We start from the raw sequence: 55,586 nt of genomic DNA, 5'->3' as shown, positions 1-55,586 counted from the left end.
TGGTCGAGCACGGCCGCGACCGCCTCGTCCTCACTGCCCTCCATCGGGATCGTGAGCCCGCGCTTGAGCAGCTCGCCGTAGTCCGGGGTCCAGTCGATGTTCATGCCAGCACTGTCGCAGATGAGTCCCGAGGGCGACAGGGCCGGATGCCCGGCGCGCGCTGCGAGGACGCGCCGGGGCAGGCGGGCACGGCTTCCGGTGCCGATCTGCCGATCGCCGCGAGCGGCACCAGCAGACCGGTGCCGGAAGACCGGCCGCCGGGGATCAGTAGGCGAACGAGACGTGCTTGCGCACGTGCGCGTCGGCCTCGATCTCGTCGACCACGGCGAGGGCGAAGTCGGGGCCGGAGATGACCGAGTTGCCGTCGGCGTCGAAGAACGCCTCCTCGCCGCCCGTGCGGTACTCGCCGCGGCGGGTCTGGTCGGGCACGAAGCTGCCGAACGTGCCGGCCGGGCTCACGTAGGTCCAGTCGACGTCGGTCGCGCTGACCCGCTCGTACGCGGCGAAGAGCTCCTGCGCCTCGGGCTTGTACTCGGGTGCGAAGGCCTCGGTCTCGACGATGCGCTCGCCTGCCTCGTTCTTCAGCGAACCGAAGCCGCCGACGATGATGAAGCGCGTCGGGGTGCCCGCGAGCCGCGCCGCGATGTCGGCGTACGCATCCGCCACCTCGCCCTCCATGTCGCCGCGCGGCGACAGGGCGCCCACGACCACCTCGGCGCCGTCGAGCGCCTGCGAGAGCACATCGCCGTCGAGCACCGAGCCCTGGATCACGCGCGCACCGGCGGGCGGATCCTGCGGGGTCGACCGCGAGAGCAGCGTGACCTCGTGGCCGCGGCTGGCCGCCTCCGCTGCGATGTGGCTGCCGGCGAATCCTGTCGCGCCCAGAACCGTGATCTTCGTCATGTGGAACCCTCCTCGAAGTCTTCGACGCTCAACGAGCAGTCTCCGAGGCCAACCGGGACCGGCGCCGCCGCATTCCGGCGGATGCGCCGGTCAGTCCTGGGCGTGCTGGCGCAGCCGCTGCTCGACCAGCGTGGCGGCGAGGGCGGGGCCGCCCGCCGCGGCGAGGCCCGCGGCGACCGCCTCAACGCCCGCGCGCATTCCTTGGGCCTGCGCCACCGCATCCCGCAGCCGCTGCGGTGACAGCGCGCTCCGCGCGACCCGCACGCCTGCACCGGCGTGCTCCACCCGCGCGGCGACCTCGAACTGGTCGCGGCCCCAGGGCACCGTGACGACGGGCACGCCGCGCGCGAGCGCCTTCTGCGTGACGCCCATGCCGCCGTGCGTGATCGCGCACACGGCGCGGTCGAGCACCGGTCGGTGCGGCAGGAACTCGACGAGCCGCCCGTTGGCCGGCACGCGGATGCCCGGCTGGATGCCCGCCGGCATCGTGGCGATCACGGTGACCGGCTCGTCGGCGAGCGCCTCGAAGGCGGTGCAGACGATCGCGCTGTCGCGCTGGAACTCGCTCGACGTGGTGACGAGCACGATCGGGCCGTCGATCTCGTCGAACCAGGTGGGCATCGGAGTGGGCGGCTCCCACGAGGTGTCACCGACGAGCTGCAGGTCGGGCGCCCAGTCGTCGTGGCGGTACTCGAGCGGCTCCGCGGTCGCCACGAGCGTCACGTCAGGGCGACGGAACAGCTCGTCGGCCGAGGCGAGCGGCGGCAGGCCGGCGAGTCTCGCCCGCAGGTCGTTGCGTCGCCGCACCATCAGGCGCTCCGCCGGGTCGAGCACCAGGCGACGCACCGTGGCGTCCCGCAGGCGGCCACGGCTGCTCGGATCCGGGCGGAAGCCCGGCCCGGGCGGCGGCAGCCCCGACGAGCGCACGAACGGCGAGTACGGCGACATCGCGACCCACGGCAGGCCGGATGCCTCCGCCGCGACTGCCCCGCCCCACGCGTTGATGTCGGTGATCACGAGGTCGGGGTCGACCGCATCGATGAGCGACTGCAGGTCGGGCGCGCCGAGCTCCGCACGGCGCGCGAGCGTGTCGACCATGCTCAGCAGCCCCTCGCGCAGCGGACGGGAGCGCCAGTCGTCGAGTTCGACGCGCTCCAGCCGCGGGTCGATCGCGTCGACCTCGAAGCCGAGCTCGCGCATCCTCGGCACCTCGCGCTTGAGCGTGCGGAAGTGGATGCGGTGGCCGCGCGCCTGCAGCTCGAGCAGCACGCCGACGAAGGGGTACAGGTGCCCGACGGACGGACTCATGTATGCCGCGATCGTCGCCATGGAGCCTCCTCCGGGTCAGCGTAGGCCAGGCCGCGGACATGCTCCAGGGATGTCACCCGATTCTGTACCCCAGATTCACAGGAACGGGCTTGCGGCGATTCCGTTGACGTACCCCGAATGACGTCCGTAGCGTCCCCCGCACGGCCCGCGGGCGTCCGGCCCACGGGGGAGACCGGAGGGATCGCCCATGTTCTTTCACAAGCAGGAGCTGCAGCACAAAGCCACACCCGACAAGCCCGATGCCGTCTACGCGCGCAAGCTCCAGGAGGTGCTCGGCGGCCAGTACGGCGAGATCAGCGTCGCCATGCAGTACTCGTTCCAGGCCTGGAACATGCACATGCCTGGCAAGTACCGCGACCTCGTCTTCGGCATCGCCGCCGAGGAGATGGGGCACGTCGAGATGCTCGCCGTGATGATCGCGCAGCTGCTCGAGAAGGCGCCGCTCGGCATCACGGATGAAGCGGTGCAGGCGGACCCGACCGTCGCCGCCGTCGTCGGCGGCACCGACATCCAGCACGGCATCGTCGCCGGCGCCGGAGCCCGTCCGGTCGACTCCATGGGCAACCCGTGGCAGGGCAGCTTCATCACCGCGAGCGGCAACCTGCTCGCCGACTTCACGTCGAACGCGAACGCCGAGATGCAGGGCCGGCTCCAGGTCGCCCGGCTCTACCACATGACCGACGACCACGGCGTGCGCGATCTGCTGCAGTTCCTGCTCGCGCGCGACACCATGCACCAGAACCAGTGGATGGCGGCGGCGGCCGAGCTGCGCGAGGAGGGCATCGAGGACTTCCCGGTGCCCAGCAACTTCCCGCAGCGCAAGGAGGACACCGAGGTGTCGTACCAGTACATCAACTTCAGCGACGGCGAGGCGGCCGGCGAGGGCCGCTGGGCGAGCGGGCCGACGCCGGACGGGAAGGGCGAGTTCTCGTACCGTGCCGAGCCGGAGCCCGGAGTGCCGATGCCGCCGGCGACGCAACCCGACGCGCGCTGGTACGGCACGACGCCGAAGCCGAACCTGATGGAGAAGATCGCCGGGGAGGTGCAGGACAAGCTGCACATGGAGTGACGCCCGGTCCGTGGGGCGCCCGACCGCGGGCGCCCCGCGCCGGGGTCAGCCGGTGATGCCCTTCGTCGAGGCGATGACGTCGCGCATCTTCTTCTCGAAGGCCTCGTAGAACATCGACAGCGGGAACTCGTCGTCCATCACCAGGTCGGTCAGCTGTCGGGGCGTGCCCTCGAGCGGCAGCGCGCCGGCCTTCCACGCGGATGCCGGGTGCGGCTCGACCACCGACGACACGAGCTCGTACGCGGCGAGCCAGTGCGCCACCTTCGGCCGGTCGATCGACTTCCAGTACAGCAGCTCGATCGCCTCGCCGAGCTTGTTGACGACGTCGGGCACCTCGTCCCAGTCGAAGGCGAGCTGCGTGTCGGTCCAGTGCAGCACGCGGTGCTGGTGCAGCCACGCGAACAGCAGCTGGCCGCCGAGCCCGTCGTAGTTGCGGGTGCGCGAGCCGGTGATGGCGAAGCGGAAGATGCGATCGAAGATCACCGCGTACTGCACGAGCTTCGCGTGCTTCGCCAGGTCGCGCTCGGCATCCGTCGCCGCGCCCTCACCGGTCGACGGCTTCGCGAGGATCCGCCGCTCGATGGCGACCGACTCGCGGAAGGCGGTCAGGTCGCAGCGCAGCTCCTCGAGCGAGTACAGGAAGAACGGCATGCGCTGCTTGATCATGAACGGGTCGAACGGCAGGTCGCCGCGCATGTGGGTGCGGTCGTGGATGAGGTCCCACATCACGAAGGTGCGCTCAGCGAGAGCCTGGTCGGCGACCATCTCGGCCGCGTCGGCCGGCAGGTCGAGCTTCGTGACCCCGCACGCGGCCTCGACGACGCGGCGGAAGCGCGCCGCCTCGCGGTCCTGGAAGATCGCACCCCACGTGAACTTCGGGATCTCGCGCATCGCGACGGTCTCGGGGAAGAGCACCGCCGAGTTGGTGTCGTAGCCGGCGGTGAAGTCGATGAAGCGCAGGGGCACGAAGAGCGCGTTCGAGTAGTCGCCCGCCTCGAGGTCGGCGATGAACTCGGGCCAGATGACCTCGACGAGCACGGCCTCGACCCTGCGGTCGGGCGAGCCGTTCTGCGTGTACATCGGGAAGACGACGAGGTGCTGCAGGCCATCGACGCGGTGCTGCTGCGGCTGGAACTCGGCGAGCGCGTCGAAGAAGTCGGGCTCGCCGAAGCCTTCGGCGGCCCAGCGCTCGAAGTCGAGCACTGCCTGCGCGAGGTAGGCGGCGTCGTGGGGGAACTCGGGTGCGATCTCGCGGATGCCCTGCGTCAGCTCGGCGACGTGGCCGCGACCCGCGTCGTGGTGGGCGGCGTCCTCGATCGAGCCGTTCTTCGACTGGAGCGGCTGCAGCGCGGTGGCGGCGGCCTTGATGCGGAGCCAGGCGGGGTGCTGGCGGAGGTCGGCGGCGGTGGCCTGGGTCATCGTCATGGAAGCCTCCTGGGCGGGATCGGGGGCGGGGGATCGAGCGGCGGCGGACGTCGTCGCCCTCGATCGGTGCGTGAATCCAGCGTATGGAGGGCGCGGCGCACGTATCTTGCACGGCGCCCCGCCTTTCCTGCCCGTTTCCGGCGTCGCGCGCGGACCGGCCGCCGGCCGCAACGCAGTTGCGCCGGAACCATGGCGCGATTCCGTAACAGTGTCATAGTGTCGCTCCATGAGGGACGGCACACAGGAGGCCCTGCGGAGCGGCGGTCGGGCGGCGCTGGGGAGCATCGGCCCGATCGCCGCGACGCTGGGAGTGCACTTCGTGGTCGCCGCGACGCTGACGTGGGTGGTCGCGCCCGTCGTCGCCGAGACCTACGTGTGGCGGCCCTTCTCGATCCTCGACCTCCGCGCGCTGATCGGCTCGTGGGGTGAGCTCGCGGGGTCGACGGCGATGGCATGGGCGCTCCTCGCGGTCACGGGTGCCGCAGTGCTGCGGCCGCGCTCGGGAGCGTGGCTGGTGGGCTCCGCGGCGATCGTCGCGGTCCTCACATCGGCGTTCGCGCTCGTCATCGCCCTCACCGCCGCCGACGGCGCCTCTGCGACCACGGGCGGTGCCGCGCTCGCCGCGCTCCTCCTGGTGCCGGCCTCCGCCACGGCGACGCTCGTCTCCCGCCTCCTCCGGCGCCGGGCAGCGGCGCTGGCCTGACGCATCCGACCCGCGTCGGTCAGAGGAGCGCGGTCGCGGCGAAGAAGCCGATCCAGCTGGCGAGCGTTGCGAGCGCCGGCGGCACGATCGCCCAGCGCTGCCGGGTCGCGGCCGCCGCGGCGCCGATGCCGTTGCCCACGATCGTCGCGCCGAGCAGCGTGATCCAGAAGACGAGTCGCGCCGGGCCGACGTCGGTGCCGGCTGCCTCCGCCGCCTGCACGAGCCCACCGTCGCCGATGGGCGCCAGCAGCAGCACGCCGAGCAGGTTGGCGAAGATCAGCACCCACGCGGCCAGCCGCCAGCGGTCGGCCGCCGTCCACACGCGCTGGGGCTCGAGGTCCTCCCAGTCCTCCGGCGCCGTGTCATCCGGCCCCGGGCCGCCCGCATCCGTCATCAGAAGATCATCGGCCGGTCGTCGTCGAGCTCGGTCTCGAGGTCGAGGTCGACGACCACGGGCACGTGGTCTGAGGGGGCGTCGCCCTGCCGCTGGTCGCGGTCGATCGACGCGCGGGTCACGAGCTCGGCGAGCTCGGGCGTGCCGAGCACGAAGTCGATGCGCATGCCCTGGTTCCGGTTCCAGCGGCCCGCCTTGTAGTCCCAGTAGGTGTAGCCGGGAGCCCGGTCGCGCACGACGTCGACGAGCCCTGCCCGCAGGAGCGCCTCGAACGCCTCGCGCTCGGGCTTCGACACGTGCGTCGCGCCGTCGAAGGCGGCGATGTCCCAGACGTCGGTGTCGAGCGGCGCGATGTTGAAGTCGCCCATGAGTGCGAGCGGCCGCCCGCCCCATCCGCCCAGGTGATCGGTGAGCACGCGCAGCCACTCGAGCTTGTAGCCGTAGTGCGCGTGCGTCAGCTCGCGGCCGTTGGGCACGTAGAGGCTCCACAGCCGCACGCCCTCGACGGTCGCGGCCATGGCCCGCGCCTCGACGACGGGGTCGCCGGTGTTCGCGTAGCCCGGCTGCCCGACGAAGTCTCGCTCCACCTCGCTCATGGGCAGGCGCGACGCGATCGCGACGCCGTTCCACTGGCTGAAGCCGTGCGCCTGCACCTCATATCCCGCGGCCTCGAAGGCCTCATACGGGAACTGCTCGGTCTTGCACTTGATCTCCTGCATGGCGAGCACGTCGACGTCGCTGCGCTCGAGCCAGTCGACGATGCGGGCCGTGCGGGCGCGCACGGAGTTGACGTTCCAGGTGGCGATGCGCATGCATCGAGCCTACGGGCGGGGCGGATGCGTCGACACGGCGACGCGCGCCCTGCCCCGCGCGTCGTGAGGCAGCCTCAATCGCCGGGCACGTGGGACAGGGCACTATGGAGCGATGGGCAACGCTCGCGACCGCTACCTGCAGGCTCTCGACCTCTTCTGCGCCGAGGCTCGAGCCGGTGCCGACCGGCTCGGCCTGCAATCCGCGTGCGCCGAGTGGTCGATCGCCGACGTCATCCGCCACGTCACGGGCGTGCAGGCCGAGTACGGCGGCAGTGCGCTGCTCGGGCGGGCCGAGGGCGACGGCGCCCTCACCGCCGAGCACAGCGCGGTGATGGCGCCCGGCACCGACTTCGAGGCCGTCGAGCGCTGGGAGGCGCTCGCGTCGCGGCTGCGCTCCGCTGCGCATGACGCCGGTGAGGACGCGTTCCAGGGCCTGCCGCTCGCGACGCTCGACATGGCGCTCCACGCGTGGGACGTGCGCTGGGGCTCTGCCCGGGTCGGGCTGGCCGCGAACCTCGAGTTCCCCGCGGACCTCCTTCAGTGGATGGAGGACTACCGCGACCGAGCCGACGAGGCGTCGATCCGCAAGTCCACCGTCTTCGGCGCTGCCGTCGAGCCGCCCGCCGACGCCACCCGGTCCGAGCGCTTCGCCGCCTGGACGGGCCGCGAGACCCGCACCGGCCTCGCCCGGCGCGCCGACAGCATCCCCTCGCCCGCCGACGCCTGACCGGCTGGATCCTCAACGTCGCGGGTGGTCGGACGAGCGCCCATGCGGGGCGCGCGACCACTGGCGACGTTGAGGAGGAGGGGAGTGCGCGGCGAAGTAGCCTGGAGGACGTGACCGCGCGCGACCAGCTCATCCAGCTCATCCGAGACGAAGCCGTCTTCCACGGCGACTTCGTGCTCACCAGCGGCAAGCGAGCCAGCTACTACATCGACCTGCGCAAGCTGTCGCTCGACCACCGCGCCGCGCCGCTCATCGGCGACGTGCTGCTCGACCTCATCGCCGACATCCCGGACGTCGCGGCCGTCGGCGGCCTCACGATGGGCGCGGATCCGCTCGCGACGTCGGTGCTGCACCGCGGACTCGCGCGCGGCCTCGAGGTGGATGCGTTCGTCGTGCGCAAGGAGCCGAAGGATCACGGCCGCGGCCGGCAGATCGAGGGGCCCGAGCTGAACGGCAAGCGCGTGGTCGTGCTCGAGGACACCTCGACGACCGGGGGCAGCCCCATCAAGGCGATCGAGGCGCTGCGCAAGGTCGGGGCCGAGGTCGTGGCGGTCGCGGTGATCGTCGACCGCGCGACCGGCGCGCAGGCGGCCATCGAGGCAGCCGGCGTGGAGTACCGCGCGGCCATCACACTCGACGACCTGGGCCTCGAAGCGCAGTAGCCCGCGCGACGGCGGAGACCGCCGAACGGGACCCCGTCCACCGAACGGGACCCGGTGCACCGGGTGCCCGGCGGGGGGCCGGGGGGCCCCGCCGCCCCGCGGTGGGCCCGGCGCCGGGGCGGGAGGTCCTGCAGGGGCTGCGGGGGATGTCAGACTTGTCCCGACCGAGAGACCGAGCGCGGGAGGTGCCATGGGCGGAGTGCTCATCGGCTTCGCCATCATCGGCTTCGTCATCTTCGTCGGCTGGCTGCTCGCGCGGCTGAGGATCGTCGACCAGGAGGGGCGGCTGGTGCTCAACCGCACCTCCTTCTTCGCCGCGAGCCCCGCCCTGCTGTTCCTCGTGCTGAGCGAGGCGGATGTCGGCCTGCTGTTCTCGAGCGTGCTCGCGGTCGCCCTGCTCGCGTTCGTCGCCGTCGCGCTCATCTACACCGTCGTCGCGCGCGTCTGGCTCACCAAGGACCCGAGCCGCATCGCGCTCGCCGCCACCGCGTCCGGCTACAGCAACGTCAACAACATCGGCCTGCCCGTCGCCATCTACGTCATCGGTGACGCCGGCTTCATCGGGCCGATGCTGCTGCTGCAGCTGCTCGTGCTCGCGCCGCTGCTGCTCGCGACCCTCGACGTACTCACGGCGGGCCGCGCGTCCTTCACCGGCATCATCACGCAGCCGCTGCGCAACCCGATGCTCATCGCCGCCGCGCTCGGCGCGCTCGTGTCGGCGCTCGGCATCGAGCTGCCCGCGCCGGTGCTCGCGCCGCTCGAGATCCTCGGCGGCGCCGCCGTGCCGCTCATGCTGCTCGCGTTCGGCGTCTCGCTCGGCGGCGAGCGCCCGCTGCAGCCGGGCTCGGGGCGCAAGGAGGTCGCGCTCGCGGTGCTGCTGAAGTCGCTCGCGATGCCCGTGATCGCCTACCTGCTCGCTCGCTTCGCGTTCGGGCTCGACGAGCAGCTCACCTATGCGTGCACGGTGATGGCGGCGCTGCCGTCGGCGCAGAACATGTACCAGTACGCGCTGCGCTACGACCGCGCGACCGCCATCACGCGCGACATCGTGCTGCTGACGACCATCGGGTCGCTGCCGGTGATGCTGCTCATCGCCTGGCTGCTCAAGCCCGCCTAACCCGGCCCGCCTAGCCCGGCCACTCCGTGAGCGGCGGCGCCGCGCGGAGGGCGTCCGTCGGCAGGGGCAGCTCCCACCGCTGCGGCTCGCCCGGCCCGACCGCGCCGAAGTCATCGAGCTTCACGTGCACGCGCTCGGGCGTGAGCTCGGTGACCCGCACGCGCACGTCGGCCTCGCCGGCCGACAGCAGGAACGCATCCGTCAGCCACGCGAGGCTGTGCGCGTCGAGCAGCTCCTCGGCCGCGAGCCAGTCGCTCGGCTCGGCGAGCGGGCGGCCGAGCAGGTCCATCGGCTGGAAGCCGTCTCCCGCCTCGCGCACGTAGCCGACGACCTCGCCGTCGGCGCGGCGATGCGGCATCCAGGCGGCGGGGATCATGCCGACGACGATACGACGGATGCGCGACCCGGGTTGCCAAGGGAATCTCCGCGCGCATCCGTCCGTTGCACCAATCGTTGCAATCTGAACGACTGAATGGGGCGGGGATGACGGTGACGAGCGAGCGGATGCCGAGCACGAGCCAGCGCGCAGCGACCGTCGTCGTGATCGGGGCGGGCCAGGCCGGGCTGTCGGCGGGCTTCCACCTGCAGAAGCGCGGCTTCGCGAGCGCGCTCGACGACCCGAGCGGCGAGCGCACCTTCGTGATGCTCGACGCAGACGACGCGCCCGGCGGCGCATGGCAGCACCGGTGGGAGTCGCTGCGGATGGCGACGGTGAACGGCATCTTCGACCTCCCCGGCTTCCCGAAGCCGCCGATCGATGACGAGGAGCCGAGCCGCACCGCCGTGCCGCGGTACTTCGCGGCGTTCGAGCGCGAGATGCGCCTGCCCATCCTGCGGCCGGTCGCGGTGGCCGCGGTGGAGCGAGCGGATGACGATCCCGAGGGCGACCTGCTCGTGTCGACGGACGCGGGCACCTGGCGCACGCGCGCCGTGATCAACGCGACCGGCAGCTGGAACAACCCGGTGCTGCCGCGCTACCCCGGGCAGGATGCCTTCGAGGGCAGGCAGCTGCATACGCGCGACTACGTCTCGGCCGACGAGCTCGCCGGGCTCCGGGTCGGGGTCGTGGGCGGCGGGATCTCGGCCGTGCAGCAGCTCGAGGAGCTGTCGCGCGTCGCGACCACGCGCTGGTACACGCGGCGCGAGCCGGTCTTCCTCGAGGGCGAGTTCGAGCCGGAGGTGACGGGCCGCCAGGTGATCGAGCGCGTCACGGCGGATGCCGAGGCCGGGCGCCCGACCGGCAGCGTCGTCTCGTACACGGGGCTGCTCTGGACGCCGTACGAGCGCGCCGCGAAGGCGCGCGGCGCGCTCGATCGCCGGCCGATGTTCTCGCGGATAGAGCCGCGCGGAGTGCGAGAGGCCGACGGCACCTTCACGTCGCTCGACGCCATCCTGTGGGCGACGGGCTTCAAGGCCGACCTCGCGCACCTCGATCCGCTGGGACTGCGGAACGAGCAGGGCGGCATCACCGTGCGCGGCACGCAGGTCGCCGACGAGCCGCGCGTGCACCTCATCGGCTTCGGACCCAGCCAGTCGACCGTCGGCGGCAACCGCGCTGGCCGCGAGGCGGCGCGGACGATCGACCGGATGCTGTCCGGCAAGGGCGCGCGAGCGCTCGTCGGCACGTCCTAGTCGACGCCGCGACAGCCCGCGGGGTCGCGTCGCTCGTGCGCCGTGAGCGCCCGCGAGCGCTCGCCGGCATCGCGATCGGCGTCGCCGTCGCGGCCCTCGTCGGAGTGCTCTCCTCCGCGCTGCGATACGTGCTCGTCGGGTCCCCTTTCATCCCTTGAGTGCCGAGGTTCCGGCGTAGCGTTGAGGTGTGCGCTGGACGGACCGACTCTTCAAGCGGCCGCCGTTAATCGTCGCCGGCGAGCCGGCCACCGGTTGGCTCGGCCTGCTGACGTCGTGGGCGACCGCCGGCTACGGGGCGGCGTCGGCATCGAGCGCGACCGGCATGCTGCTGTCGGCGGATGCGGGCGCGTGCGGCTCGCTCTCGGCCGACGTGTGCCAGGTGGCCGGGTGGGGCGGCCTGCTCATGGGGGTCGTGCTGCTCGCGGTCGCCTCGCTGCTCGGGCTCGTGGTGGCGCGCGGCTTCGGCCCGCCGATCACCTGGTGGGTGCTGCCGATCATGCTCGGCGCGCTCGCCTTCGCCCCGTTCCGGGCGGCCGCGGGAGCCGACCTGCCGTGGCTGTGGCTGCTGCTCACGGTCGCCGCCGCCATGCTCGCGCTCGTGCTCGCGGCAGCGGCGGTCGGGCGAGGCAAGGCGGCGCTGTACGGCTGGATCCGGCTCGACGGGCTCGACGCGCGCGAGGTGGCCCACCGTCCGATCGATCGCCTGGTTGCGCCCGTCGCCGTCGCGGCGGCCGCCGTCGCCGGCCTCTTCGGCGCCCACGTCATCCGCCTCCTCTCGGAGGCGTGACCGGGTGTTCTCAACCGGGTAGTTGGTCGCGCGAGGGGATAGTGCCCCTTCAGGACCAACTGGCCGGTTGAGAGTCACACGTCGGCGCGCACCTCGTCGAGCTCGGACTCCACCGGAGCCTGTTCGACGAGCTCGTGGACGCCCTGCAGCAGCTCGTCCGGCCGGAAGGGGTAGGTCTCGACGAGCGCCGGGTCGGAGATGCCCGTCATGACGAGCACCGTGTGCAGCCCGGCCTCCATGCCGGCGATGATGTCGGTGTCCATCCGGTCGCCGATCATGCCGGTCGTCTCGCTGTGCGCGCCGATCTTGTTGAGCGCCGAGCGGAACATCATCGGGTTCGGCTTGCCGACGATGTACGGCACGCGCCCCGTCGCGGTGGTGATGAGCGCGTTGATCGCGCCCGTCGCCGGCAGCAGGCCGTCGGCGCTCGGCCCGGTCGCGTCGGGGTTCGTGGAGATGAAGCGGGCGCCGCCAGAGATGAGCCGGATCGCCTTCGTGATCGCCTCGAACGAGTACGAACGGGTCTCGCCGATCACGACGTAGTCGGGCTTTGACTCCGTCATCGTGAAGCCGATGTCGTGCAGCGCGGTGATGAGCCCCGCCTCGCCGATGACGAAGGCCGAGCCGCCCGGCATCTGGTCGTGCAGGAAGTCAGCCGTGGCGAGGGCGCTCGTCCACAGCCGCTCCTCGGGGACGACCAGGCCGGATGCGCGCAGCCTCGCCGAGAGATCGCGCGGCGTGAAGATGGAGTTGTTCGTCAGCACGAGGAATTCGACGCCGCGATCCTGCCACTGCTCCAGCAGCTCCTTGGCTCCCGGCAGCGGGCGCTCCTCGCGCACGAGCACGCCGTCCATGTCGGTCAGCCAGCATTCGATGTCTGCTCTGGTGCGCATGGCTTCAGGCTACGCGCGCACATGCCGCGGCATGTGACGGCAATGTGAACAGTGTGTTTACTTCGTTTTTGAATGACCTTGACCGGACCCTGAGGGTCGCTCAAGCGAACTTGAGGATTCCTTGTGCGCTCCAGGCAAGTTTGCTGAGATCCCCTCAATAGCGTCGGAGGTTCTGGCCGGGTCATCGACGTCCCGGCGGAATCCACCCCTCAAGGACCTCCTCCATGCGCTTCCGCCCGCTCGCAGCACGACGATCGGCGCGATCCGTCGTCGTTGCCGTCGTGCTCGCGGTCGCCGGGGGAGTGCTCGTCCCGCTGTCGCCGCTCGCTGGCATGACATCTGCGGCCGCGGCCGTCATTGAGCCGCTCGAGACCGCGGAACCGACAGTCGCAGGGGTGGAGCCCGCTCCCGCCGCATCCGCTGCTCCGGTCGAAACGGTCGAACCCGTGCCGAGCGCTGAACCAGCACCCTCGGCCGTCCCGACGCCCACGGCACTACCCGCGCCGGCTGTCGTGGGCGCGCAGACCGCCGCGCCGGTTCAAGCGACACCTCTCGCGCGGCAGACGGTTTCGAGCAGCACGTCCGCGATCGCCGCTGGCGCGCCGCGCAGCCAGCCCCAGGACGACAAGCTGCGTCCCTCGATCCACTGGGCGGTAGAGGACGAGCAGGGCAATCTCGTCGCGGGAGCGACGTTCGAGGTCGAGGGTCTGCAGGGCGCTACCGCTCCGTACCCGATCGTTAGTGACTGCAGTGCGACGGGATGCGGCGACCTCGACCCCGATGGCGGCGAGTTCCAGATTCGCGCACCGGGCAATGGGACTCGCAGCTACATCGTCACGCCGCGCACAGCGCCCACGGGCTACCAGTTCGTCAGCCAGCTGCCCGTTTCAACGAGGGGATTCAAGGACGAGGACGTTGTTGGGCTCGCCAGTTTCCGCGTGCGCAAGGTCGCGCCGGAGGTGCGGGAACCGCTGCTGTGCACTTCGGGCACGTTCTACTCGCTCCTCGCTGATGGCACCGTCCGGCAAGTAAGTGGGCGTGGACCCGGGGCGACAGTGAGCATGTTCGGCCGATGGCCCGAGTCGCCGCGAGGCGTCGACGCGCTTGGTATCGCTCACGACGGACGCGCCATGTACGCACTCGAGGGCGGCAGCACGACGGAACCTCGCATCCTGCGATACACGCAGACCGACGGTTGGGAGAGCATCGCCTCGTACGCGTCACAGGAACTCGGCGCGGTAGTCGCCGGAGCCGTCAATCCCCTGGACGGGCGCTACTACTTCGGGGGCTTCATGACCGTCGGCGCAACGCAGCAGTTCCGCCTGCACCGGTTCGACGCGACGACCAGGGCATCGTCGTTCGTCGGCAGGGTCGACACCCCGATGGATGCAGGCAGCGGCGATATCGCGTTCGACCGTGCGGGCAATCTGAGCGTGGTGCAGAGCCAGGGTGATCGCGTGAGCGCGTTCACCGTGCCCGCCGCGGCGCTCACAGGTACGCCTGGTGCCGCCCTCGCGCGCAGCCCGTTCGTTTCGGGGCAGCTGCAGGGCGTGCTCGGAATGAGTGGAGTCGCCTTCGACGCAGATGGCAGCGTCGTCCTTGGCACCTCGACGGGAGCTTCGCGCTTCGACCCAAGCACCTGGGCCGCCGAGGGCGTAGTCACGAACGCGCTCCGAGTGGGGAGCGCCGACAGTGTGGATCTTGCGAGCTGCCTCACACCGCCCACTCTGACGGTCCGGGCCGTCGTGGCCGGCCGCGTCGCTCCGGCGGACGAGTTCCGCGTTCAGCTCCGCGCCGGCACGTTCGCGCTCGCATCGACCACGACGGCGGCTACGCCCGCTTCGATCGGCCCGTTGCCGGTGCGTGCGACCCGCGAGTTCGCCATCGAGCGCACGGCGCTCGGCGGCAACGCCGCCGACTACGCGACCACCATCGCATGCACGAGCGGAGAGACGCCCATCCCCGTGACCGCGACCGCGGCGGGCGGATCGTTCACCATGCCAACCGCCGCAGTCGACTGCGTGGTGACGTTGACCCCGCTCGTCACGATCGTCACCGTCCGCAAGATCGTGCTGGACGCCGCAGGCGAAAACCCGCAGCCCGGTCAAGCCTGGAGCGTTGAGGCATACGCGACGAACACCGGCGTGACCTCCACTCCGGCACAGGCCACGCAACCGACTGGCGCCGACGGCGCGGCGCGATGGACGTTGCGGCACGACAGCGGCAGTGTCACGGCGAACCTGGCGATCTCGGAAGTCCCGCAGCGCACTCACGTATTCGTGAGCGGAGCGTGCGACGTGACGCCCCCTGGCGGCGCTACGACCACGGTGCAGCTGACGACCGCGAGCGACACGACGCTGGAGGGCGTCCAGCCCGGCTCGAAGATCGACTGCCGCTTCATCAACCGCCTGCGCCCCTCGCAGCTGACCCTCGTCAACACGGTGGCATTCGGTGACGCGGCCGGGACCGCATGGCAGCTCACCGCGACCGGTCCGACCGGCAGCCTCGCCGGACCCGCCGGCGCAACCGGCTCGCCCTCAGCGACCGCCGTGGTGACGGCCGACCGGCCGTACTCGCTCGACACCGCCGGCGGCCCCGAGACCTACGCGCAGGCAGGGCCGTGGAATTGCACGGTTGCCGGGACCAGCACCGCGGTCGAGGTAGTGGGCGGCAGAGTGCAAGTGCCGGGGGGTACGCACGTCTCGTGCGAGGTCAAGCACGTCACGAGCCGCCTGACGCTCCTCAAGCACATCGAGGGCGGCGGCGCCCTGCGAGCGAGCATGTTCAACCTCACGGCGACCCCGGTTGCCCCTGTCCACTCAACGCTTTCGGGCACCACCGTCCCCGGCAGCGAGACCGAGGTGACGACCGGAACGGCCGCGAACCGGATCGACATGCGCCCCGGGCAGGTCTACGCGCTCACAGAGACGAGCGCTTACGCCTCCCTCGGCCTCCGGGTCGAGCGGCAGCTTCCGGACGGCAGCTGGCAGCCGGTCTCGAAGCCGGGATCGGTCCAGGTGCCGGCCGGCGAGCACCACGTCTACCGCTTCGTCAACGCACCCGTCCCCGCGCTGACACTCCCGCTCACCGGTGGCGTCGGCGCCGACGCCTACCTCTTCGGCGGCAGCGCCCTCCTGCTGCTCGCCGCACTCCTGCTCATCCGCACCCGGATGCGCCGAACGAAGGCCCTCCTCATGACCAACCCCGACCGGATCACTCCCCAGCGATCTCTTGCATCACTCCAGGAAGGAACCGCCACCATGGCATCCACGAAGAAGAGCATGACGGCGCGAGTCGCCGCAGGCTTCGGCGCAGTCGCGATCGCGACCGTCGCCGTCCTCGGCGGCGCGCTCCCCGCATCCGCCGCGCCCAACATCGACGCTGACACTCCCGGCACGATCTTCGTCCACAAGCTCGAGCAGTCGGTCGCGGTCGGCGCTGTGGGCACAGGCGCCGAGCTCGAGGAGGCGGCGCTCGCCGGTATCGACCCGGTGCCGGGCGTCACCTTCCAGATCCAGCAGGTGACGAGCCTCGATGTCTTCGATAACAGCACCTGGGCGCTCCTGAGTGGCTCGGACGCCCTGACGGCAGCCGACGTCCAGGCGGCCAGCAGCGGCCACGTGCTCGGCGATGCCGTGACCGGCGTTACCGACGCGGACGGCAACGCGACGTTCGCGGACCTCGACCTCGGTGTCTACCTCGTGCAGGAGACCGGCCTGCCGAGCGCAGCTGCAGGCGCTGACCAGGTCGTGATCCCGGCGGAGCCCTTCCTTGTGGTCGTGCCGCAGCCCTTCCAGAACGAGTGGCTCTACGGCGTGCACGTGTACCCGAAGAACACCGTGACGCACGTGGTCAAGCAGGTCGAGGAGTTCGACCAGGTCGGGCTGGGCGACACCCTGACCTGGACCATCACCTCGCCGGTGCCGATGGCCACCCAGGGCACCGAGGTCGACACGTACGCCGTCACGGACGACCTCGACCCTCGCCTGAACCTCGTCGGCACGGCGCCGGTGACCGTCACGGTCGGCTCAACGACGCTCGTCGCCGGCACCGACTACTCGCTCTCGGGACCGACCGGCGCCGCGCGGACGGTTGCCGTCGACTTCAAGCCCTCGGGCATCGCCGCGCTCGTGGCGAACCGAGGCGCGAACGTCGTGGTGACGATCGACACCGCGGTGTCCTCCGTCGGCACGGATGGCATCATCGACAACGACGCGACCGTGACTGTGAACAGGACCGCTGTCGACTCGACGACCGCAACCTCCTACTGGGGCGCGATCGAGATCTTCAAGCACGACGACACCGTCGCGAAGACGTCGCTGCAGGGCGCGGTCTTCGTGGTGCTCGACGCGGACGGCCAGCGGGTGAGCGTCAACATCGACGGCACGATGCGCGATGAGTTCACCACCGACGAGAACGGCATGATCGTCATCCCGGGACTCCGGACGACGGCGACGGGCTCGAACTACACCGTGGTCGAGATCCAGGCGCCGGACGGTTTCCAGCTGCCGGCCGCGCCGCTTGACCGCACCGTCGTCAAGGTCATGCCTGGCACGTCCGACGAGCTCGAGGTCTCCATGGCCAACACGCAGGTGCCCGCCTACGCGCTCCCCATCACCGGTGGCTCGGGCCAGGCCGCGTTCATGATCGGCGGCTTCGGTCTCCTCGCCGGCGCGATGGGCTTCGCCCTCCTGCGTCGCCGCAAGGCCGAGCAGGACGCCTGATCCACACCCCTTGAGCCCCGTGGCGGTCCACCGCCGCCACGGGGCTCACCCCTTCCAAGGAGCCCTCGTGACCCTGATCGCCCCGACTGCGCCGGCCTCGTCGCCCGCAGCTCGGCGCCGACGGCGCCGGGGCTCCGGCACTTCGCTCGTCGTCGCGCTCATGGTCATGCTCGGGGTCAGCGTGCTGCTCTACCCGTCGGCCGCGAGCTGGTTCTCGCTGCTCGAGCAGTCCCAGCGCGTGAGCGAGTACACCGAGGTGATGGACGAGCTCGGTCCCGAGGGTCGACTCGAGGAGCTCGCCGCGGCGCGCGAGTACAACGCCACGCTCACCGGTGGTGCGCTCATCGACCCGTATGGCGGCACGCCGCTCAGCGACCAGCGCGCGATCGTCGCCGCGTACCGCGAGCAGCTCGACCTCGGCCCGGCCGAGGTGATGGCGCGCGTGCGCATCCCTGCGATCGACGTCGACCTGCCGATCTACCACGGCACCGACGAGGAGACCCTGCGGCGCGGCATCGGGCACCTCCTCGGCTCGGCGCTGCCGGTGGGCGGCGAGGGCACCCACAGTGTGCTCACCGGCCACCGGGGACTGCCCGAGTCGGTGCTCTTCAACGACCTCGACCACGTCGTCGTCGGCGACATCTTCCAGGTCGACGTCTACGGCGAGGTGCTCACCTACGAGGTCCGTGACGTGCAGGTGATCGAGCCGGGCGACACCGACCTCCTGATGCCAGAGATCGGCCGCGACCTCGTGAGCCTGGTCACGTGCACGCCGCTCGGCGTCAACAGCCACCGCATCATCGTCACCGGGGAGCGCATCCCCACGCCTGCCGCAGCGGAGGCCGAGCTCGAGATGCCCGACCTCCCGGGGGACCCGTGGTGGGCGGTCGGCCTGGCGCTCGGGTGGGGCTTCGCCGCCGCGTACCGCTCGCTCAGCGCGCGACCTGAGCCGGCGCCGACCAGCCCTCGGGCGGCCGCGCCGGCCCCGCCCAAGCAGCACATCACCGGGATCATCGTCTGATCCCGCGCCCGTAGCCTGGAGGCATGGAGCCAGCCGACGAGCCGCAACTCGAGGTCGGCGTCGGCCCCTGGCAGGGCGAGCATCCTGACGACCCACGCCTCGACCCGCAGCTGCTCGAGCTCGGCGATCGGCGCAATGTCGTCGACGGCTACCGCTACTGGCGGATGGAGGCGATCGTCGCCGACCTCGAGTCGCGGCGTCACCCCTTCCACGTCGCGATCGAGAACTGGCAGCACGACCTGAACATCGGATCGATCGTGCGCACCGCCAACGCGTTCACCGCATCCACCGTGCACATCGTGGGCAAGCGCCGCTGGAACCGGCGGGGCGCGATGGTCACCGACCGGTACCAGCGGATCGAGCACCACGAGAGCGTGGATGCGCTCGTCGCGTGGGCGAGGGAGGCGGGGCTGCCGATCGTGGCGGTCGACAACACCGCCGGCTCGATGCCCGTGGACGCGGCGCCGCTGCCGGAGCGCTGCGTGCTGCTGTTCGGGCAGGAGGGGCCGGGGCTGACCGATGCGGCCATCGCCGCCGCGGACGCGCACGTCGCGATCCGCCAATTCGGCTCCACCCGCTCGATCAACGCCGCAGCCGCGGCAGCGATCGTGATGCACGAGTGGGTGCGGGTGCACCGCCCGAGCGCCGAACTTCCCTGAACGGCGAGTCCGTCGTTGGAATTCCCGTGTTTCAGGGAAGTTCGCCGATCGGGCGGGGCTCTGGCTGGCAGCGGGGGCACCACTGCACCTGCCGCAGCATGCCGTCCTCGAGGCCGAGCTGCGCATCCCGGATGCGCGTGCCGCAGCGGAGGCACGGCTGCCCGCCACGGCCGTACACCCACGTGCGCCGCCCGCGCCGCGCATCCCCGGTGAAGGTGCGCTCCGTGCGATCGCGGTTCGCGACCATCAGCCGCCGGGCGAGCGCGACGAGCGGCTCCACGTCGACCTGCGCGATCGGGGTCACCGGGTGGATGCCGCGCAGGAAGCACAACTCGCCGCGGTAGACGTTGCCGAGCCCCGCGATGGCGTGCTGGTCGAGCAGCGCGACGCCGACCGGCGCGTCCGTCGCCCGGAGCCGCCGCGCCGCCTCCGCGGCCTTCGCGTCGTCCCAGTCGGGGTCGAGCAGGTCGGGGCCGAGGTAGGCGAGGGTCTCGAGGTCGCGCTCACGCGGCAGCAGCTCGAGCACCGGCAGGCTCGAGCCGACGATCTCGTGCTGGTCGGTGGTGAGCACCACGCGGATGGTGTGGGCCGGCACGGGCGCGCGGCTCCCAGGTGCGAGCACGTGCCAGAGGCCATCCATGCCGGCGTGCGAGTGGATCGTCCACCGTTCGCCCCGCATGAGCAGGTGCTTGCCCACCGCGCGCACCTCGTCGATGTGCTCGCCCGCGAGGTCGGCGGTCGCGAGCGACGGCACCCGGAAGTCGCTGCGCACGAGGTCGCGCCCGGCCATCGCTGCGCCCAGGTTGACGGCCGCGCGGTAGATCGTGTCGCCCTCGGGCATCAGCCCGCCTTCCTCTCGACGTCGCGGGTGGTCGCGCGAGCGCCATGGCGCGTCGTCCGACCACCGGCGACGTTGAGGATCTCGGGGATGCGGATCACGGGCCGATCCGGTAGCCGCGCGGCGTGCGACGCAGGCCGGCCCGCTCGAGCATCGGCGCGAGATCCGCGTCGAGCGAGGAGCGCCCGTCGACCTGCTCGAGCACCCGACGGCGGCCGCCGAGCCTCGCGACCGCGTCGGCGAGGTTCTCGAGCGCGCGCACGAGCACATCCTCGTCGTCGACGAAGGTGAGCAGCGACTTGCCGCCGCGCTCGAGGTGCAGCACGGGCCGCCCGGCCGCGATGGTCGTGAGCGCCCCCACGCGCCGGGTCGGCCGGTGGTCGCCGCGCGGCTCGGGCCAGGGGAGCGCGGCACCGAAGGGGTTCGCCGGGTCGACCGTCGACACCGTGGCGACCGCATCGCTGGGCCCGCTCGACTGCCGCGCCCGCAGCGCGTCGACGACCGGCGCATCCGCGAACTGGGCGGCGCCGAGGCCGTCGACGAAGTAGCCGCGGCGGGTGTGACCGGCCTCCTCGAACGCCTTGAGCACCTGGTAGACGCCGTGGAAGCCGCCCGGCACGTCCTCGGCGACTACGCTGCCGCGCGTGACGACGCCGTAGCGGGCGAGCAGCGCGTCGGCGGTGGCCGCGGCCAGCTCGGTCGTCGACCCGGCGGGGCTCGACGCCAGCAGCCAGCGTCCGGCGAGCAGCGGCATGGCGTCGGAGCGCGACGGGCGGGCGAGGCCGATGCGGCGCCGGCTCGCGGGAGAGGCGCGCCGGCTCGGTGCGGGCGCCGATCGCGCGCGGGCACCGAGCAGGTGGGCGCGCAGCGGCGCGATGGTGTCGTTCGTGACGCGGCCCGCCCACACGAGCGGCCACAGCACATCCGCGAGCCGCGCGGGATCGAGCGCCACCATGTCGCCGAGCTGGCGCGCGAAGAGCGCCCCGCCCTCCGCGAGCGCGGCGAGGATCGCTGCGGCCTCGGGATCGTCGTGCGCGACGTCGCGGTGCTGGGCCACGCCATCCGCCGCCCGCAGCACGACGCGGCCGTCCTTGCCCGACAGCGCCCCCGCGCCGACCCAGGTGATGAGGCCGCTCGCGGTCAGCTCGTCGAGCATCGACGGCCGGTAGCCCTTCACCCGCGAGGGCAGGATGAGCGTCTCGAGCGCGCTGAGCGGCAGCGGCAGGCCCTCGAGGCCGTCGAGCGCCTCGAGCAGGCCGTCGCTGCCGGTGAGGGGTCGCGTGACGTGCTGGTGCGCGAGCAGGTGGTCGGCGAAGACGGCGTGGTCGACGGGCTCGACGTCGCTGCGCAGCGCCTGCAGGCTGCGGCGCTTGAGCCGCGACAGCACCTGCGCGTCGATCCACTCCTCGCCAGAGCCGCCCGGCCGGTAGGCGCCGGAGAGCACCCGGCCCTGGGCCTCGAGCGCCCGCAGCGCCGACCGCGCGACGGCGGGCGCGAGGGCGAGGCGGGCGCCGACATCCTCGACCGTGAACGGTCCGTGCGTGCGCGCGTGCCGCGCGACGACGTCGCCGATCGGGTCGAGCACCGTCTCGAGCAGCGCCGACGGCACGCCGGGCGGCGGCGGCACGCCGAGCGCGTCGCGCAGCCGGGCGACGTCCTCGATCGCCGCCACCCGCTCCTCGTCGCCGATCCGCACCCGCACGGCACGTCGCGCATCGACGAGCTCCGCGGCGATCGCTGCGGCGGCCGGCTCATCGAGCGCGGCGTCCCCGGCGCCCTCGAGCCGCGCCGCGAGCTCGTCGACGCGCAGCGGTCCCAGCAGCCGCAGCAGGTCGGCGGCGCCCTCGACGCCGCGCGCTCGCCGGTCGGGGGCGAGTCGCTGCAGCTCGAGCTCGATGCGCTCGACGACCAGCGGGTCGAGCAGCTCGCGCAGCGCCGTGGTGCCGAGCACCTCGGCGAGCAGCGTCGGGTCGAGCGTGAGCGCGGCCGCGCGCCGCTCCGCGAGCGGGGCGTCGCCCTCGTACAGGAACGCGCCGACGTAGCCGAACAGCAAGTGGTGCGCGAAGGGCGACGGGCTCGGCGTCTCGACCTCGACGACGCGGATGTCGCCGTGCTGCAGCCGCTCGGCGATCGTGCGCAGCGCGGGCAGGTCGTAGGCGTCCTGCAGCACCTCGCGCAGCGCCTCGAGCACGATCGGGAAGTCGGGGTAGCGCTTCGCCACGTCGAGCAGCTGCGCGGCGCGCTGCCGCTGCTGCCACAGCGGCGCGCGGCGGGCGGGGTCGCGCTTGGGCAGCAGCAGGGCGCGAGCGGCGCACTCGCGGAACCGGCTCGCGAACAGCGCGGTGCCGCCCGCCTCGGTCTCGACGATGCGCTCGAGCTCGTCGGGCTCGAAGCGGATGAGGTCGGCGCCGGGCGGATCGGCGTCGGAGTCGGGGATGCGGATGACGATGCCGTCGTCCGACGCCATCGCCGCGGCACCCATGTCCTTGTCCTCGCGCAGCCGTCGGTCGATGGCGAGCGCCCACGGCGCGTGCACGCGGCGGCCGAAGGGGGAGTGGACGATGAGCCGCCAGTCGCCGAGCTCGTCGCGTGAGCGCTCGACGACGAGCTGCCGGTCTGTGGGCACGGCACCGGTGGCGGCGAGCTGGTCGCGCACGTACGCCTCGAGGTTGCGGCGCGCGCGCTCGTCGGAGTGCGTGAGCTCGAAGCCGCTGCCTGCCGCGAGCGCGCCCGTCGCGCGGCCGATGGACGCGCCGAGGTCAGCGGGCCGGCCCTCGTTGTCGCCGTGCCAGAAGGGCAGCTTGCCGACCTCGCCGAACGCCGGCACGACGAGCACCCGGTCGTGGGTGATGTCGACCACTCGCCAGCTCGTGGCACCGAGCGCGAAGACGTCGCCGTTGCGCGTCTCGTAGACCATCTCCTCGTCGAGCTCGCCCACCCGCGCGCCCGGCTTGCCCTCCTGCCCGGCGAGGAAGACGCCGAAGAGCCCGCGGTCGGGGATCGTGCCGCCGCTCGAGACCGCGATGCGCTGCGCGCTCGGACGGCCGACGATGGTGCCCGCATCGCGGTCCCACACGACGCGGGGCCGCAGCTCCGCGAACTCGTCGCTCGGGTAGACGCCCGCGACGAGGTCGAGCGTCGCGTCGAAGGCGCCCCGCGAGAGCGTCGCGAAGGGCGCCGCGCGACGCACGGTCTGGAACCACTCGTCGACCACCAGCTCGTCCATCGCGGCGGCCGCGACCGTCTGCTGCGCGAGCACGTCGAGCGGGTGCCGCGGCATGCGGATCGGCTCGAGCTCGCCGCGCGCCATCCGGTCGGCGACGACGGTCGCGTGCAGCAGGTCCGCGCGGTGCTTCGGGATGATCACGCCGCGCGAGGCGTCGCCGACGTTGTGCCCGGCGCGGCCGACCCGCTGCAGCCCGCTCGCGGTGCTCGGCGGCGCCTCCACCTGCACGACGAGGTCGACCTCGCCCATGTCGATGCCGAGCTCGAGGCTCGAGGTGGCGACGACGCAGCGCAGCCGCCCCGACTTCAGCTGGTCCTCGATCTCGCCGCGCTGCTCCTTCGACACCGAGCCGTGGTGGGCGCGCGCGAGCGGTGGCGCCTCGGCGTCGGCCCCGGCCGCGTCGCGGGCGGCGGCGCGCTCGGCGAGGCGCAGGCGGATGTGGTCGGCCACGTCGCGCAGGATCACGCCGCTGCCAGCGCGGCCGGCCGACGCCGCGCCAGCCGAAGCATCCGCCGCCGCCTGCACGCCGGCGCCGGGCGCCGCTGCCGCCTCGGCCTCGTCGAGCCGCTCGGCGTCGAGCTCGTTGAGCCGTGCCGTCAGCCGCTCGGCGGCCCGGCGGGCGTTGACGAACACGATCGTGGAGCGGTGCCGGTCGACGAGCTCGAGCACCTCGCGCTCGATGTGCGGCCAGATGGACGGCGTGTCGGGCTTCGTCGAGCCGAACGCGCTGCCGGTGGGCGCCGCCTCCTCGCGCGCCGGGCCCCGCAGGTCTGTCATGTCGTCGACCGGCACGGTGATGGTGAGCTCGATGCGCTTCTCGCTCGGCGGCGCGACGACCGTGACCGGCGCGGGGCCGCCGAGGAACGACGCCACCTCCTCGGCCGGCTTCACCGTCGCCGAGAGCCCGATGCGCTGCGCGGGCTGCGGCAGCAGCGCGTCGAGCCGCTCGAGGCTGAGCGCGAGGTGCGAGCCGCGCTTCGTCGGCACGACAGCGTGCACCTCGTCGACGATCACCGTCTCGACCGTGCGGAGCGTCTCGCGCGCGCGGCTGGTCAGCAGCAGGAACAGCGACTCGGGCGTGGTGATGAGGATGTCGGGCGGATGCTTCGACTGCGCCCGCCGCTCCTCCTGCGGCGTGTCGCCGGTGCGGAGGCCGATGCGGATCTGCGGCGGCTCCGCGCCGTCGGCGCGGCCGCGCGCGGCGATGCCGGCGAGCGGCGCGCGCAGGTTGCGGTCGACGTCGACGGCGAGCGCCTTGAGCGGTGAGACGTACAGCACCCGCACCCCGGGCTCGCGCTGCTCGTGCGGCGCCGCATCCTCGCGCTGCAGCCGGTCGAGCGCCCACAGGAACGCGGCGAGCGTCTTGCCCGAGCCGGTCGGGGCGACGACGAGCGTGTGCTCTCCGCGCGCGATCGCCGACCACGCCTGCGACTGGGCGGCCGTCGGGGCAGGGAACGCCCCCGCGAACCACGCTCGGGTCGCGGGGGAGAACTGCTCGAGCGCATCGCTCACCCGCTCAGTACAGCACAGCGGGTTGGGGGCCCGCCGTGCCGTGCGCGACTGGTGCATCGCGCCCGCGCGGGCCGGTCCCTACGCTGGCGCCATGGCCATCGAGCTGGCGGCGGTGTACCGCGATCTGCACGCCCATCCCGAGCTCTCGTTCCAGGAGCATCGCACCGCGGGTATCGTCGCCGACCACCTCGGATCGCTCGGGTACGCCGTGACGACCGGTATCGCCGGCACCGGCGTCGTCGGGGTGCTGCAGCGCGGCGCCGGGCCGACGGTGCTGCTGCGCGCAGACATGGACGCGCTGCCGGTGCTCGAGGAGACGGGGCTGGACTACGCCAGCACGGCTCGGGGCATCGATGCCGATGGCATGGACGTGCCGCTCATGCACGCGTGCGGCCACGACGTGCACGTGACCTGCATGCTGGGGGCCGCCGAAGAGCTCGCCGCAGCGGACGACTGGTCGGGCACCCTCGTGGTGCTCTTCCAGCCGGCGGAGGAGTGGGGCGGCGGTGCCGAGCGGATGGTCGCCGACGGCCTGTTCGACCGGGTCCCCGTCCCCGACGTCGTGCTCGGGCAGCACGTCGCGCCGTTCCCCGCCGGCTTCGCGGGGCTGCACGCGGGCGTGGCGATGGCGGCCGCGGACTCGATCGACATCACGCTGCACGGCGAGGGCGGCCACGGGTCGCGGCCCGAGACGACGGTCGACCCGGTCTACCTCGCGGCCAACGTGGTCGCGCGGCTGCAGGGCATCGTCGCTCGCGAGATCGCGCCGGCGGATGCCGCGGTCGTCACGGTGGGACAGCTGCACGCGGGCACGAAGAACAACATCATCCCGCCGTCGGCGAGGCTCGGGCTCAGCGTGCGCACCCTCGACGCCGCGGTGCGGGAGAAGGTGCTCGCGGGCATCGAGCGCATCGCGCGCGCCGAGTCCGCCGCCTCCGCGGCTCCCGCCGAGCCCGACTTCGACTACGTCGAGCGCTTCCCGCTGACGGTCAACGAGCCGGCCGCGACGGCGCGGACGCGCGCCGCGCTGCAGGCGGCGCTCGGCGAGGGCAGCGTGATCGACCCCGGTCCGGTGGCCGGCAGCGAGGACGTCGGCGTGCTCGCGACCGCGGCGGGCGCGCCGCTCGTCTACTGGTTCCTCGGCGGCTTCGACCCCGCGCGGTTCGCCGACCTGCGCGAGACGGGCCGCATGCCGGAGGACGTGCCGTCGAACCACTCGCCGCACTTCGCACCGCTCATCGAGCCGACGCTGTCGACGGGCGTCCGCGCTCTCGTCGCCGCCGCGCGGGAGTGGCTCGGCTGAGCCTGGGGGAACCGGGCCCTCGACGGCGCCGGGGGTCGCGGCTATGGTGAGCGGTCACCGCCGCCGCGAGGGCGCCCGGTGTCGATGGAGGAGGAGCCATGGCCAAGCCCACCGCATCCGATCGAGCGAAGCACCCGCGCACGGTGCTCGCCGGCCCCTACGGGCATCCGTTCCATCCCATCCTCGTCACGATCCCGATCGGCGCGTGGATCGCGAGCATCGTCTTCGACGTGCTGGCGATCTTCGCCGAGGACCCCTCCGGGCTGCTGTTCGGGGCGCAGGTCCTCATCGCGATCGGCGTGGTGGGCGCCGTCCTCGCGGCGGTCGTCGGCCTGCTCGACTACAGCGTCATCCCCTCGGGCACGCGCGCGAAGCGGATGGCGCTGGCGCACATGGTGCTCAACCTGACGGCGGTCGTGATCTTCGCGGTCAGCTGGATGGTGCGCGCGAACCACGGCCATGACAGCGTGATCGCGGTCGGTGTGGTGCTCAGCCTCGCGGGACTCCTCCTCGTCGGCGCCTCGGGGTACCTCGGCGGCGAGCTCGCCTATCGCTTCGGGGTGCGCGTCGCCGACGAGAGCAAGCAGGCGGAGGGGTTCGCGAAGCGCTGAGCAGCTTCCGCGCTGATCGAGCGGTGCGGGCGCTAGTCCGTGCCCAGGTCCATCGCCGCGCGGTCGTTCCACTGCTCGACGGCCTCGGGGTCGTCGGTCGGCGACGCCATGATCTCGTCGGAGCGGCCAGCCTCGAGCGCGCCGAGGAGCGCCTTCGTCTCGCCCTCGATCAGGCCAGCTGCCGCGTACGACTCGAGCCGCGAGCGCGAGTCGGCGATGTCGAGGTTGCGCATGGTCAACTGGCCGATGCGGTCCTCCGGGCCGAACGCCGCGTCGCCGACGCGCTCCATCGAGAGCTTGTCGGGGTGGTACGAGAAGCCCTCGCCCCGGGTGTCGACGATCGTGTAGTCCTCGCCGCGGCGCAGCCGCAGCACGACCTCGCCCGTCACCGACGAGCCGACCCAGCGCTGGATCGACTCGCGCAGCATGAGCGACTGCGGGTCGAGCCAGCGGCCCTCGTACATGAGCCGGCCCAGGCGGCGGCCCTGCTCGTGGTACGTCGCGATCGTGTCCTCGTTGTGGATGGCGTTGAGCAGCCGCTCGTAGGCGATGTGCAGCAGCGCCATGCCCGGTGCCTCGTAGATCCCGCGGCTCTTGGCCTCGATGATGCGGTTCTCGATCTGGTCGCTCATGCCCAGGCCGTGGCGGCCGCCGATCGCGTTCGCCTCCATGACGAGCGCCACCGCATCCGGGAACTCGGTGCCGTTGATCGCGACCGGCCGGCCCGCCTCGAAGCGGATGGCGACATCCTCGGTCGGGATCGACACCGACTCGTCCCAGAACTTCACGCCCATGATGGGCTGCACGATCTCCATCGACTCGTCGAGGTGCTCGAGCGTCTTCGCCTCGTGCGTCGCGCCCCAGATGTTCGCGTCGGTCGAGTACGCCTTCTCGGTCGCGTCGCGGTACGGGTAGCCGTGCTCGACGAGCCACTCCGACATCTCCTTGCGACCGCCCAGCTCCGTGACGAACCGCTGGTCGAGCCAGGGCTTGTAGATGCGCAGCGCCGGGTTGGCCATCAGGCCGTAGCGGTAGAACCGCTCGATGTCGTTGCCCTTGTAGGTCGAGCCGTCGCCCCAGATCTCGACGCCGTCCTCCTTCATGGCGCGCACGAGCAGCATGCCCGTGACGGCGCGGCCGAGCGGCGTGGTGTTGAAGTACGTGCGGCCGCCGGAGCGGATGTGGAAGGCACCGGTCGCGAGGGCGACGAGGCCCTCCTCCACGAGCGCCGTCTTCGCGTCGACCAGGCGAGCCGCCTCCGCGCCGTACTCGTCGGCGCGCGCCGGCACCGCGTCGATGTCGGGCTCGTCGTACTGCCCGATGTCGGCGGTGTACGTGTAGGGCACGGCGCCGTTGTGGCGCATCCACGCGACGGCGCACGACGTGTCGAGGCCTCCGGAGAAGGCGATGCCGACGCGCTCGCCGACGGGCAGGGAGGAGAGGACCTTGGACATGCCCTCAATCCTACGGTTCGGGGCGGATGCGCTCGGCCGGTCCCTCGCACCGCAACCTGAGAGCCGGCTCATTGTCGCAGTCTCAAGGTCGTGGCAGGATCGGCTTGGGGTACATCCCCGTCGAAGACGACAGTCCGGGAGCGATGATGCAGATCGACGATTCATTCGAGGTCGCAGCCCCCCGCACAGAGGTGTTCCGGATGCTGACCTCGTTCGAGCAGTTCCCCGAGTTCATGACGGGCGTCGAGTCGGTGTTCGCCGAGACCAAGGAGCGCCTCCGCTGGCGCGTCGCGATCGCCGGCGTTCCCGAGACGTTCTACGCCGTGATCACCGAGTACGAGCAGGACGAGCGCATCGCGTGGACGAGCGTCGACGCGACCACGATGGCGTGGTCGGTGCAGCTCGCCGAGCTCGACCCGCGCACCACGTGCGTCACGGTGCACGTCAATTGGTCGCCGCGCGGCGAGGAGTCCGCGCCCGACGCGCGCGAGCTGGACGAGCTCACGGTGCGCTGCGACTTCCAGCGCTTCCGCCAGCTGGTCGAGGGTCTCCCAGCCGCAGCCGCGTAGCATCGCCAACCCGTCCGACGACAGCTAGGAGAAACCATGCCTCAGGTCACCGACAGCATCGACGTCAACGCCCCGATCAGCGCCGTCTACGCGCTCTGGACGCGGTTCGAGGACTTCCCGCAGTTCATGGGCGGCGTCGAATCCATCACCCAGCAGACCGACGACAAGCTGCACTGGGTCGTCTCGATCGCCGGCGTCGAGCGCGAGTTCGACGCCGAGATCACCGAGCAGCACCAGGACGAGCGCGTCGCCTGGCGCAGCACCGACGGCGAGACGCACGCGGGCGTCGTCACGTTCCACCGGATCGACGACGACACCACGCGCGTGAACGTGCAGATCGACTGGAAGCCGCAGGGCATCGTCGAGGCGGCCGGCGCGCTGCTGCAGGTCGATGACGCGCAGATCGGCAAGGACCTCAAGCGCTTCAAGGAGCTCGCCGAGCAGGCGCCGCCGCGCCAGGCCGCCGAGTCGGGCTGGGAGGGCGACATCCCGCGCTCGCCCGACAGCTCCGGCCTCTAGCGCGGATCCTCGAACGCCCCGGCCCTGAGCCTTCGTGCTCAGGGCCGGGGCGTACGGTCTCGCCATGGGCATCGAGCACCGCAGCACCATCCCCGCCACCGCAGACGAGGTCTTCGCCTGGCACGAGCGTCCGGGCGCCTTCCAGCGGCTGCTGCCGCCGTGGATGCCAGGCGCCATCCGCCGCGAGGCGGAATCGCTGAAGGACGGCCGAGCCGAGCTCGCGCTGCCGGGCGGCCAGGTGTGGGTCGCCCAGCATGACCCGGCCGGGTACGAGCCCGGGCGCGCGTTCGTCGATGAGCGGGTGCCGGGCGGCCTCGCCTCCGTGGCGCTGACGCCCGTGCGCTGGCGCCACGAGCACCGCATCGAGCCGCACGGTGACGCTGCGGTGATGATCGACCGCGTCGGCACGCAGGCCGGATCGCGCCTGCTGCGGCCCATGTTCGTCTACCGGCATCGGCAGCTCGCCGACGACCTCGAGCGGCATCGCGAGCTCGCGGCCGCCCCGATGACGGTCGCGATGACCGGAGCATCGGGCCTGATCGGCACCGCGCTCGCCGCCTTCCTCACGACCGGCGGGCACCGCGTCGTGCGCCTCGTGCGCCACGAACCCGGTGCGGGGGAGCGGCGCTGGCATCCGGATGCGCCAGCGCCAGACCTGCTGGAGGGCGTCGACGCGCTCGTCCACCTCGCCGGCGCCTCGATCTTCGGCCGCTTCGGCGACGACCATCGTCAGCGCATCCGCGACAGCCGGATCGGGCCGACCCGCCGGCTCGCCGAGCTCGCGGCCGCGAGCGGCCTGCGCGCGTTCGTCACCGCATCCGCCATCGGCCGCTACGGTGACGACCGCGGCGACGAGCCGCTCACCGAGGCGAGCGGTGCCGGCGACGGCTTCCTCGCCGAGGTCACCGTCGACTGGGAGGCCGAGGCCGCGCCCGCCGTGGAGGGCGGCGTGCGCACCGCGCTCATCCGCACCGGTCTCGTGCAGACGCCGCGCGGGGGCGTGCTGCAGGTGCTGCGCCCGCTCTACGAGGCGGGCCTCGGCGGGCCGCTCGCCGGCGGCCGCCACTGGCAGTCGTGGATCGACCTCGACGACCTCGTCGACATCTACGCCCGGGCGCTGGTCGACGAGCGGATGTCCGGGCCGATCAACGCGGTCGCGCCCGAGCCGGTGCGGCAGCGGGACTACGCGACCACGCTCGCGGCGGTGCTGCACCGGCCGGCGCTGCTGCCGACGCCGGCGATCGGCCCGCGCGTGCTGCTGGGCGAGCGCGGCATGCGCGAGCTCGCGCTCGCGAACCAGCGCGTGCTGCCGATGCGGCTCGAGGAGCTCGGGCATCGCTTCCGCCGGCCGAGCCTCGAGGATGCCCTGCGGCACCAGCTGGGCCGGATGCGGGCGGCCGGCCGATAGGCCGGGCCCGCACCCGAGGTCATCCCAGCGCGGGCGCGCCGAGCGCGCGCGAGATCGCGTCGGCCGTGGCGATCGCCTGCGGCGCGAACTGCTCGATGCTCGAACCCGGGTGCTCGAGCGCGATCGACGAGATCGAGAGCCCGTAGGTCACCCGACCGAGGTGATCGCGGATGGGCGCCGAGACGCAGACCGTGCCGCGCTCGTTCTCACCGAGGTCCATCGCGTAGCCGCGAGCCCGCACACGGGCGAGCTCCTCGTGCAGCGCGGCCGGATCCGTGATCGTGGCGTCGGTGCGCGCCGGCAGGCCCACATCGGCGATCAGCCGGTCGACCTGCTCGGGGCTCCACGACGCGAGCACGACCTTGCCCATGCCCGAGCAGTGCATCGGCATCGAGAGCCCGACGCGCGAGCCCATCCGGTATGGCTTCGACGAGTCGCGGCGGATGACATAGACCATCTCGGTGCCGTTCACGACGCCGACGTGGATGGTGCAGTCGACCTCGCGCACGAGCCCGTCGACGATGGGCTCGGCGATCGCCGAGATGTCGAGCCGCGAGATCGCGCTGCCCGCGATGCCGAGGAACCGCGCGCCCGGCTGGTAGCCGCGCTCGCTGTCACCGGTGATGAACTCCTGCTCGACGAGCGTCGCGAGGATGCGGTGGACGGTCGCCTTCGCGAGCCCCGACTCCTCGACGATGTCGGTGAAGCGGTCGTGCAGGATCGCCGCCTCGAGCACGCGGAGCGTCTTCTCGCTCGCGCCCCCGGAGGGCGCGGGGCTCGTGTCGAGCGTCCTGGGCTCCGCAGTCATGGTCCGCCTCATCTCATGTCGACGATCGCGACGCCGTCCATGTCGTCGAAGGACTGGTTCTCCCCGGCCATCGCCCACACGAACGAGTAGTTGGATGTTCCCACACCTGAGTGGATCGACCAGGAGGGCGAGAGCACGAGCCCGCCGTCGCCGACGAGCAGGTGCCGCGTCTCCTGCGGCTGGCCCATGAGGTGCACGACGCGCGCGTCCTCGTCGACGTCGAAGTAGACGTAGAACTCGGTGCGCCGGTCGTGCGTGTGCGACGGCATGGTGTTCCACATGCTGCCCGGGTGCAGCTGCGTCACGCCCATCACGATCTGGCAGCTGCGCACGCCGTTCTCGTGGATGTACTGGTTGAGCGTGCGGCGGTTCGAGGTGAGCGGGTCGCCGAGCTCGCGCACGGTTCCCTGCCCCGGCTCGACGAGCGCGGTCGGGTACGTCGTGTGCGCCGGCGCGGAGAAGCCGTAGAAGCGGGCGGGCGCCTCGGCGTCGTCGCTCTCGAACGAGACGTCGCGGACGCCGCGCCCCAGGTACAGGCACGCTCCGGGGGCCATCGCGTGGCGCTCGCCGTCGGCCACGACGGTGCCGGCGGCGCCGATGTTGACGATGCCGATCTCGCGGTGGTCGAGGAACTGCTCGCTGCGGATCTCGGGCACCGCCTCCAGCTGCAGCGGAGCGTCGGTCGGCACGGCGCCGACGGCGACCACGCGGTCGTAGTGCGTCACCACCGTGCGCACGCTGCCGGGCACGAAGAGGTCCTCGACGAGGTAGCGGTCGCGCAGCTGCTGCTGGGTCGAGCCAGGGATCTGGTCGGGCGACGTGGGGCCGTAGACGGCGTTCATGGTGCTTCCTTCCGGTCGGGGATCACAGCAGGCCCATGAGGCCCGGAAGCCACAGGGACAGTTCGGGGACGAAGACGATGACGAACAGCATCACGATCAGCACGATGAGGAACGGCACCATCTTCACGATGACGGGCTCGAGCCTGGCCTTCGCGACCTGTGCGCCGACGAACAGCACGGGCGCGGACGGCGGCGAGATGACGGCGATCGAGAGGTTGAAGACCATCATGATGCCGAAGTGCACGGGGTCGATGCCGTACGAGACCGCGATGGGTAGGAAGATCGGCGTGAAGATCAGGATCGCCGGGGTCGGGTCGAGCGGGATGCCGATCAGCAGCAGCACGAGCATCATGATCAGCAGCACGACGACCTTCGAGTCGGTCCAGCCGAAGAGCGACTCCGCGATCAGCTGCGGCAGCCGCGCGTACGTCATGACGTACGACATGATCGTCGACACGGCGATGAGGAAGATGACGATCGCGCTCGTGCGGCAGGCGTCGTAGAGGATGCGCGGCAGGTCCCTGACCGCGATCGTGCGGTAGATGAAGGAGAGCGCGAGCGCATAGAGCACCGCGACCGCCGAGCCCTCGGTGGGGGTGAAGAAGCCGGCGACGATGCCGCCGATCGCGACCACGATGAGGCCGAGCGAGGGGATCGCCCGCCAGAGCGTGCGCAGCATGTCGGCCATGGGCGGCCACGGCTCACCCTTGAGGTCGGGGCGCTTGCGGGCCGCCACGAACACGACCGCGGCGCACGCGAGCGCCCAGAGGATGCCGGGGATGTAGCCGGCGATGAACAGGGCGCCGACAGACGTGCCGCCGGCGGCGAGCGAGTAGACGATGAGCGTGTTGCTCGGGGGGATGAGCATGCCGGCAGGGGCGGAGGCGACGTTGGCCGCGACGCTGAACGACTTGTCGTAGCCCGCCTTGCGCTGCATCGGCGCCATGGTCGAGCCGACCGCGGCGGCCGTGGCGACCGCGGAGCCCGAGACGGTGCCGAAGATCGCGTTGGCGATGACGTTCGTCTGCACGAGCGGCGCCGGCGTGCGCCCGACGAGCACGCGGGCGAGGTTGATGAGCCGCTCGGCGATGCCGCCGTTGTTCATGATCACGCCGGCGAGGATGAAGAAGGGGATCGCGAGCAGCGCGAACGAGTCCGCGCCGCCGAGCATCTGCTGCGCGGCCGTCACGGCGCCGCGCTCGAAGTCGACGATGAGCAGCATGCAGAGCGCGCTCGGCAGCGCGATCGAGATGGAGACGGGTGCGCCGATGGCCAGCAGCAGCACGAGGCCGCCGATCAGGATGGCGCTGATGGTGCCGGGGTCGATCACAGCGAGGCCGCCTCGAGGTCCTCGTCCGGCGTCCCCACGTGGCCGACGTAGCGGCTCGAGAACGTGGTCACGATGTGGACGATCAGGTAGATGGTCAGGAGCATGCCCGAGATGGGCAGCGCCAGGTACAGCTGGCCCTGCGTGAGCGGCAGCAGCGGGTTGCGCTGCGTCCAGGCGAGCATCGACTGCTGCAGGCCGCCGAACACCATCACGTACGTCACGAACGCGAGCGTCGCGAGGTAGGCGATGATGTCGGCGACCCGCTGCAGGGAGCGCGGCAGGCGCTCGACGAGGAAGTCCATGATGACGTCCGCCTTCTCCCCGACCGCGATCGCGATGCCGATGAGGCTGACCCACACGAACGTTTGCCGTGCCGCCTCCTCCGACCACGCGCTCGGCTGGCCGAGCACCAAGCGGGTGAAGACCTGCCAGGCGACGAGCGCCACGAGCATCGCGAAGAGCGCGACGCACACGGTGCGCAGGGAGTTGTCGAGCCAGGTCCTGGCCGTCGTCATGAGCCTCCGGGTCGCCATCAGCCGCGCGCAGCCTGGATGGCGTCGTAGATCGAGCGGGTCACGTCGGTCGTGATGCGCTCGTCGTGGAGCGGCTGCACGGCCTCGCGGAACGCCTCGATGTCGACCTCGTTGACGGTCGCGCCGGCCTCCTCGGCAGCGGCGGTCGCCTCGTCGACGGCGGTCGAGAAGGCCTCGAGCTCGGTGTCGACCGACTCGTCGAGCAGCTCCTGCAGGACGCCGCGGGTCTCCTCGTCGAGCGCCTCCCAGACGGCCGGGCTGCCGATGAGGTAGTCGGGCATCATCAGGTGCTGGGTCAGGGAGTAGTACGGGGCGATCTCGTCGTGCGAGAGGCTCGAGTAGATGAGCGGGTTGTTCTCCGCGCCGTCGAGCACGCCCGACTGGATGGCCGTGTAGACCTCGCCCTGCGCCATCGGCGTGCCGACGCCGCCCATGAGTTCCATCATCCGCACGTTGGTGTCGGAGCCGATCACGCGGATCTTCTGACCGGCGAGGTCGGCGGGCGTCTCGACCGGGCCGACGCTCGAGTACACGTTGCGCACGCCGCCGTGGTAAGCGGCGAGCACCTGGATGTTGTCCTCGAGCACGGCGTCGTAGAGCTCGCCGACGATCTCGCGGTCGTTGAGCACGCTCATCTGGTGCTCGGGCGACTCGTACAGGTAGGGCAGGTTCACGACCGCGAAGTCGGAGTCGAAGTTCTCGAGCAGGCTGCCGGCGACCATCGCGAAGTCGATCGTGCCGGACTGGACCTGCTCGATCGTGGCGGCCTGATCGCCGAGCGTCTCGTCGGTGTACAGCTCCAGCGCGTATGCGCCGTCGGTGCGGGCCTCGAGCTCGTCCGAGAGCGAGATGAGCGCCTGCGCCTGGGGGTGGTTCACGTCCTGGTTGAACGCGACGCGGAAGACGGTCTGGGGCTGGTCCCCGCCGTCCGCGGAGCTGCTCGAGCACGATGCGAGCGCCAGCGTCATGACCGCTGCGGCGCCGATGGCACCGAGCATCCGTCGTCCCTGCATGGGTTCCTCCTCGTTGAGTTGCCCGCTCGGTCGCACTTGCGCCGATGGGCGGGTCGGGGGCTACTCTAACCAGACAGAACCAAGTTGCGCCACACGGAACATCAAACAGAACTAAGTTTCACGGCGCGACCACCAGCTCGAGGAGGAGACGGCGTTGCGAGCAGCGAAGTACATCGGCGGAGGACGCATCGAGGTCGGCGACGCCGAACCGGTCGCGCCCGCGGCAGCTGAGGTGCGCATCCGCGTCGCCTTCAACGGCATCTGCGGCACCGACCTCCATATCGTCCAGGGCCACATGGATGCGCGGGTGGCGACGCCTGCGACCATCGGTCACGAGATGAGCGGCGTCGTCGACGCCGTCGGCGAGGGCGTCGAGCTCGCGGTCGGCACCAAGGTCACGGTCATGCCGCTGCGTTGGTGCGGCGAGTGCCCCGCGTGCGTCGCCGGCCACCAGCACATCTGCCAGCGCCTCGACTTCGTCGGCATCGACTCCCCGGGTGCGCTCCAGGAGCTCTGGACCGTGCCGGCCTCGATCGTCGTGCCGGTCCCCGAGCAGGTGTCGCTCGAGCACGCGGCGCTCGTCGAGCCGCTCGCGGTCGCCGTGCACGACGTGCGGCGCTCGCGGCTCTCCGCTGGCGAGACGGCCGTCGTCATCGGCGGCGGGCCCATCGGCCAGCTGATCGCCATCGTGGCTCGCGCGACGGGCGCGACGGTCGTCCTCGCGGAGCCGGACGCCGCGCGGCGCGCATTCGCCGAGCAGCAGGGCGCCGTCGTCGTCGACCCGATCGCGGGGGATCTCGCCGCGGTGGTCGAGGAGCGCACGGGCGGCGCGGGCGCCGACGTCGTGTTCGAGGTCGCGGGCACACGCGGCACGGCGCTCGACGCCACCCGCCACGCGCGCACGCGCGGCCGCGTCGTCTTCGTCGCCATCCACCCGGAGCCGGTGCCCGTCGACCTGCACCGCATCTTCTGGCGCGAGCTCGAGGTGCTCGGCGCCCGCGTCTACGAGCGCGAGGACTTCGAGCGCGCCGTCGAGCTGCTCTCCGCCGGCTCCGTGCCCGCGGACGCGCTCATCACTCGCGTCGTCGGGCTCGACGACACCATGGAGGCCTTCGACGCGCTGCTCTCCGCCGCCGCGATGAAGATCCTCGTCGACGTCCAGGGGGCACACGCATGAGCATCTCGTTCGACCTGACCGGATCCACCGCGGTCGTCACCGGCGCCCGCCGCGGCATCGGCTTCGCCATGGCCGAGGCGCTCGCCGAGGCGGGTGCCGACATCGTCGCCGCCTCCGCGAGCCAGGAGGCCGACGGCGGGGCGATCGGCGACCGCGTGCGCGAGCTCGGCCGCGCCTTCGAGGGCCACGCCGTCGACTTCCGCGACCGGGATGCGGTGCTCGCCTTCGGCGAGGCGGTGCGCGACCGCGCCGACATCCTCGTCAACAACGCCGGCACCATCCGCCGATCGCCCGCCGCCGAGCACCCGCTCGAGTGGTGGGACGAGGTGCTCGACGTCAACCTCCGCAACCAGTTCGTGCTCGCGCAGACCATCGGCGCCGGCATGCTCGAGCGCGGGTACGGCCGGATCGTCTTCACCGCGAGCCTGCTGAGCTTCCAGGGCGGCATCAACGTGCCCGGCTACACCGCGGCGAAGTCGGGCATCGCGGGCCTCGTGAAGGCCCTCAGCAACGAGTGGGCGGCGAGCGGCGTCACCGTGAACGCGATCGCCCCCGGCTACATCGCGACCGACAACACCGCCGCGCTGCGTGCCGACGAGGACCGGTCCTCGGCGATCCTCGAGCGCATCCCTGCCGGCCGCTGGGGCAGGCCGGAGGACCTGCAGGGCGCGACTGTCTTCCTCGCGAGCCCGGCAGCCGGGTACGTGACCGGCGTGACGCTGCCCGTCGACGGCGGATGGATGGCCCGATGAGCGCCGGGATCGGCGGCGTCGTGCCGCTCGCGACCGTCGCCGACGAGGCCGCTGCCGACGCGATCGCCGACGGCCTCGCCGCCGGCGGCCTGCCGGTGCTCGAGGTGACGCTCCGCAACGCCTTCGGGCTCACCGCGATCGAGCGCATCGCCGCTCGCGGCGACGTGCTCGTGGGCGCCGGCACCGTGCTCGACACCGAGCAGCTGGGGCGCGCGCTCGACGCGGGTGCGGCGTTCGTCGTCTCGCCGGGGCTCGACGAGGAGGTCGTGGAGGCCGCGCTCGCGGCCGGCGTGCCCGTCCTGCCCGGCGTGCAGACGGCGAGCGAGGTGCAGCGGGGCATCCGCCTGGGCCTCGACCGGTTGAAGCTGTTCCCCGCGGGTGTCGCCGGCGGGCTCGGCCTCATCGGCGCGCTCGCGCCGGTGTTCCCGCAGGTGCGCTTCATGCCGAGCGGCGGTGTGAGCGCCGCGAACCTCGCCGACTACCTCGGCCACCCGGCCGTCTTCGCCGCCAGCGGCTCCTGGATCGCATCGCCGGAGCGCGTCGCGGCCGGCGCCGACGCGATCGCAGCCGCGGCCCGCGAGGCCGTCGTCATCCAGGACGCGGCCCGATGAGCGTCGTCGCCCTCGGCGAGTCGCTCGGGCTGCTCGTCGCCTCGCGCATCGGCAGGCTCGAGCTCGTGCCGTCGATGGACCTCGGCTTCGGCGGCGCCGAGAGCAACGTCGCGATCGGGCTCGCGCGCCTCGGCGCGCCCGTCACCTGGATGGGCAGGCTCGGCGACGACGCGCTCGGCCGGCTCATCGAGCGGCAGCTGCGCGCCGAGGGCGTCGCCGTCGCCGCGACGCGCGACCCCGACGCCCCCACGGCGCTCATGCTCAAGGAGCGCCCCGCCGCGGGCGCGAGCGCTGTCTCGTACTACCGCGCGGGGAGCGCCGGCTCGCGGCTCGCGCCCGCCCACCTCGACCTCGCGCGCATCCGCGACGCCCGCGTGCTCCACGTCACCGGCATCACTGCCGCGCTGGGCGACGGCCCGCGCGCGGCGCTCGACGCGGCGATCGACGCCGCGCGCGCGGCCCGCACGATCGTCTCGTTCGACGTCAACCACCGGTCGCGGCTCTGGGGCGCCGAGCTCGCGGTGCCGGCGTACCGTGCGATCGCCGCGCGCGCCGACCTCGTCTTCGCCGGGGAGGATGAGGCGGAGCTGCTCACCGGTGAGCGCGAGCCGCGCGCGCAGGCCGCGGCGATCGCCGCGCTCGGGCCGACGCAGGTCGTCGTGAAGCGCGGCGCCGATGGCGCGGCCGCGCTCGTCGAGGGGGAGTGGGCCGAGCAGTCGGTGTTCGCGGTGCAGGCGGTCGACACCGTCGGGGCGGGCGACGCGTTCGTCGCCGGCTACCTGGCCGAGCTGCTCGACGACGCGCCGCTCGCGGAGCGGCTCCGCACCGCCGCCGCATGCGGCGCGCTGGCGTGCACCGCGCCCGGCGACTGGGAGTCGGCCCCGGACCGCGCCGCGATCGCGCGCCTGCTCGGCGGCGGCGACCCCGTCCAGCGCTGACCCGGCGCCCGGGCCAGGGGCGGGCGAGCGCCCCACCGCCGCTCGATAGGGTGGGGTGTACGCGAACCCGTCGAAGGGATGGCCCATGCCAGGAATCGTCATCATCGGCGCTCAGTGGGGCGACGAGGGCAAGGGCAAGGCCACCGACCTGCTCGGCCCCCGCACCGACTACGTCGTCAAGTTCAACGGCGGCAACAACGCCGGGCACACCGTCGTGGTGGGCAACGAGAAGTACGCGCTGCACCTGCTGCCCTCCGGCATCCTCACCGAGGGCGTCACGCCCGTCATCGGCAACGGCGTCGTCATCGACCTCGAGGTGCTGTTCGACGAGCTGACGGCGCTGTCGGCCCGCGGGGTCGACGTGTCGAGGCTGCGCATCTCGGCGAACGCGCACATCATCACCGACTACCACCGCACGCTCGACAAGGTGACGGAGCGCTTCCTCGGCAAGCGCTCGATCGGCACGACCGGTCGCGGCATCGGACCGGCGTACGCCGACAAGATCAACCGCGTCGGCATCCGCGTGCAGGACCTGTTCGACGAGTCGATCCTGCGGCAGAAGATCGAGGGCGCGCTCGACGTCAAGAACCACATGCTCACGAAGGTCTACAACCGCCGATCGGTGACCGTCGACGAGGTGTTCGACGACCTCACGTCGTACGTCGAGCGGCTCCGCCCGATGGTGGGCGACACGGGACTCGAGCTGTCGCAGGCGATGGATGCCGGCAAGACCGTGGTCTTCGAGGCCGGTCAGGCGACGATGCTCGACATCGACCACGGCACCTACCCGTTCGTCACCTCCTCGACCGCGACCGCGGCGGGAGCGGCCGCGGGTTCGGGCGTCGCGCCCGCGCGGCTCGACCGCGTGATCGGCATCGTGAAGGCCTACACGACCCGCGTCGGCGCCGGCCCGTTCCCGACCGAGCTGTTCGACCAGTGGGGCGAGCTGCTGCGCAGCAACGGCTTCGAGTTCGGCACCACCACCGGACGCCCGCGCCGCTGCGGCTGGAACGACACCCTCATCACCCGCTACGCCTCGCGCGTGAACGGCCTCACCGACATCGTGCTCACGAAGCTCGACGTGCTCACCGGCATCGAGCGCATCCCCGTGTGCATCGCCTACGACGTCGACGGCGTGCGCTACGACGAGATGCCGGTGTCGCAGTCCGACTTCCACCACGCGAAGCCCATCTACGAGGAGCTGCCCGGCTGGACCGAGGACATCTCGGGCGCGCGGGAGTTCTCCGAGCTGCCGGCGAACGCGCAGGCCTACGTGCGCTTCCTCGAGGACTGCTCCGGCAGCCGCATCTCGGCGATCGGCGTCGGCGCCGATCGCGAGGCGATCATCCAGCTGCACGACCTGATCGACTGAATCCCCGCTCTCGGCTCGCCGAGCAGCACCGCCCTACCCGCTCGTCGAGTAGCAGCGCCGAAGGCGCCGCGTATCGAGACGCCACCGTCCCGCCGAGCAGTACCGGTCTCGATACGCGGGGCTCCGCCCTGCTACTCGACCAGCGTGGGGCTGGTCGCGCCCGGCCTGCTCCACTGGGGCACGGGGCGGCCGTCGCGCGACCAGCCGGTGAACGTCGGGTCCTGCGGCCAGCCGGCGGGGGAGTCCTCCCACTCCTCCTGCCGGCCGTAGGCCGTCATGTCGAGCAGGCTGAGCGACGTCATGGCGAGCTCGGTGCCCCGCCCCGTGATCCAGTTCGTCGCGAACACCCGGTCGCCGCGCCGCAGCAGCGCGACGAACGCGCCCTCGGTCTCGGGCCCGAGCAGCGGGTCGTCGACGTGCGCCACCGAGTACCACGGATGCGTGTAGCCCATGAAGGCGCGGTACGGCGCGAGCTCCTCCCACGCGCCCTTGCTGAGCACGGCGAACGAGACGCCCCTCGCGTGCAGGTAGGAGGGATCGTGGTAGTCCCAGATGGTGGCGGTGCAGCCCTCGCACTGCCCCTCGATCGGCTGGCCGGCGTGCCACATGTGCTTGTAGACGATGAGCTGCGGGCGTCCGTCGAAGACGTCGAGCAGCGGTGTCCGGCCGCGCTCGCCGACGACGTCGACGTTCGGCACCTCGGTCATCGGGAGCCTGCGTCGGGCAGCCGCGATGGCGTCGCCCTCGCAGGTGTGCGCCTTCTCGCGGTCGAGCAGCAGCGCGCGCTCGCGCAGCCAGGTGTCGCGGTCCACGACCGCAGGGGCAGGGGTCGACGCGTCGATGGTGGCCATGCGGGGGATGTTAACGCCGTTCACATCTGCGCGACAGGGGCGCGTTGCCGGTGCGCGGCGACATCCACGCGCCTCCTGACCGCGATCTGAGCGATCTTGTACCCCACTCTCGGTTGGGGCGGCTAGCCTCCGACCATGCCTTCCGCACCCGCAGCGCCCCGAGGGAGACGACCTTGACCCGGATCGGCCCGACGCGTGCGACCGCTCGGGCGCGATCCGCGCCGCTCGCACTCGACGGTGCCGCGCTGCTGGTGCTCGCGAGTGCCTGGCTCTCGCTGAGCGCCGCGGCGGGAGGAACGCTGGCTGCGCTCGCGCCCCCGACGGGCGTGGTCGGCTGGATCTCGCTCGGGGTGACCGCGGCGCTCGTGGGCCTCGCGCTGCTGTCCGGGCTGCGGCAGGTGGCCATCGTCGTCGCCGCGCGCAGCGCCCATCCGGCACCGCCTGAGCCGCAGCTCGGCACGCACGACGCGCGCGTCGCGCTGCTCTACCCGACGGCGGACGACTTCCGCGCCGACGTCGTGCGGCGCAGCGCCGTCCAGACGCATCCGGGCACCCGGACGGTCGTGCTCGACGACTCCCAGCGCGCCGAGGTGCGGGCACGCGTCGACGCCCTCGAAGCCGAGGGCGACGTGGAGGTGCATCGGCGGCCGTCGCGCACGGGCGCCAAGGCGGGCAACCTCAACGCATGGCTCGCGGAGCACGCGCACGAGGTCGACTACGTCGTCGTGCTCGACGCCGACCAGGAGATCGGCGCCGGCTTCGTCGCCGGCGCGCTGGCGCGCTTCGAGGCGCACCCCGATGCCGCGGTCGTGCAGGGACGCATCCGCTCGCGTGACGGCGAGACGTCGTTCTCACGCGACTTCTCGGGCCTGTTCACCAGGCATGCCGACATCAAGCTCGCCGCGCGCGCGGCACTCGGCCTCGTCGACTTCTTCGGCCGCGGGGCGATGCTCGACGTCGCCGCGCTGCGAGCGGTCGGCGGGTTCCCGGAGGTCGTGATGGAGGACACGGCGCTCACGGTCGAGCTCGAGCGGCGCGGGCACCGGGTGGTGGCCGCGCCGGAGCTGCTGTCGGTCGAGGACGCGCCCGTCGACCACACCGCGTTCGCGGTGCAGTTCGGCAAGTTCGCGGAGGGCGCGCTGCAGCTGCTGGTCCGCTCGCGCGGCAGCCTGGTCGACCGCAGGCTCGGCGTGCTGCGACGCGTCGATCTCGCGCTCGAGCTGCTGATCCCGGTGCTCGCAGCGGTCGTGCCGCTCGCGCTGTTCGGGTACGCGGTCGTCGCCGCGATCACCGGTGCGGCCGCCTTCCCGTGGCAGCTCGGACTGCCGCTCGCCGTGCTGAGCTCGGTGCCGCTGCTGCCGGAGGTGCTGCACCGCTGCCGTTCGCTCGGGCCTCGCGGGGGCCTCGCCTTCGCGGTCCGTGCGTCGATGCTGTACGCCTCGGTCGGCGTGGTCGCCGCGCGCGCCGTCGTCGCGGTGGCCGTGTCGGGTCGCGCCCGGTTCCGGATCACGCCGAAGGAGCGCGCGGGCGGGAGCGCGTCGATCGTCGTGCGCCGCCGAGCGCTCGAGCTCGTGGTGGCGGGCCTCGCGCTCGCGGTCGCCGTGCTGTGGGCTGGACGGCCCGAGATCGCCGCCCCGTTCGTCGTCATCGCCGCGACCGCGCTCGCGTTCGGATGGCGGGATGCGGTGGGCGAGCGCGCGCAGTAGGCGCGCACCGCGGTAGTCCCGCACCCCGGTGCGGCGCCGAGGCCGCCCGCACGGCCCCGCTCAGGAGCCGACGACCGCCCCGCGGGTGCCGCGCACGCCGGCGACCTCCCAGGTGGCGCCGCGGCCGAGCTGCACGAGGCGCAGGACAGCCCCGAGGAACAGCGCGATCAGCAGGCCGTTGCGGAGCGACAGCAGCGCCACCGGCACCCACTCGAGGCGGACGAGCGGCATGTAGGCGATCGGGAAGATGATCGTCGTGAGCAGCGAGGTCGCCAGCACGGCGGCCGTCGTGCGCCGCCACCACTGCGTGGGCTGGCACATCGCCACGGCCGCGATCGGCACGACCCACAGCAGGTACTGCGGCGAGCCGACCTTGTTGCACACGATCGCGGCCAGCACGAGGGCGAGGGCGCCGGTCAGCAGCAGCTGCCGCTGGTCTGCGCCGCGGCGTCCGGCCCACGCGAGCAGCGCGGCGAGCGCGACGACCACGAGCACCAGCAGTGGCGTGGCGACGGCGATCGCGAGCTCGTCGAGCGGACCCGTCACCTCCCGCGTCGCGAGCGAGCGGTTCTGGAAGACCCGGGCGCCGGGCACCTCCATCGCCGCGAGCCACACCCAGGGCGTCGCGATGGGCGCCTCGAGCTGCAGCCCGCGGTCGGTCTGCGTGGTGAGGAAGCTCAGCAGGTGGGCCAGGCCGCCCGACGCGGCGCTCATGCCGGCGGTCACGGCCGTGACGGCGACGCCGGCAGCGATCACGCGCCAGCGCTCGCGGCACACCGCCACGATCACGAGGATCACCATCGCGGGCCACACCTTGATCCAGGTGGCGACGGCGAGCAGCGCTCCGGCGATCAGCGGGCGGCGGGCCAGCCAGGCGAGCGCGACGATGACGAGCGGACCGGTGATGCCCTCCAGCCGCAGCAGCGCGACCGGGCTGAGCAGCAGGAACCCCAGCAGCCAGACGTAGGCGCCGATCATGCCCGGCCGGCTCCGGCCGCCGTCGCTGAGCACCCACACCGCCCACAGGTTGAGCGCGGTGGTCATCAGCAGCCACACGAGCTGGAACGCCGTGGGGCCGAGCACGTTGGCGGCGCCGATCGGCAGCCAGGCGAGGAGCGGGTAGACCCAGTCGTCGTGGATGCCGATGACACCGTCGCCGGCGGCGGCATCGATGGCCCACTCGCGGTACAGCGGCAGGTCGCCCAGCACCTCCCCGCCCACGATGATGGGCAGCAGCGCGAGCAGCGAGGCGCCGTGCAGGAGCGCGAAGCTGCGCACGAGCCACTGGCGCGTCAGCATCAGGTCGGCGAGGTGCGCGCGGTGCGCGCGACGCCGCAGCGCGGAGTCGTCGACGAACGAGTCATAGCTCACCCTGCGTCCTCCGTCCCCGCGCCGTCACAGGGGTACAGCGTATGGTGCGAGCTGGGAGATCCGGTCAGATCACGCCGAGCGCGAGCATGGCGTCGGCCACGCGGTTGAAGCCGGCGATGTTCGCACCGGCCACGTAGTCGCCCGGTCGGCCGTACTCATCCGCCGTCTCGGCGCACCGGTCGTGGATGCCCTTCATGATCTCCTCGAGCCGGTCGTCGGTGTGCTCGAACGTCCACGAGTCGCGCGACGCGTTCTGCTGCATCTCAAGCGCACTCGTCGCGACGCCGCCCGCGTTGACGGCCTTGCCGGGGGCGAACGTCACGCCGGCGCTCGCGAACACGCGCGCGGCGGCCTGCGTCGTGGGCATGTTCGCGCCCTCGCCGACGAGCGTGCAGCCGTTGGCGGCCAGCGTGTTGGCGTCGCTCTCGTCGAGCTCGTTCTGGGTCGCGCACGGCACGGCGATGTCGCAGGCGACCTGCCAGATCGAGCCCTCCGACGTGAACGAGGCGCTCGGGCGGCGCTCGGCGTACTCGGCGATGCGGCCGCGCCGCACCTCCTTGACGTCCTGGAGCAGCTCGACGTCGATGCCGGCCTCGTCGACGATGTAGCCGGAGGAGTCGCTGCACGCGACGACGGTGCCGCCCAGCTGCTGCACCTTCTCGATCGCGTAGATCGCGACGTTGCCTGAGCCCGAGACCACGACGCGCTTGCCCTCGAAGCTGTCGCCGCGCGAGTGCAGCACCTCGTCGAGGAAGTAGATCGTGCCGTAGCCGGTCGCCTCCTTGCGCACTTGCGAGCCGCCCCAGGTGAGGCCCTTGCCGGTGAGCACGCCCGACTCGTACGCGTTCGTGAGGCGCTTGTACTGGCCGAACAGGTAGCCGAGCTCGCGCCCGCCGACGCCGATGTCGCCCGCGGGCACATCCGTGTACTGCCCGATGTGCCTCGACAGCTCGGTCATGAACGACTGGCAGAAGCGCATGACCTCGGCGTCGGACTTGCCCTTCGGGTCGAAGTCGCTGCCGCCCTTGCCGCCGCCGATCGGCATGCCCGTGAGCGAGTTCTTGAAGATCTGCTCGAAGCCGAGGAACTTCACGATGCCGAGGTAGACGCTCGGGTGGAAGCGCAGGCCGCCCTTGAACGGGCCGAGCGCGGAGTTGAACTGCACCCGGAAGCCGCGATTGATCTGCACGTTGCTCGCGTCGTCGACCCACGGCACGCGGAAGATGATCTGGCGCTCGGGCTCGACGATGCGGCGCAGTATGGCGGCGTCGACGTAGTCGGGGCGCTTGGTGACGACCGGACCGAGGCTCTCGAGCACCTCGAAGACGGCCTGGTGGAACTCCGACTCACCGGGATTGCGGTGGAGCACCTCGTCGAACACGGGAGCGAGGTGGGGGTGGAGCTGCGTCACGCGATGCCTTCCGGAGCTGTCAGATAAGAAAGCAGTCTACGGGCTGACGGATCTAGCCCCGTTCCGCGAGCGTCGACCGCGGCATCAGCCGCCCGCGCGCAGCACGCCCTCGAGCCCCGCATCGGGCCGGCGGCCGGTGAGGTACCGCAGCGCCTCCTCGCCCATCCCTCGCGCGGATGCGTTGGCGGCGGCCAGGTGCAGCGCGTCGAGCATGTGCTCCGCCGGCGGCGCCCACGCGAGCCCGGCCGCATCCGCGATGTCGAGGCCGTGCACGGTCAGCTCGAACACCCGGGTGCGCAGATACTCGCCGAGCCGCATCGCGATGGCGTCCGACGGGGCGCCGATCGCGACGAGCCGGTCGAGCCCGACGCGGTCGACCGCCTCGACGGCGGCTGTCGCGAGGTCGGCGATCGCGCCGACGAGGTCGTCGCCGAGCAGCTCGGCGCTCTCGCGGCCGCGCGCTGCGATCGCTTCGTCGTCCCCGCGCTGGCGCAGCACCACGTCGAGGTACTCGCTCGCGGAGTGCACGGTGGGCTCGAACGGCGCCGGCTGCTCGAGGTAGCGCACGACGGTCGACATCGCGCGCGAGGTGTGCCCGATGAGCTCCCGCAGCGTCCACTCGCCGAGGCCCGGGCCGTCGAGGCGCTCGGCCGGCACGAGCTCGATGAGGTCGACGAGCTCGAACGCCGCCCTGCCGAAGTGCACCGTCATGCGGGCATGCTCGCACGGGGCGCCGCGGCGGGCAATGCCGCCGGCCGGCGGACGTGGCCGCAGAATGGGCGGGTGAGCATCCTCGACCTCCCCGTGCTGACCCATCCGCTCGCCTCGCTCGAGCCGCTGTCGCAGGAGCACGCGCCAGCGCTCGCGGCCGCTGCGGCGGAGGGTGAGCTGTGGCGACGCGCCTGGTACACCTCGGTGCCCGAGCCGGATGCGGTCGGTGACGAGATCGAACGAAGGCTCGGCCTGCACGCGCAGGGCTCGATGGCGCCGTGGGCGATCGTGGTCGGCGGCCGCGCGGTGGGCATGACGACGTACATGAACATCGACGCCGAGACGCCGCGGGTCGAGATCGGCTCGACGTGGATGGCGGTGTCGGCGCAGGGGAGCGGCGTCAACCCGGCGATCAAGCTGCTCATGCTCGAGCGGGCGTTCGACGAGCTCGGCTGCGTCGCGGTCGAGTTCCGCACCTCCTGGCACAACCGGCAGTCGCGCGATGCGATCGAGCGGCTCGGCGCCAAGCAGGACGGCGTGCTGCGCAGCCACCAGTACTACAAGGGCACCCTGCGCGACGTGGTCGTGTACTCGATCATCGAGCCCGAGTGGCCGGCCGTGCGGCGCGGCCTCGAGGCGCGGCTCGACGCGCGCGCCTCCTAGGGTGGAGGCATGAGCACCCCCGACGAGCAGCTGCAGCGCCTTCGGCGGTCGATCGACAACGTCGACGCGGTCCTGATCCACACGCTGGCCGAGCGGTTCAAGCTGACCCAGGCGGTCGGCGAGCTCAAGGCGCGCCACGGCATGCCGCCGTCGGACCCCGGCCGGGAGGCGACGCAGATCGCCCGCCTGCGCCGACTCGCCGAGGATGCGGAGCTCGACCCGGAGTTCGCCGAGAAGTTCATCACCTTCGTGATCGCCGAGGTCATCCACCACCACGAGCGGATCGCGGGCGGCGAGTAGTCAGGCCGCGGGCCAGCCGCGGTAGTAGCCGGCCGGGCCTGTCGCCATGAGGGCACGACGGTTCTCCTCGCGCACCATGCCGGGCGTGCGGAAGATGTCGACGAACCACCACACGGCGACGGCTGCGAGCAGCACGAAGCCCACGAGCACCATCGCGGTCACGATGCCGATCACCGTGAGCGACAGCATGCCGATCGCGGAGCCGTTGCGCCCGAGGTAGAAGCGGTGCGCGCCGCACGTGCCGAGGAAGAACAGCAGCAGGTAGGCGACCGACAGCTCCTTCGCCGGCGCGTGCACGACGTGGTGCACGATGGTGGGGGTGGGCGAGCCGGCCGGGGCGGTCGGGTCGCGCAGCAGTCGCGAGTCGAGCCTCGCGGGCGGACGGGCGGATGCGGGCGCTGCGGCTCCGCTGTCGTCCCACGGCGCGTAGGCGCCCCAGCGCTGGCCGTCCCACCAGCGGCGCCTGCCCGCGGGGTCGTCGTACCAGCCGGGTGCGGTGGGCGTCGTCGTCACAGCACCAGCATAGGTCGAGCATCGCTCACCTCTGCCGCCGGTTGAGCGATTCTCGAGGCTACGCGGCCTCTGCGGCGCGGGCGATGTCGTCGAGGTCCTGCTGCATCATCTTGCGCGTCACCGCCATGCCGAGCCGGGAGGTGAGCTTCGCGACGACGCGCTGCACCCACGACGGCGACTGCAGGGAGCCGCCGAAGCGCATCCGCAGCAGCGTGCCCTCGGGGGTCGGGTCGAGCGTGAACTCCGTGCGGTACGCCATGCCTCGCGCCTCGGCGGCGATGATCGTGGAGCGGCCCTCGTCGATGCCGACGACCTCCATCTCCTCGGTCTCGTCGCGCCCCATCATCGTGCGGGTCTCGCGCCAGCGCGTGCCGATCGCGTAGCCCACGCCCGCGAGCCGCTCGACGCGAGTGACGCCGGAGAGGATCGCGGGGGCGGCCTCGAGGTCGGTGAGCACGCGCCACACCGCCTCCGGGGGAGCGGCGATCGACCGCTCGAGGGTCAGGGTGATGTCGCTCATGCTGCCGGCGGCCAGATGCCGATGACGAGCGCCATCGCGGTGATGACGAGCACCTCGTTGAGCGCGGTGTGCCCCGTGACGCGGAAGCCGCGCGGGTCGAACGCGTCGTGCACGACGACGCGCGCGAGCGTGAAGCCGATGAAGAGGATCCAGCCGGTGACGAGCGCGTTGAGCAGGAACGAGCCGCCGTAGAACTCCTGGCTGATCCAGGCGGCGCCCGCGAGCACCCACGCGGTCGCGAACGCGCAGACGATGATGAGCGGGTAGACCCACGGCCTGACGCCGCGGCCCATCGTGTCGGGGGTGTGGCCGATCGCCTTCATCCACGAGGTGCCGAGCACCTTCGGGTGGTAGTAGACGAAGCCGACCACCATCGCGGCCACGGTCGCGAGCAGGACGGCGAAGATGTTGATCGCGGGGACGGTGAGCTCCATGGCTGAAGCATAGGCTTCCGCGCCCGCGCCCGAGATCACGACCTGGTCTCAACGTCGCCAGTGGTCGCTCGTGGCTCCATGGCGGCCGAGCGACCACTGGCGACGTTGAGGATCCTGGGTCAGGCGAAGCGGCCGCGGATGGGCGCGCGGTTGGTGGTGCGCAGCTCGTCGAGCGAGAGGGTGGCGACGTCCTGGATCTCGATGGCGCCGCTCGTCGCATCCGTCACGCCGATGCGGAGCACGGGCACGCCGCGCGCCTCGCACATGCCGGTGAACTTGACCTCGTCCTCGCGGGCCACGGCGGCGAGCGCCCGCGCGCCCGACTCCGAGAAGAGGGCGGCGGTGTCGTCGATGCCGTCGCGCTCGGTGATGCCCGACAGCCAGATGCGCGCGCCGATGCCGAAGCGCAGCGCGCCCTCGACGACGGCCATGCCGAGGCCGCCCTCCGACAGGTCGTGCGCGGCGGTCGCGAGGCCCTCGAAGGCGACGCCCTGCATGAGGCCCGCGAGCGCCTTCTCGGCGGCGAGGTCGACCTTCGGCGGGAGGCCGCCGAGGTGGTCGTGGATCGCGCCGGCCCACGCCGAGCCGTCGAGCTCGTCGCGCGTCGTGCCGAGCAGGAAGAGCGCCTGCCCGTCGTCCTGCCAGCCGGAGGGCATCCGGCGGTCGACGTCGTCGATGATGCCGAGCACGCCGACGACGGGCGTCGGGTGGATCTGCGTCTCGCCGGTCTGGTTGTAGAACGACACGTTGCCACCCGTCACCGGGATGCCGAGCTCGACGCATCCGTCGGCCAGGCCGTCGACGGCCTCGGCGAACTGCCACATCACGGCCGGGATCTCGGGGTTGCCGAAGTTCAGGCAGTCGCTCACACCCACCGGCGTCGCGCCCGAGACGGCGACGTTGCGGTAGGCCTCGGCGAGCGCGAGCTTCGCGCCCTCGCGCGGGTCGAGCTGGCAGTAGCGGCCGTTCGCGTCGACCGCGACCGAGAAGCCGAGCCCCGACTCCTCGTCGATGCGCACCATGCCGGCGTCATCGGGCGTCGAGAGCGCCGTGTTGCCGAGCACGTAGTCGTCGTACTGGTCGGTGATCCAGGATGCGTCGGCCAGGTTCGCCGAACCGGCGAGCGCGAGCAGCTGGTCGCCGAGGGCGCTGCCTGCGACTCGCGGGAGCGAGGCGGCGCTGTCCGCCTGCAGCGCGTCCTGCCAGTCGGGACGCGCCATCGGGCGCTCGTAGACGGGGGAGTCGATCGCGACCGTCTTGGGGTCGACGTCGACGATCGTGTCGCCCGAGTGGGTGATGACCAGCCGGCCGTCGCCGGTGACCTCGCCGAGCACGCTCGTCTCGACATCCCACTTCGCGGTGATGGCGAGGAACTCGTCGAGCTTCGCCGGGTCGACGATCGCCATCATGCGCTCCTGCGACTCCGACATGAGGATCTCCTCGGCCGTGAGCGTGGGGTCGCGCAGCAGCACGTGGTCGAGCTCGACCTGCATGCCCGAGTCGCCGTTCGCCGCGAGCTCGCTCGTGGCGCACGAGATGCCGGCGGCACCGAGGTCCTGGATGCCCTCCACGACGCCCGCCGCGTAGAGCTCGAGGCAGCACTCGATGAGCACCTTCTCGGCGAACGGGTCGCCCACCTGCACGGCGGGCCGCTTCGCGGGGCCCTCCTCGTCGAACGACTCGGACGCGAGGATGGATGCGCCGCCGATGCCGTCGCCGCCGGTGCGAGCGCCGAAGAGCACGACCTTGTTGCCGACGCCCGTGGCGTTCGCGAGGTGCAGGTCCTCGTGCCGCAGCACGCCGACGGCGAGCGCGTTCACGAGCGGATTGCCCTGGTAGACGGCGTCGAAGACCGTCTCGCCGCCGATGTTCGGCAGCCCCAGGCAGTTGCCGTAGAACGAGATGCCGCCGACGACGCCGTGGACGACCCGCGCCGTGTCGGGGTGGTCGATCGCGCCGAAGCGCAGCGCATCCATCACGGCGACCGGTCGCGCGCCCATCGAGATGATGTCACGGACGATGCCGCCGACGCCCGTCGCGGCGCCCTGGAAGGGCTCGACGAACGACGGGTGGTTGTGGCTCTCGATCTTGAAGGTGACGGCCCAGCCCTCGCCGACGTCGATGACGCCCGCGTTCTGGCCCATGCCGACCATGAGGCGCTCCTGCATCTCGGGTGTCACCTTCTGCCCGAAGGTGCGCAGGTGCGTCTTCGACGACTTGTAGGAGCAGTGCTCGCTCCACATCACGGAGTACATCGCGAGCTCGGCGCTCGTGGGGCGGCGGCCGAGGATGTCGCGGATGCGCGCGTACTCGTCGGGCTTCAGGCCGAGGGCCGCGAACGGCTGCTCGCGCTCGGGCGTCGCGGCGGCACGGTCGACGGTGTCACGCGGGGTGGAAGGGGTCACGACTCTCCTCAGAGCTCAGCTCGGCGGTCCCTCGATCCTACCGAGCGCACACGTGCCCTCAGGGCGCGAGGCCGGCCGGGGGAGCCGCGCTCGTCACCCGCTGCAGCGCAGCACGGGCGTCGTCGTTCCCGGGGTCGAGCGCGAGCGCCCGCCGCAGGTGCGTGGCCGCCTCGTCGGGGCGGCCATCGACCTCAGCCGCCCACCCGCTCATGCGCCACGCGGCGGACGACTCGGGCCTCACCCGTTGCCACAGCTCCAGCACCGGCCGCGCCAGGTCGGTGCGGTGCAGCTCGATCGCGCCCCAGACCGCATCCTCGAACTCGTCGTCCTCGACGCTCGAGGTCGACGGCACCTCGGCGACGATGCGGTGGAACAGGTCGGCGGCTGCCTCGACGCCGCCGCTCGCGAGCACCGGCGCGAGCCGCGCCGTCACGGGAGGGAGGGACAGGCCGCCGGGCTCGAGCCCGAGCAGCACGTCGACGGCTGCAGCGGCGATGCCGGACACCGGTGCTGCATTCGCGTTCGCGAGCGCGACAGCGCCGATCCCGAGCTCCGGCAGCAGCACGAGACTCGACTGGAAGCCCGGATCGCTGCCCGGGTGGCTCACGACCGCGTGGCCGCGGTGCTCTCCCCGGAACCATCCGAGGGCGATGCCGGAGTGCCAGCCAGGCTTGCCCGTCTCCCCGCATGGCCGCCACATCGAGTCATGCGTGGTGCGCGACAGTAGACCGTCACCGCGCGCGAGGTGCACACGCAGCCACTGCCCGAGCTCGGCGGCGCTGCTGTGCAGGCTCGAGCTCGGTGCATGGCTGCGCGTGTACGGGTACGCGAAGCCCGGCACGCGCGCCGGCAGGCCGACGTGCGGGAGCGCGGCGAGATGGTGGGGCACGTCGTCGCGCAGGAACGTGCTCGCGGCCATGCCGGCCGGCTCGAGGACGTGCGTGCGGAGGTGCTGCTCGAAGGGCGCACCGCCGACGGTCGCGACGACGTGTCCGAGCAGCTCGAACCCGGCGTTCGAGTAGCGGTAGCCGGAGCCCGGGTCGCGCTCGAGCGGCCAGCCCGCGACGCGAGCGGCGAAGCGCGCGAGCGCGTCGTCATCGAGCTCCGGCTGGTGCCAGCCGTAGTCGCTCACGTCGCCGAGGCCGGAGCGGTGCGACAGCGGGAGCCTGGGGGTGATGCCCTCCGCGCGGGGGTCGGCCCACCGCAGCGCGGGCAGGATGCTCGTGATGGGCGCGTCGAGCTCGAGCGTGCCCGACTCGACGAGCTGCAGCACCGCGACCGCGACGAAGGTCTTCGAGACCGACGCCAGATGGAACAGCGTGTCCGCGGTCGCGCGCGCACCCGAGGACCGGTCGGCCGTGCCGAAGCCGCGCGCCAGCACGCGATCGCGGTGCACGGCGCAGACGGCCACCGCGGGCAGCGACCAGTCCTCGACCACCTGCTCGACGAACGGCCACAGCGCCTCCCGGACGCGCCGATCCACCGCCGTGTGGCCGCTCACGCACGCAGGCTACTCCCGCCGCCCGCTCGCCCGGAAGCCGTCCGGCTCAGGCGAACCACTCGCTCGGCGGTCCCGCGTTCAGCAGCACGACGAAGGCGAGCGCGACGAGCGCGAGGGCGACGAGGCTCAGCAGGATGGGGTGCGTCACGCCCCAGCGGAACACCCGGTCAACGGCGGTCGCGTCGCGCGGGTCGTCGCTCGCCTCGGTGCGCCACCCACCGTCGAGTGCGCCGCGGCGCGCGAGGCGGCGCTCCCACGGGATTGTGGCGTAGGGGATGACCGCGGTCGCGATGCCGAGCAGCACCGTGCCGACCGCCCAGCGCTGGTTGCGGCCGACGACGAGCTGCATCGCCCCGTACGCGAGGAAGACGAAGCCGTGGATCGGCCCGGCGATGGGCACGAGCGCATCGACCTCGAAGCCGTACTTGGCGATCATCGCGATGATGAGCAGCGTCCAGGTGATCGCCTCGGCGATGGCGAGGAAGCGGTAGACGCGCTTCGGCGTCAGCCCGGTCGGGGTCGTGGTGGCACGCGCGGTCATGTAGCCAGTCTACACGTAGCGCATCATGACCATCGGATCGGGTCGCCATCGGCGGGGCTGTAGTCGCCCTCGTTCGGCTCGTAGGTCGCGGAGCCGAACTCCACGGCGTCGCTGCCGGCGACGATGTAGCACGTCGTCGCCGTGGCGCCCTCGTCGATCTCGCTGGGCATCGATGCGGCGGTGCAGGGCTCGAACTCGCCGATGAGGCTGACGGTCTGCATCGCCTCGCCGTTCGAGTCGAGGGCTCCCATGTCGGTGTGGAGCGCGGTGGACGCGAGCGCCGCCGCCCCCGGGTCGGCCTTCGTCGCCTCCACGGTCACGTAGTAGGTCGTGTAGCCCGCGAGCTGCTGGAGGAAGTCCTGGTCGAGGCCGGCCGCCTCGAAGTCGGCCACCGCTCCCTCTTCCACGCCCGTCACCGTCACCGCGAGCGGCACGTCGGTGACGCTGGCGCCGGAGCTGAACGGCACGGTCGCCGGCTCGCCGAAGGCCAGCCGGGTGCCGGGAGCGGTGAGCTCGCCGGCCGCGGGCGCGGCCGCCTCATCCGTCTCGGCGGGGGATGTCTCGGTCACCTCAGGAGCCTGGGTCCCTTCGATGGCCGGAGGCTTCGTCGGCGAGGGGACCGCGGGTGGCGCGCAGGCGGAGAGGCCGAGTGCGGTCACGACGGTCAGGAGCAGGGCGGGCGTGCGCGTCTTCGGCATGGGGTCGCTTTCGATCGAGGAGCCGTTCCCGGACCCATCTCCGGGGACGCCCCTCGACCCTAGCTGCGCGATCGGCAAAAGCCCGCGGGCGGTGTTGCCCGGGCACCGTCAGGCCGCGATGCGCTCCAGCGCCGACTTGAAGATCTCGAGGCCGTCGAGGCCCGCCTTCATGCGGGTCGTGGTCGGGCCGAAGCCCAGCTCCACGGCGTGCTCCGGATGCGGCATGAGGCCGACGACATTGCCGGCGGCGTTCGCGAGTCCCGCGATCGCGTCGACCGAGCCGTTCGGGTCGTCGCCGACGTAGCGGAACACGACCAGCCCCTCGCCCTCGATGCGCTCGACCTCCTCGGGCGTCGCCACGAAGCGGCCCTCGCCGTTCTTGAGCGGGATGACGATCTCCTGGCCCTCGGTGAACCGGTTCGTCCAGTCGGTCGAGGTGCGCTCGACGCGCAGCACCTGGTCGCGGCGCACGAACACGCCCGTCGCGTTCCGCACGAGGCCGCCCGGCAGCAGCCGCGCCTCCGTCAGCATCTGGAAGCCGTTGCAGATGCCCAGCACCGGCATGCCCCGCTCAGCGGCCTCCACGACCTCGGTCATGATCGGCGAGCGTGCGGCGATCGCGCCGCAGCGCAGGTAGTCGCCGTACGAGAAGCCGCCCGGCAGCACGAGCGCGTCGACGCCGTGCAGGTCGTGCTCGCCGTGCCAGAGCGCCACCGGCTCGTGGCCCGCGAGCCGCACCGCGCGCTGCGCGTCCCGGTCGTCGAGCGTCCCCGGGAAGGTGATGACGCCCACCCTCACAGCGCGGGCCCCTGCTGCGCTGCCTCGGCGTCCTGCACCACGTGCACGCCGACGACATCCTCGATCACCGTGTTCGCGAGCACCTCGTCGGCGACCTCGCGCACCTGCGCGAGCAGCGCATCCGTCACGGGTCCGTCGACCTGCAGCTCGAAGCGCTTGCCGACGCGCACGTCGCCCACCGCCCCGTGGCCGAGCCGGGCGAGTGCGCGGGTGACCGCCTTGCCCTGCGGATCGAGGATCTCCGCCTTCGGCATGACGTCGACGACGATGAGGGCCATGGGTCGCTCCCTGGTTGGTGAGTGGGGTGGGGGTGCCGCTCCAGTCTACGGATGCCCGGGTCGCGCAGGCGGTTCGGCGGCGGTTCCGCGCTCCCGGCTCCTTCAGGCCGCCGCGGGCTATTGTCTGTCCATGACCTTCAGGGGCGACGCGAACTTCGACACCAGCGCGGTGAGCAGAGGCGGCGGTGGCGGCGGCGGGGGCGGCGCGATCGCGGTCGGCGGTGGTGGCATCGTCACCCTCATCCTCGTGCTCGTCTCGATGTTCTTCGGCATCGACCTGACGGGCCTTGCGCCGAGCGCGCCGATCGATCCGCAGTCCCAGACGCAGGGCCAGGGCGAGGAGGTCACCGGGTGCACCGGCGAGGCCGCCAACGACCCCGGCAACGTCACCTGCCGGATGGAGGGCGGCGCCGACTCGATGTCGCGCTTCTGGACCGACACGGCGGCCGCCAACGACATCCAGTACGCCGACCCCTCCGTGCAGCTGTTCGACCGTCAGGTGCAGACCGGATGCGGTGGCGCGACGAGCGCCGTCGGGCCGTTCTACTGCCCGCCCGATCAGCGCATCTACATCGACACCACGTTCTTCCAGCAGATGCGCGACCAGTTCGGCGCCTCCGGCGGCTCGCTCGCGCAGCTGTACGTGCTCGCGCACGAGTGGGGCCACCACATCCAGAACATCACCGGCCAGCTCGACCGCGTGCGGCAGGGCGACACCGGGCCGCAGTCGTCGGCCGTGCGCAGCGAGCTGCAGGCCGACTGCTACGCCGGCGCGTGGATCGCGGGCGCCTCGCAGACGCGCGACGACGACGGCGGCGCCCCGGTGCTCGTCGCGCCGACGCAGCAGGAGATGAACGACGCGCTGAATGCCGCGAACACCATCGGCGACGACGCGCTGCAGCAGATGGGCGGCGGCGGCGTCAACCCGGAGGGCTGGACGCACGGCTCGAGCGAGCAGCGGATGCGCTGGCTCTCGACGGGCTACAACGAGGGCGTCGGTGCGTGCGACACCTGGAACGCGCCCGAGGTCTGACGCCCCACCCCGGCGGTTGAGCCGCTCCGCGCGCGCAGCGTGCTGAGCGCGTCGAAACCGAGCGGCCATCCGGCTAGAGGGTGGTTTCGACACGCGCAGGCGCCTTGGCTTCAGGGGGTTAGTGCAACGCCTGGTTGAGGGGTGGTGGTTGCGTTGGCTCGTCCGGGGTTCTCGGGGCA

General features: G+C 72.2%; 53 protein-coding genes (1 of these 53 running past the window's edge). 24 read left to right on the top strand and 29 right to left on the bottom strand.

Going from position 1 to position 55,586, the window contains the following annotated elements; genetic code table 11:
* The 3 genes from ACLQ21_RS03520 to ACLQ21_RS03510 form a co-directional block, all read right to left on the bottom strand.
* Positions 1 to 104, bottom strand: the 5' portion of a protein-coding gene (locus ACLQ21_RS03520; RefSeq protein WP_425661528.1) for a hypothetical protein. The gene continues 91 nt to the left of window position 1, outside the view; the window shows 104 of its 195 coding nt (coding positions 1–104); the start codon lies at positions 102 to 104; the stop codon falls past the left edge of the window.
* A gap of 160 nt (positions 105 to 264) precedes the next feature.
* The gene (locus tag ACLQ21_RS03515; protein ID WP_425661526.1) at positions 265 to 903 is read right to left on the bottom strand and encodes an NAD(P)-dependent oxidoreductase; all 639 of its coding nucleotides are present in this window, start codon (positions 901 to 903) and stop codon (positions 265 to 267) included.
* 90 nt (positions 904 to 993) lie between these two features.
* On the bottom strand, positions 994 to 2,232 hold the full coding sequence (locus ACLQ21_RS03510) for a glycosyltransferase (protein WP_425661524.1): 1,239 nt from the start codon (positions 2,230 to 2,232) through the stop codon (positions 994 to 996).
* 187 nt (positions 2,233 to 2,419) lie between these two features.
* Here ACLQ21_RS03510 and ACLQ21_RS03505 point away from each other — a divergent pair, with 187 nt between their 5' ends.
* Positions 2,420 to 3,301 (top strand): manganese catalase family protein, encoded by an 882-nt coding sequence (locus ACLQ21_RS03505; RefSeq protein WP_425661522.1) that lies wholly within the window; start codon positions 2,420 to 2,422, stop codon positions 3,299 to 3,301.
* A gap of 45 nt (positions 3,302 to 3,346) precedes the next feature.
* Here ACLQ21_RS03505 and ACLQ21_RS03500 read toward each other — a convergent pair whose 3' ends face one another.
* A complete protein-coding gene (locus ACLQ21_RS03500; RefSeq protein ID WP_425661520.1) occupies positions 3,347 to 4,726 on the bottom strand; it encodes a DUF6421 family protein in 1,380 nt (459 codons plus the stop codon).
* 226 nt (positions 4,727 to 4,952) lie between these two features.
* Here ACLQ21_RS03500 and ACLQ21_RS03495 point away from each other — a divergent pair, with 226 nt between their 5' ends.
* A complete protein-coding gene (locus ACLQ21_RS03495) occupies positions 4,953 to 5,429 on the top strand; it encodes a hypothetical protein (protein ID WP_425661518.1) in 477 nt (158 codons plus the stop codon).
* Positions 5,430 to 5,448: 19 nt separating this feature from the next.
* On the opposite strand, the gene ACLQ21_RS03490 is transcribed toward ACLQ21_RS03495, so the two are convergent.
* The gene (locus ACLQ21_RS03490; protein ID WP_425661516.1) at positions 5,449 to 5,823 is read right to left on the bottom strand and encodes a hypothetical protein; all 375 of its coding nucleotides are present in this window, start codon (positions 5,821 to 5,823) and stop codon (positions 5,449 to 5,451) included.
* Positions 5,823 to 6,635 carry an exodeoxyribonuclease III gene (locus ACLQ21_RS03485; protein WP_425661515.1) on the bottom strand — a complete coding sequence of 271 codons (813 nt, stop codon included), beginning with the start codon at positions 6,633 to 6,635 and terminating at the stop codon, positions 5,823 to 5,825. The genes ACLQ21_RS03490 and ACLQ21_RS03485 overlap by 1 nt, the downstream gene beginning before the upstream one ends.
* Before the next feature lie 112 nt (positions 6,636 to 6,747).
* On the opposite strand from ACLQ21_RS03485, the gene ACLQ21_RS03480 reads away from it, so the two are divergent.
* The 3 genes from ACLQ21_RS03480 (at position 6,748) to ACLQ21_RS03470 (ending at position 9,141) form a co-directional block, all read left to right on the top strand.
* Positions 6,748 to 7,362 (top strand): hypothetical protein, encoded by a 615-nt coding sequence (locus tag ACLQ21_RS03480; RefSeq protein WP_425661513.1) that lies wholly within the window; start codon positions 6,748 to 6,750, stop codon positions 7,360 to 7,362.
* Positions 7,363 to 7,472: 110 nt separating this feature from the next.
* Positions 7,473 to 8,024 (top strand): orotate phosphoribosyltransferase, encoded by a 552-nt coding sequence (pyrE, locus tag ACLQ21_RS03475; protein WP_425661511.1) that lies wholly within the window; start codon positions 7,473 to 7,475, stop codon positions 8,022 to 8,024.
* A 190-nt stretch (positions 8,025 to 8,214) separates the two neighbouring features.
* Positions 8,215 to 9,141 carry an AEC family transporter gene (locus ACLQ21_RS03470; protein ID WP_425661509.1) on the top strand — a complete coding sequence of 309 codons (927 nt, stop codon included), beginning with the start codon at positions 8,215 to 8,217 and terminating at the stop codon, positions 9,139 to 9,141.
* 10 nt (positions 9,142 to 9,151) lie between these two features.
* Here the strand turns inward: ACLQ21_RS03470 and ACLQ21_RS03465 are convergent, their stop codons facing one another.
* Positions 9,152 to 9,517, bottom strand: a complete 366-nt coding sequence (locus ACLQ21_RS03465) for a hypothetical protein (RefSeq protein ID WP_425661508.1) — start codon at positions 9,515 to 9,517, stop codon at positions 9,152 to 9,154.
* A gap of 107 nt (positions 9,518 to 9,624) precedes the next feature.
* On the opposite strand from ACLQ21_RS03465, the gene ACLQ21_RS03460 reads away from it, so the two are divergent.
* Positions 9,625 to 10,773: a flavin-containing monooxygenase gene (locus ACLQ21_RS03460; RefSeq protein ID WP_425661506.1), complete on the top strand. Its 1,149-nt coding sequence runs from the start codon at positions 9,625 to 9,627 to the stop codon at positions 10,771 to 10,773.
* Between the two features lie 187 nt (positions 10,774 to 10,960).
* Positions 10,961 to 11,560 (top strand): hypothetical protein, encoded by a 600-nt coding sequence (locus tag ACLQ21_RS03455; RefSeq protein WP_425661504.1) that lies wholly within the window; start codon positions 10,961 to 10,963, stop codon positions 11,558 to 11,560.
* Positions 11,561 to 11,634: 74 nt separating this feature from the next.
* Here the strand turns inward: ACLQ21_RS03455 and ACLQ21_RS03450 are convergent, their stop codons facing one another.
* The gene (locus tag ACLQ21_RS03450) at positions 11,635 to 12,453 is read right to left on the bottom strand and encodes an HAD-IIA family hydrolase (RefSeq protein WP_425661503.1); all 819 of its coding nucleotides are present in this window, start codon (positions 12,451 to 12,453) and stop codon (positions 11,635 to 11,637) included.
* A 1,292-nt stretch (positions 12,454 to 13,745) separates the two neighbouring features.
* Between ACLQ21_RS03450 and ACLQ21_RS03445 the strand changes: the two genes are divergently transcribed.
* The 3 genes from ACLQ21_RS03445 (at position 13,746) to ACLQ21_RS03435 (ending at position 18,857) form a co-directional block, all read left to right on the top strand.
* Complete coding sequence (locus ACLQ21_RS03445) at positions 13,746 to 17,177, top strand: SpaH/EbpB family LPXTG-anchored major pilin (RefSeq protein WP_425661501.1); 3,432 nt, start codon at positions 13,746 to 13,748, stop codon at positions 17,175 to 17,177.
* A 67-nt stretch (positions 17,178 to 17,244) separates the two neighbouring features.
* Positions 17,245 to 18,198, top strand: a complete 954-nt coding sequence (locus ACLQ21_RS03440; RefSeq protein ID WP_425661499.1) for a class C sortase — start codon at positions 17,245 to 17,247, stop codon at positions 18,196 to 18,198.
* 23 nt (positions 18,199 to 18,221) lie between these two features.
* Positions 18,222 to 18,857 (top strand): TrmH family RNA methyltransferase, encoded by a 636-nt coding sequence (locus ACLQ21_RS03435; RefSeq protein WP_425661497.1) that lies wholly within the window; start codon positions 18,222 to 18,224, stop codon positions 18,855 to 18,857.
* A gap of 31 nt (positions 18,858 to 18,888) precedes the next feature.
* Here ACLQ21_RS03435 and ACLQ21_RS03430 read toward each other — a convergent pair whose 3' ends face one another.
* Together ACLQ21_RS03430 and ACLQ21_RS03425 are read right to left on the bottom strand one after the other, a co-directional pair.
* The gene (locus ACLQ21_RS03430; protein WP_425661495.1) at positions 18,889 to 19,698 is read right to left on the bottom strand and encodes a DNA-formamidopyrimidine glycosylase family protein; all 810 of its coding nucleotides are present in this window, start codon (positions 19,696 to 19,698) and stop codon (positions 18,889 to 18,891) included.
* Between the two features lie 94 nt (positions 19,699 to 19,792).
* Positions 19,793 to 24,433, bottom strand: coding sequence for an ATP-dependent helicase (locus ACLQ21_RS03425; RefSeq protein WP_425661493.1), 4,641 nt, complete (start codon positions 24,431 to 24,433; stop codon positions 19,793 to 19,795).
* A 91-nt stretch (positions 24,434 to 24,524) separates the two neighbouring features.
* On the opposite strand from ACLQ21_RS03425, the gene ACLQ21_RS03420 reads away from it, so the two are divergent.
* Together ACLQ21_RS03420 and ACLQ21_RS03415 are read left to right on the top strand one after the other, a co-directional pair.
* Positions 24,525 to 25,736 (top strand): amidohydrolase, encoded by a 1,212-nt coding sequence (locus ACLQ21_RS03420; RefSeq protein ID WP_425661492.1) that lies wholly within the window; start codon positions 24,525 to 24,527, stop codon positions 25,734 to 25,736.
* 98 nt (positions 25,737 to 25,834) lie between these two features.
* Positions 25,835 to 26,347, top strand: a complete 513-nt coding sequence (locus tag ACLQ21_RS03415) for a DUF2231 domain-containing protein (RefSeq protein ID WP_425661490.1) — start codon at positions 25,835 to 25,837, stop codon at positions 26,345 to 26,347.
* A 32-nt stretch (positions 26,348 to 26,379) separates the two neighbouring features.
* Here ACLQ21_RS03415 and argG read toward each other — a convergent pair whose 3' ends face one another.
* Positions 26,380 to 27,801: an argininosuccinate synthase gene (gene argG, locus ACLQ21_RS03410; RefSeq protein ID WP_425661488.1), complete on the bottom strand. Its 1,422-nt coding sequence runs from the start codon at positions 27,799 to 27,801 to the stop codon at positions 26,380 to 26,382.
* Between the two features lie 143 nt (positions 27,802 to 27,944).
* Between argG and ACLQ21_RS03405 the strand changes: the two genes are divergently transcribed.
* The 3 genes from ACLQ21_RS03405 (at position 27,945) to ACLQ21_RS03395 (ending at position 30,297) form a co-directional block, all read left to right on the top strand.
* Positions 27,945 to 28,370: an SRPBCC family protein gene (locus ACLQ21_RS03405; RefSeq protein WP_425661486.1), complete on the top strand. Its 426-nt coding sequence runs from the start codon at positions 27,945 to 27,947 to the stop codon at positions 28,368 to 28,370.
* 36 nt (positions 28,371 to 28,406) lie between these two features.
* Entirely contained in the window at positions 28,407 to 28,889 is a 483-nt protein-coding gene (locus ACLQ21_RS03400; protein ID WP_425661484.1) for an SRPBCC family protein, read from the top strand.
* 64 nt (positions 28,890 to 28,953) lie between these two features.
* Positions 28,954 to 30,297 carry a TIGR01777 family oxidoreductase gene (locus ACLQ21_RS03395; RefSeq protein ID WP_425661482.1) on the top strand — a complete coding sequence of 448 codons (1,344 nt, stop codon included), beginning with the start codon at positions 28,954 to 28,956 and terminating at the stop codon, positions 30,295 to 30,297.
* Positions 30,298 to 30,316: 19 nt separating this feature from the next.
* Here the strand turns inward: ACLQ21_RS03395 and ACLQ21_RS03390 are convergent, their stop codons facing one another.
* The 5 genes from ACLQ21_RS03390 to ACLQ21_RS03370 are packed head-to-tail and all read right to left on the bottom strand — an operon-like array spanning position 30,317 to position 34,823.
* A complete protein-coding gene (locus ACLQ21_RS03390; RefSeq protein ID WP_425661480.1) occupies positions 30,317 to 31,105 on the bottom strand; it encodes an IclR family transcriptional regulator in 789 nt (262 codons plus the stop codon).
* A gap of 8 nt (positions 31,106 to 31,113) precedes the next feature.
* A complete protein-coding gene (gene kduI, locus ACLQ21_RS03385) occupies positions 31,114 to 31,947 on the bottom strand; it encodes a 5-dehydro-4-deoxy-D-glucuronate isomerase (RefSeq protein ID WP_425661478.1) in 834 nt (277 codons plus the stop codon).
* Between the two features lie 22 nt (positions 31,948 to 31,969).
* Positions 31,970 to 33,277 carry a TRAP transporter large permease gene (locus ACLQ21_RS03380; protein WP_425661476.1) on the bottom strand — a complete coding sequence of 436 codons (1,308 nt, stop codon included), beginning with the start codon at positions 33,275 to 33,277 and terminating at the stop codon, positions 31,970 to 31,972.
* Complete coding sequence (locus tag ACLQ21_RS03375) at positions 33,274 to 33,810, bottom strand: TRAP transporter small permease (RefSeq protein WP_425661475.1); 537 nt, start codon at positions 33,808 to 33,810, stop codon at positions 33,274 to 33,276. Before ACLQ21_RS03375 ends, ACLQ21_RS03380 begins: the two co-directional genes overlap by 4 nt.
* Positions 33,810 to 34,823 carry a TRAP transporter substrate-binding protein gene (locus ACLQ21_RS03370; protein WP_425661473.1) on the bottom strand — a complete coding sequence of 338 codons (1,014 nt, stop codon included), beginning with the start codon at positions 34,821 to 34,823 and terminating at the stop codon, positions 33,810 to 33,812. The genes ACLQ21_RS03375 and ACLQ21_RS03370 overlap by 1 nt, the downstream gene beginning before the upstream one ends.
* 154 nt (positions 34,824 to 34,977) lie before the next feature.
* On the opposite strand from ACLQ21_RS03370, the gene ACLQ21_RS03365 reads away from it, so the two are divergent.
* The 5 genes from ACLQ21_RS03365 to ACLQ21_RS03345 all read left to right on the top strand — a co-directional run bounded on the left by ACLQ21_RS03365 (position 34,978) and on the right by ACLQ21_RS03345 (position 39,673).
* Positions 34,978 to 36,000 (top strand): zinc-dependent alcohol dehydrogenase, encoded by a 1,023-nt coding sequence (locus tag ACLQ21_RS03365; RefSeq protein WP_425661471.1) that lies wholly within the window; start codon positions 34,978 to 34,980, stop codon positions 35,998 to 36,000.
* Positions 35,997 to 36,752 carry an SDR family oxidoreductase gene (locus ACLQ21_RS03360; RefSeq protein ID WP_425661469.1) on the top strand — a complete coding sequence of 252 codons (756 nt, stop codon included), beginning with the start codon at positions 35,997 to 35,999 and terminating at the stop codon, positions 36,750 to 36,752. Before ACLQ21_RS03365 ends, ACLQ21_RS03360 begins: the two co-directional genes overlap by 4 nt.
* Positions 36,749 to 37,363 (top strand): bifunctional 4-hydroxy-2-oxoglutarate aldolase/2-dehydro-3-deoxy-phosphogluconate aldolase, encoded by a 615-nt coding sequence (locus tag ACLQ21_RS03355; protein WP_425661467.1) that lies wholly within the window; start codon positions 36,749 to 36,751, stop codon positions 37,361 to 37,363. Before ACLQ21_RS03360 ends, ACLQ21_RS03355 begins: the two co-directional genes overlap by 4 nt.
* A complete protein-coding gene (locus ACLQ21_RS03350) occupies positions 37,360 to 38,301 on the top strand; it encodes a sugar kinase (protein ID WP_425661465.1) in 942 nt (313 codons plus the stop codon). The genes ACLQ21_RS03355 and ACLQ21_RS03350 overlap by 4 nt, the downstream gene beginning before the upstream one ends.
* A gap of 85 nt (positions 38,302 to 38,386) precedes the next feature.
* Complete coding sequence (locus ACLQ21_RS03345) at positions 38,387 to 39,673, top strand: adenylosuccinate synthase (protein WP_425661463.1); 1,287 nt, start codon at positions 38,387 to 38,389, stop codon at positions 39,671 to 39,673.
* A gap of 131 nt (positions 39,674 to 39,804) precedes the next feature.
* Here the strand turns inward: ACLQ21_RS03345 and ACLQ21_RS03340 are convergent, their stop codons facing one another.
* Positions 39,805 to 40,524: a DUF899 family protein gene (locus ACLQ21_RS03340; protein ID WP_425661461.1), complete on the bottom strand. Its 720-nt coding sequence runs from the start codon at positions 40,522 to 40,524 to the stop codon at positions 39,805 to 39,807.
* Positions 40,525 to 40,697: 173 nt separating this feature from the next.
* Between ACLQ21_RS03340 and ACLQ21_RS03335 the strand changes: the two genes are divergently transcribed.
* A complete protein-coding gene (locus ACLQ21_RS03335; RefSeq protein ID WP_425661460.1) occupies positions 40,698 to 42,230 on the top strand; it encodes a glycosyltransferase family 2 protein in 1,533 nt (510 codons plus the stop codon).
* A gap of 60 nt (positions 42,231 to 42,290) precedes the next feature.
* Here the strand turns inward: ACLQ21_RS03335 and ACLQ21_RS03330 are convergent, their stop codons facing one another.
* From ACLQ21_RS03330 to ACLQ21_RS03320, 3 genes are all read right to left on the bottom strand, one after another.
* Positions 42,291 to 43,601 (bottom strand): glycosyltransferase 87 family protein, encoded by a 1,311-nt coding sequence (locus ACLQ21_RS03330; protein WP_425661458.1) that lies wholly within the window; start codon positions 43,599 to 43,601, stop codon positions 42,291 to 42,293.
* 64 nt (positions 43,602 to 43,665) lie between these two features.
* The gene (gdhA, locus tag ACLQ21_RS03325) at positions 43,666 to 45,012 is read right to left on the bottom strand and encodes an NADP-specific glutamate dehydrogenase (RefSeq protein ID WP_425661456.1); all 1,347 of its coding nucleotides are present in this window, start codon (positions 45,010 to 45,012) and stop codon (positions 43,666 to 43,668) included.
* Between the two features lie 84 nt (positions 45,013 to 45,096).
* Positions 45,097 to 45,723, bottom strand: a complete 627-nt coding sequence (locus ACLQ21_RS03320; protein ID WP_425661454.1) for a maleylpyruvate isomerase N-terminal domain-containing protein — start codon at positions 45,721 to 45,723, stop codon at positions 45,097 to 45,099.
* Between the two features lie 72 nt (positions 45,724 to 45,795).
* Here ACLQ21_RS03320 and ACLQ21_RS03315 point away from each other — a divergent pair, with 72 nt between their 5' ends.
* The gene (locus ACLQ21_RS03315) at positions 45,796 to 46,386 is read left to right on the top strand and encodes a GNAT family N-acetyltransferase (RefSeq protein WP_425661452.1); all 591 of its coding nucleotides are present in this window, start codon (positions 45,796 to 45,798) and stop codon (positions 46,384 to 46,386) included.
* Between the two features lie 9 nt (positions 46,387 to 46,395).
* Positions 46,396 to 46,686, top strand: coding sequence for a chorismate mutase (locus ACLQ21_RS03310; RefSeq protein ID WP_425661451.1), 291 nt, complete (start codon positions 46,396 to 46,398; stop codon positions 46,684 to 46,686).
* On the opposite strand, the gene ACLQ21_RS03305 is transcribed toward ACLQ21_RS03310, so the two are convergent.
* From ACLQ21_RS03305 to purS, 9 genes are all read right to left on the bottom strand, one after another.
* On the bottom strand, positions 46,687 to 47,199 hold the full coding sequence (locus tag ACLQ21_RS03305; RefSeq protein ID WP_425661449.1) for an NINE protein: 513 nt from the start codon (positions 47,197 to 47,199) through the stop codon (positions 46,687 to 46,689). It lies immediately after the preceding gene.
* Positions 47,200 to 47,257: 58 nt separating this feature from the next.
* The gene (locus ACLQ21_RS03300; protein ID WP_425661447.1) at positions 47,258 to 47,719 is read right to left on the bottom strand and encodes an SRPBCC family protein; all 462 of its coding nucleotides are present in this window, start codon (positions 47,717 to 47,719) and stop codon (positions 47,258 to 47,260) included.
* Positions 47,716 to 48,153: a DUF1761 domain-containing protein gene (locus ACLQ21_RS03295; RefSeq protein ID WP_425661445.1), complete on the bottom strand. Its 438-nt coding sequence runs from the start codon at positions 48,151 to 48,153 to the stop codon at positions 47,716 to 47,718. The genes ACLQ21_RS03300 and ACLQ21_RS03295 overlap by 4 nt, the downstream gene beginning before the upstream one ends.
* A 119-nt stretch (positions 48,154 to 48,272) precedes the next feature.
* The gene (purL, locus tag ACLQ21_RS03290) at positions 48,273 to 50,558 is read right to left on the bottom strand and encodes a phosphoribosylformylglycinamidine synthase subunit PurL (protein ID WP_425661443.1); all 2,286 of its coding nucleotides are present in this window, start codon (positions 50,556 to 50,558) and stop codon (positions 48,273 to 48,275) included.
* A gap of 58 nt (positions 50,559 to 50,616) precedes the next feature.
* Complete coding sequence (locus ACLQ21_RS03285) at positions 50,617 to 52,059, bottom strand: serine hydrolase (RefSeq protein WP_425661441.1); 1,443 nt, start codon at positions 52,057 to 52,059, stop codon at positions 50,617 to 50,619.
* 46 nt (positions 52,060 to 52,105) lie between these two features.
* Positions 52,106 to 52,600, bottom strand: coding sequence for a DUF3817 domain-containing protein (locus ACLQ21_RS03280; protein ID WP_425661439.1), 495 nt, complete (start codon positions 52,598 to 52,600; stop codon positions 52,106 to 52,108).
* Between the two features lie 23 nt (positions 52,601 to 52,623).
* Complete coding sequence (locus ACLQ21_RS03275) at positions 52,624 to 53,169, bottom strand: hypothetical protein (RefSeq protein ID WP_425661437.1); 546 nt, start codon at positions 53,167 to 53,169, stop codon at positions 52,624 to 52,626.
* 237 nt (positions 53,170 to 53,406) lie between these two features.
* Positions 53,407 to 54,096, bottom strand: coding sequence for a phosphoribosylformylglycinamidine synthase subunit PurQ (purQ, locus tag ACLQ21_RS03270; protein WP_425661436.1), 690 nt, complete (start codon positions 54,094 to 54,096; stop codon positions 53,407 to 53,409).
* Positions 54,093 to 54,374, bottom strand: a complete 282-nt coding sequence (gene purS, locus ACLQ21_RS03265) for a phosphoribosylformylglycinamidine synthase subunit PurS (RefSeq protein WP_425661434.1) — start codon at positions 54,372 to 54,374, stop codon at positions 54,093 to 54,095. Before purS ends, purQ begins: the two co-directional genes overlap by 4 nt.
* Positions 54,375 to 54,504: 130 nt before the next feature.
* Here purS and ypfJ point away from each other — a divergent pair, with 130 nt between their 5' ends.
* Positions 54,505 to 55,407: a KPN_02809 family neutral zinc metallopeptidase gene (gene ypfJ / locus ACLQ21_RS03260; protein ID WP_425661432.1), complete on the top strand. Its 903-nt coding sequence runs from the start codon at positions 54,505 to 54,507 to the stop codon at positions 55,405 to 55,407.
* The last annotated feature ends 179 nt before the right edge of the window (positions 55,408 to 55,586 follow it).

It is taken from the genome of Agrococcus sp. DT81.2 (assembly GCF_049844935.1).
Classification (GTDB): Bacteria; Actinomycetota; Actinomycetes; order Actinomycetales; family Microbacteriaceae; genus Agrococcus.
Note: the sequence above shows the minus strand (reverse complement) of the source record. Positions and strands in the feature narration are given on the sequence as shown.

Bases quoted from the DNA above. Each gene is read 5' to 3' on its own strand.
- ACLQ21_RS03515 (WP_425661526.1), bottom strand. From the start codon at position 903: ATGACGAAGATCACGGTTCTGGGCGCGACAGGATTCGCCGGCAGCCAC.
- ACLQ21_RS03510 (WP_425661524.1), bottom strand. From the start codon at position 2,232: ATGGCGACGATCGCGGCATACATGAGTCCGTCCGTCGGGCACCTGTAC.
- ACLQ21_RS03505 (WP_425661522.1), top strand. From the start codon at position 2,420: ATGTTCTTTCACAAGCAGGAGCTGCAGCACAAAGCCACACCCGACAAG.
- ACLQ21_RS03500 (WP_425661520.1), bottom strand. From the start codon at position 4,726: ATGACGATGACCCAGGCCACCGCCGCCGACCTCCGCCAGCACCCCGCC.
- ACLQ21_RS03495 (WP_425661518.1), top strand. From the start codon at position 4,953: ATGAGGGACGGCACACAGGAGGCCCTGCGGAGCGGCGGTCGGGCGGCG.
- ACLQ21_RS03490 (WP_425661516.1), bottom strand. From the start codon at position 5,823: ATGACGGATGCGGGCGGCCCGGGGCCGGATGACACGGCGCCGGAGGAC.
- ACLQ21_RS03485 (WP_425661515.1), bottom strand. From the start codon at position 6,635: ATGCGCATCGCCACCTGGAACGTCAACTCCGTGCGCGCCCGCACGGCC.
- ACLQ21_RS03480 (WP_425661513.1), top strand. From the start codon at position 6,748: ATGGGCAACGCTCGCGACCGCTACCTGCAGGCTCTCGACCTCTTCTGC.
- ACLQ21_RS03470 (WP_425661509.1), top strand. From the start codon at position 8,215: ATGGGCGGAGTGCTCATCGGCTTCGCCATCATCGGCTTCGTCATCTTC.
- ACLQ21_RS03465 (WP_425661508.1), bottom strand. From the start codon at position 9,517: ATGATCCCCGCCGCCTGGATGCCGCATCGCCGCGCCGACGGCGAGGTC.
- ACLQ21_RS03460 (WP_425661506.1), top strand. From the start codon at position 9,625: ATGACGGTGACGAGCGAGCGGATGCCGAGCACGAGCCAGCGCGCAGCG.
- ACLQ21_RS03450 (WP_425661503.1), bottom strand. From the start codon at position 12,453: ATGCGCACCAGAGCAGACATCGAATGCTGGCTGACCGACATGGACGGC.
- ACLQ21_RS03445 (WP_425661501.1), top strand. From the start codon at position 13,746: ATGACCGTCGGCGCAACGCAGCAGTTCCGCCTGCACCGGTTCGACGCG.
- ACLQ21_RS03435 (WP_425661497.1), top strand. From the start codon at position 18,222: ATGGAGCCAGCCGACGAGCCGCAACTCGAGGTCGGCGTCGGCCCCTGG.
- ACLQ21_RS03430 (WP_425661495.1), bottom strand. From the start codon at position 19,698: ATGCCCGAGGGCGACACGATCTACCGCGCGGCCGTCAACCTGGGCGCA.
- ACLQ21_RS03420 (WP_425661492.1), top strand. From the start codon at position 24,525: ATGGCCATCGAGCTGGCGGCGGTGTACCGCGATCTGCACGCCCATCCC.
- ACLQ21_RS03415 (WP_425661490.1), top strand. From the start codon at position 25,835: ATGGCCAAGCCCACCGCATCCGATCGAGCGAAGCACCCGCGCACGGTG.
- argG (WP_425661488.1), bottom strand. From the start codon at position 27,801: ATGTCCAAGGTCCTCTCCTCCCTGCCCGTCGGCGAGCGCGTCGGCATC.
- ACLQ21_RS03405 (WP_425661486.1), top strand. From the start codon at position 27,945: ATGATGCAGATCGACGATTCATTCGAGGTCGCAGCCCCCCGCACAGAG.
- ACLQ21_RS03400 (WP_425661484.1), top strand. From the start codon at position 28,407: ATGCCTCAGGTCACCGACAGCATCGACGTCAACGCCCCGATCAGCGCC.
- ACLQ21_RS03395 (WP_425661482.1), top strand. From the start codon at position 28,954: ATGGGCATCGAGCACCGCAGCACCATCCCCGCCACCGCAGACGAGGTC.
- ACLQ21_RS03390 (WP_425661480.1), bottom strand. From the start codon at position 31,105: ATGACTGCGGAGCCCAGGACGCTCGACACGAGCCCCGCGCCCTCCGGG.
- kduI (WP_425661478.1), bottom strand. From the start codon at position 31,947: ATGAACGCCGTCTACGGCCCCACGTCGCCCGACCAGATCCCTGGCTCG.
- ACLQ21_RS03375 (WP_425661475.1), bottom strand. From the start codon at position 33,810: ATGGCGACCCGGAGGCTCATGACGACGGCCAGGACCTGGCTCGACAAC.
- ACLQ21_RS03370 (WP_425661473.1), bottom strand. From the start codon at position 34,823: ATGCAGGGACGACGGATGCTCGGTGCCATCGGCGCCGCAGCGGTCATG.
- ACLQ21_RS03360 (WP_425661469.1), top strand. From the start codon at position 35,997: ATGAGCATCTCGTTCGACCTGACCGGATCCACCGCGGTCGTCACCGGC.
- ACLQ21_RS03355 (WP_425661467.1), top strand. From the start codon at position 36,749: ATGAGCGCCGGGATCGGCGGCGTCGTGCCGCTCGCGACCGTCGCCGAC.
- ACLQ21_RS03350 (WP_425661465.1), top strand. From the start codon at position 37,360: ATGAGCGTCGTCGCCCTCGGCGAGTCGCTCGGGCTGCTCGTCGCCTCG.
- ACLQ21_RS03345 (WP_425661463.1), top strand. From the start codon at position 38,387: ATGCCAGGAATCGTCATCATCGGCGCTCAGTGGGGCGACGAGGGCAAG.
- ACLQ21_RS03340 (WP_425661461.1), bottom strand. From the start codon at position 40,524: ATGGCCACCATCGACGCGTCGACCCCTGCCCCTGCGGTCGTGGACCGC.
- ACLQ21_RS03320 (WP_425661454.1), bottom strand. From the start codon at position 45,723: ATGACGGTGCACTTCGGCAGGGCGGCGTTCGAGCTCGTCGACCTCATC.
- ACLQ21_RS03310 (WP_425661451.1), top strand. From the start codon at position 46,396: ATGAGCACCCCCGACGAGCAGCTGCAGCGCCTTCGGCGGTCGATCGAC.
- ACLQ21_RS03300 (WP_425661447.1), bottom strand. From the start codon at position 47,719: ATGAGCGACATCACCCTGACCCTCGAGCGGTCGATCGCCGCTCCCCCG.
- ACLQ21_RS03295 (WP_425661445.1), bottom strand. From the start codon at position 48,153: ATGGAGCTCACCGTCCCCGCGATCAACATCTTCGCCGTCCTGCTCGCG.
- ACLQ21_RS03280 (WP_425661439.1), bottom strand. From the start codon at position 52,600: ATGACCGCGCGTGCCACCACGACCCCGACCGGGCTGACGCCGAAGCGC.
- purS (WP_425661434.1), bottom strand. From the start codon at position 54,374: ATGGCCCTCATCGTCGTCGACGTCATGCCGAAGGCGGAGATCCTCGAT.
- ypfJ (WP_425661432.1), top strand. From the start codon at position 54,505: ATGACCTTCAGGGGCGACGCGAACTTCGACACCAGCGCGGTGAGCAGA.